At 35.0% G+C, this 57,671-nt stretch carries 55 protein-coding genes, 1 tRNA gene and 1 pseudogene (1 of these 57 running past the window's edge); 52 read left to right on the plus strand and 5 right to left on the minus strand.

The window, feature by feature from the left end:
• Nucleotides 1-95: 95 nt before the first annotated feature.
• The 3 genes and pseudogenes from MUN42_RS05720 to MUN42_RS05730 all read right to left on the minus strand — a co-directional run bounded on the left by MUN42_RS05720 (nucleotide 96) and on the right by MUN42_RS05730 (nucleotide 3,999).
• Nucleotides 96-1,658: a hypothetical protein gene (locus MUN42_RS05720; protein WP_243343585.1), complete on the minus strand. Its 1,563-nt coding sequence runs from the start codon at nucleotides 1,656-1,658 to the stop codon at nucleotides 96-98.
• The gene (locus tag MUN42_RS05725; protein ID WP_243343587.1) at nucleotides 1,658-2,728 is read right to left on the minus strand and encodes a bifunctional glycosyltransferase family 2/GtrA family protein; all 1,071 of its coding nucleotides are present in this window, start codon (nucleotides 2,726-2,728) and stop codon (nucleotides 1,658-1,660) included. Before MUN42_RS05725 ends, MUN42_RS05720 begins: the two co-directional genes overlap by 1 nt.
• 85 nt (nucleotides 2,729-2,813) lie before the next feature.
• Nucleotides 2,814-3,999 (minus strand): annotated as a pseudogene (locus MUN42_RS05730) (IS256 family transposase).
• Nucleotides 4,000-4,600: 601 nt separating this feature from the next.
• On the opposite strand from MUN42_RS05730, the gene MUN42_RS05735 reads away from it, so the two are divergent.
• The 26 genes from MUN42_RS05735 (at nucleotide 4,601) to rpe (ending at nucleotide 27,823) form a co-directional block, all read left to right on the plus strand.
• Nucleotides 4,601-4,747 carry a hypothetical protein gene (locus MUN42_RS05735; RefSeq protein ID WP_243343589.1) on the plus strand — a complete coding sequence of 49 codons (147 nt, stop codon included), beginning with the start codon at nucleotides 4,601-4,603 and terminating at the stop codon, nucleotides 4,745-4,747.
• A gap of 399 nt (nucleotides 4,748-5,146) precedes the next feature.
• The gene (locus MUN42_RS05740; protein ID WP_243343590.1) at nucleotides 5,147-5,914 is read left to right on the plus strand and encodes a hypothetical protein; all 768 of its coding nucleotides are present in this window, start codon (nucleotides 5,147-5,149) and stop codon (nucleotides 5,912-5,914) included.
• Nucleotides 5,915-6,058: 144 nt separating this feature from the next.
• Entirely contained in the window at nucleotides 6,059-6,775 is a 717-nt protein-coding gene (gene pyrH / locus MUN42_RS05745) for a UMP kinase (RefSeq protein WP_243343592.1), read from the plus strand.
• Nucleotides 6,776-7,336, plus strand: coding sequence for a ribosome recycling factor (frr, locus tag MUN42_RS05750; RefSeq protein WP_243343594.1), 561 nt, complete (start codon nucleotides 6,776-6,778; stop codon nucleotides 7,334-7,336).
• Nucleotides 7,337-8,428, plus strand: coding sequence for a type II secretion system F family protein (locus MUN42_RS05755; RefSeq protein ID WP_243343596.1), 1,092 nt, complete (start codon nucleotides 7,337-7,339; stop codon nucleotides 8,426-8,428).
• Nucleotides 8,429-8,437: 9 nt separating this feature from the next.
• Nucleotides 8,438-8,797 carry a prepilin-type N-terminal cleavage/methylation domain-containing protein gene (locus tag MUN42_RS09790; protein ID WP_279323805.1) on the plus strand — a complete coding sequence of 120 codons (360 nt, stop codon included), beginning with the start codon at nucleotides 8,438-8,440 and terminating at the stop codon, nucleotides 8,795-8,797.
• A 6-nt stretch (nucleotides 8,798-8,803) separates the two neighbouring features.
• Nucleotides 8,804-9,520 (plus strand): A24 family peptidase, encoded by a 717-nt coding sequence (locus tag MUN42_RS05765; protein WP_243343598.1) that lies wholly within the window; start codon nucleotides 8,804-8,806, stop codon nucleotides 9,518-9,520.
• A complete protein-coding gene (locus tag MUN42_RS05770) occupies nucleotides 9,517-10,002 on the plus strand; it encodes a type II secretion system protein (protein WP_243343600.1) in 486 nt (161 codons plus the stop codon). The genes MUN42_RS05765 and MUN42_RS05770 overlap by 4 nt, the downstream gene beginning before the upstream one ends.
• Nucleotides 9,953-10,276, plus strand: a complete 324-nt coding sequence (locus tag MUN42_RS05775; protein ID WP_243343601.1) for a prepilin-type N-terminal cleavage/methylation domain-containing protein — start codon at nucleotides 9,953-9,955, stop codon at nucleotides 10,274-10,276. Before MUN42_RS05770 ends, MUN42_RS05775 begins: the two co-directional genes overlap by 50 nt.
• Before the next feature lie 3 nt (nucleotides 10,277-10,279).
• Complete coding sequence (locus tag MUN42_RS05780; protein WP_243343603.1) at nucleotides 10,280-10,825, plus strand: prepilin-type N-terminal cleavage/methylation domain-containing protein; 546 nt, start codon at nucleotides 10,280-10,282, stop codon at nucleotides 10,823-10,825.
• Entirely contained in the window at nucleotides 10,818-11,774 is a 957-nt protein-coding gene (locus MUN42_RS05785) for a hypothetical protein (protein WP_243343604.1), read from the plus strand. The genes MUN42_RS05780 and MUN42_RS05785 overlap by 8 nt, the downstream gene beginning before the upstream one ends.
• A 146-nt stretch (nucleotides 11,775-11,920) precedes the next feature.
• On the plus strand, nucleotides 11,921-13,120 hold the full coding sequence (locus MUN42_RS05790; protein WP_243343605.1) for an acetate kinase: 1,200 nt from the start codon (nucleotides 11,921-11,923) through the stop codon (nucleotides 13,118-13,120).
• A 56-nt stretch (nucleotides 13,121-13,176) separates the two neighbouring features.
• On the plus strand, nucleotides 13,177-13,356 hold the full coding sequence (gene rpmF / locus MUN42_RS05795; protein ID WP_243343606.1) for a 50S ribosomal protein L32: 180 nt from the start codon (nucleotides 13,177-13,179) through the stop codon (nucleotides 13,354-13,356).
• Between the two features lie 50 nt (nucleotides 13,357-13,406).
• Complete coding sequence (gene plsX / locus MUN42_RS05800; RefSeq protein ID WP_243343607.1) at nucleotides 13,407-14,381, plus strand: phosphate acyltransferase PlsX; 975 nt, start codon at nucleotides 13,407-13,409, stop codon at nucleotides 14,379-14,381.
• The gene (locus MUN42_RS05805) at nucleotides 14,378-14,602 is read left to right on the plus strand and encodes a phosphopantetheine-binding protein (protein ID WP_243343608.1); all 225 of its coding nucleotides are present in this window, start codon (nucleotides 14,378-14,380) and stop codon (nucleotides 14,600-14,602) included. The genes plsX and MUN42_RS05805 overlap by 4 nt, the downstream gene beginning before the upstream one ends.
• Entirely contained in the window at nucleotides 14,602-15,312 is a 711-nt protein-coding gene (gene rnc, locus MUN42_RS05810) for a ribonuclease III (protein WP_243343609.1), read from the plus strand. Before MUN42_RS05805 ends, rnc begins: the two co-directional genes overlap by 1 nt.
• A 2-nt stretch (nucleotides 15,313-15,314) precedes the next feature.
• Complete coding sequence (locus tag MUN42_RS05815; protein WP_243343610.1) at nucleotides 15,315-16,400, plus strand: radical SAM protein; 1,086 nt, start codon at nucleotides 15,315-15,317, stop codon at nucleotides 16,398-16,400.
• A gap of 5 nt (nucleotides 16,401-16,405) precedes the next feature.
• Entirely contained in the window at nucleotides 16,406-19,909 is a 3,504-nt protein-coding gene (smc, locus tag MUN42_RS05820) for a chromosome segregation protein SMC (protein WP_347708762.1), read from the plus strand.
• A gap of 43 nt (nucleotides 19,910-19,952) precedes the next feature.
• Nucleotides 19,953-20,420 (plus strand): peptide deformylase, encoded by a 468-nt coding sequence (def, locus tag MUN42_RS05825; RefSeq protein WP_243343611.1) that lies wholly within the window; start codon nucleotides 19,953-19,955, stop codon nucleotides 20,418-20,420.
• Nucleotides 20,421-20,430: 10 nt separating this feature from the next.
• A complete protein-coding gene (gene fmt, locus MUN42_RS05830; RefSeq protein WP_243343612.1) occupies nucleotides 20,431-21,348 on the plus strand; it encodes a methionyl-tRNA formyltransferase in 918 nt (305 codons plus the stop codon).
• Entirely contained in the window at nucleotides 21,341-22,621 is a 1,281-nt protein-coding gene (rsmB, locus tag MUN42_RS05835) for a 16S rRNA (cytosine(967)-C(5))-methyltransferase RsmB (RefSeq protein WP_243343613.1), read from the plus strand. Before fmt ends, rsmB begins: the two co-directional genes overlap by 8 nt.
• A 1-nt stretch (nucleotide 22,622) precedes the next feature.
• Complete coding sequence (gene rlmN / locus MUN42_RS05840; RefSeq protein ID WP_243343616.1) at nucleotides 22,623-23,648, plus strand: 23S rRNA (adenine(2503)-C(2))-methyltransferase RlmN; 1,026 nt, start codon at nucleotides 22,623-22,625, stop codon at nucleotides 23,646-23,648.
• Between the two features lie 2 nt (nucleotides 23,649-23,650).
• Nucleotides 23,651-24,376, plus strand: coding sequence for a Stp1/IreP family PP2C-type Ser/Thr phosphatase (locus tag MUN42_RS05845; protein ID WP_243343617.1), 726 nt, complete (start codon nucleotides 23,651-23,653; stop codon nucleotides 24,374-24,376).
• Between the two features lie 8 nt (nucleotides 24,377-24,384).
• Nucleotides 24,385-26,304, plus strand: a complete 1,920-nt coding sequence (gene pknB / locus MUN42_RS05850) for a Stk1 family PASTA domain-containing Ser/Thr kinase (RefSeq protein ID WP_243343618.1) — start codon at nucleotides 24,385-24,387, stop codon at nucleotides 26,302-26,304.
• A complete protein-coding gene (gene rsgA, locus MUN42_RS05855) occupies nucleotides 26,301-27,173 on the plus strand; it encodes a ribosome small subunit-dependent GTPase A (RefSeq protein ID WP_243343619.1) in 873 nt (290 codons plus the stop codon). The genes pknB and rsgA overlap by 4 nt, the downstream gene beginning before the upstream one ends.
• Entirely contained in the window at nucleotides 27,167-27,823 is a 657-nt protein-coding gene (rpe, locus tag MUN42_RS05860; protein ID WP_243343620.1) for a ribulose-phosphate 3-epimerase, read from the plus strand. The genes rsgA and rpe overlap by 7 nt, the downstream gene beginning before the upstream one ends.
• A 33-nt stretch (nucleotides 27,824-27,856) precedes the next feature.
• Here the strand turns inward: rpe and MUN42_RS05865 are convergent.
• A tRNA-Thr gene (locus MUN42_RS05865) sits at nucleotides 27,857-27,932 on the minus strand.
• Nucleotides 27,933-28,116: 184 nt separating this feature from the next.
• On the opposite strand from MUN42_RS05865, the gene MUN42_RS05870 reads away from it, so the two are divergent.
• The 16 genes from MUN42_RS05870 to MUN42_RS05945 all read left to right on the plus strand — a co-directional run bounded on the left by MUN42_RS05870 (nucleotide 28,117) and on the right by MUN42_RS05945 (nucleotide 47,575).
• Complete coding sequence (locus tag MUN42_RS05870) at nucleotides 28,117-29,022, plus strand: rod shape-determining protein (RefSeq protein WP_243343621.1); 906 nt, start codon at nucleotides 28,117-28,119, stop codon at nucleotides 29,020-29,022.
• Between the two features lie 13 nt (nucleotides 29,023-29,035).
• A complete protein-coding gene (locus MUN42_RS05875) occupies nucleotides 29,036-31,252 on the plus strand; it encodes an RNA degradosome polyphosphate kinase (RefSeq protein WP_243343622.1) in 2,217 nt (738 codons plus the stop codon).
• Nucleotides 31,253-31,390: 138 nt separating this feature from the next.
• Nucleotides 31,391-32,545, plus strand: a complete 1,155-nt coding sequence (locus tag MUN42_RS05880; RefSeq protein WP_243343623.1) for a hypothetical protein — start codon at nucleotides 31,391-31,393, stop codon at nucleotides 32,543-32,545.
• A gap of 56 nt (nucleotides 32,546-32,601) precedes the next feature.
• Nucleotides 32,602-34,701 (plus strand): Tex family protein, encoded by a 2,100-nt coding sequence (locus MUN42_RS05885; RefSeq protein ID WP_243343625.1) that lies wholly within the window; start codon nucleotides 32,602-32,604, stop codon nucleotides 34,699-34,701.
• Nucleotides 34,698-36,419, plus strand: coding sequence for a proline--tRNA ligase (locus MUN42_RS05890; protein ID WP_243343628.1), 1,722 nt, complete (start codon nucleotides 34,698-34,700; stop codon nucleotides 36,417-36,419). The genes MUN42_RS05885 and MUN42_RS05890 overlap by 4 nt, the downstream gene beginning before the upstream one ends.
• Nucleotides 36,420-36,465: 46 nt before the next feature.
• Nucleotides 36,466-37,329 carry a class II fructose-1,6-bisphosphate aldolase gene (gene fba, locus MUN42_RS05895; RefSeq protein ID WP_243343629.1) on the plus strand — a complete coding sequence of 288 codons (864 nt, stop codon included), beginning with the start codon at nucleotides 36,466-36,468 and terminating at the stop codon, nucleotides 37,327-37,329.
• Between the two features lie 44 nt (nucleotides 37,330-37,373).
• Entirely contained in the window at nucleotides 37,374-38,678 is a 1,305-nt protein-coding gene (gene rho / locus MUN42_RS05900; RefSeq protein ID WP_243343630.1) for a transcription termination factor Rho, read from the plus strand.
• A 75-nt stretch (nucleotides 38,679-38,753) separates the two neighbouring features.
• The gene (rpmE, locus tag MUN42_RS05905; RefSeq protein ID WP_243343631.1) at nucleotides 38,754-38,957 is read left to right on the plus strand and encodes a 50S ribosomal protein L31; all 204 of its coding nucleotides are present in this window, start codon (nucleotides 38,754-38,756) and stop codon (nucleotides 38,955-38,957) included.
• Nucleotides 38,958-39,003: 46 nt separating this feature from the next.
• Nucleotides 39,004-39,798, plus strand: a complete 795-nt coding sequence (prmC, locus tag MUN42_RS05910; RefSeq protein ID WP_243343632.1) for a peptide chain release factor N(5)-glutamine methyltransferase — start codon at nucleotides 39,004-39,006, stop codon at nucleotides 39,796-39,798.
• A 2-nt stretch (nucleotides 39,799-39,800) separates the two neighbouring features.
• Nucleotides 39,801-40,877, plus strand: a complete 1,077-nt coding sequence (prfA, locus tag MUN42_RS05915; protein ID WP_243343633.1) for a peptide chain release factor 1 — start codon at nucleotides 39,801-39,803, stop codon at nucleotides 40,875-40,877.
• Nucleotides 40,878-40,922: 45 nt separating this feature from the next.
• Nucleotides 40,923-41,810, plus strand: coding sequence for a cation diffusion facilitator family transporter (locus MUN42_RS05920; RefSeq protein WP_243343634.1), 888 nt, complete (start codon nucleotides 40,923-40,925; stop codon nucleotides 41,808-41,810).
• A 13-nt stretch (nucleotides 41,811-41,823) separates the two neighbouring features.
• Entirely contained in the window at nucleotides 41,824-42,858 is a 1,035-nt protein-coding gene (locus MUN42_RS05925) for an L-threonylcarbamoyladenylate synthase (protein WP_243343635.1), read from the plus strand.
• Between the two features lie 9 nt (nucleotides 42,859-42,867).
• On the plus strand, nucleotides 42,868-43,497 hold the full coding sequence (gene upp / locus MUN42_RS05930; protein ID WP_243343637.1) for a uracil phosphoribosyltransferase: 630 nt from the start codon (nucleotides 42,868-42,870) through the stop codon (nucleotides 43,495-43,497).
• Nucleotides 43,498-43,506: 9 nt separating this feature from the next.
• Entirely contained in the window at nucleotides 43,507-44,787 is a 1,281-nt protein-coding gene (gene murA, locus MUN42_RS05935) for a UDP-N-acetylglucosamine 1-carboxyvinyltransferase (RefSeq protein ID WP_243343638.1), read from the plus strand.
• A 9-nt stretch (nucleotides 44,788-44,796) separates the two neighbouring features.
• Nucleotides 44,797-46,956: an ATP-dependent RecD-like DNA helicase gene (locus tag MUN42_RS05940; RefSeq protein WP_243343640.1), complete on the plus strand. Its 2,160-nt coding sequence runs from the start codon at nucleotides 44,797-44,799 to the stop codon at nucleotides 46,954-46,956.
• Complete coding sequence (locus MUN42_RS05945; protein ID WP_243343642.1) at nucleotides 46,949-47,575, plus strand: ComF family protein; 627 nt, start codon at nucleotides 46,949-46,951, stop codon at nucleotides 47,573-47,575. The genes MUN42_RS05940 and MUN42_RS05945 overlap by 8 nt, the downstream gene beginning before the upstream one ends.
• 63 nt (nucleotides 47,576-47,638) lie before the next feature.
• On the opposite strand, the gene rodA is transcribed toward MUN42_RS05945, so the two are convergent.
• Entirely contained in the window at nucleotides 47,639-48,811 is a 1,173-nt protein-coding gene (gene rodA, locus MUN42_RS05950) for a rod shape-determining protein RodA (protein WP_243343644.1), read from the minus strand.
• Between the two features lie 96 nt (nucleotides 48,812-48,907).
• Between rodA and nth the strand changes: the two genes are divergently transcribed.
• The 10 genes from nth to rnr form a co-directional block, all read left to right on the plus strand.
• On the plus strand, nucleotides 48,908-49,552 hold the full coding sequence (nth, locus tag MUN42_RS05955) for an endonuclease III (protein ID WP_347708763.1): 645 nt from the start codon (nucleotides 48,908-48,910) through the stop codon (nucleotides 49,550-49,552).
• Nucleotides 49,545-50,390, plus strand: coding sequence for an HAD family hydrolase (locus tag MUN42_RS05960; RefSeq protein ID WP_243343648.1), 846 nt, complete (start codon nucleotides 49,545-49,547; stop codon nucleotides 50,388-50,390). Before nth ends, MUN42_RS05960 begins: the two co-directional genes overlap by 8 nt.
• A complete protein-coding gene (locus MUN42_RS05965) occupies nucleotides 50,378-50,836 on the plus strand; it encodes a tRNA (cytidine(34)-2'-O)-methyltransferase (RefSeq protein ID WP_243343649.1) in 459 nt (152 codons plus the stop codon). Before MUN42_RS05960 ends, MUN42_RS05965 begins: the two co-directional genes overlap by 13 nt.
• 9 nt (nucleotides 50,837-50,845) lie before the next feature.
• Entirely contained in the window at nucleotides 50,846-51,772 is a 927-nt protein-coding gene (gene trxB / locus MUN42_RS05970; protein WP_243343651.1) for a thioredoxin-disulfide reductase, read from the plus strand.
• Between the two features lie 139 nt (nucleotides 51,773-51,911).
• The gene (gene gap, locus MUN42_RS05975; protein ID WP_243343652.1) at nucleotides 51,912-52,919 is read left to right on the plus strand and encodes a type I glyceraldehyde-3-phosphate dehydrogenase; all 1,008 of its coding nucleotides are present in this window, start codon (nucleotides 51,912-51,914) and stop codon (nucleotides 52,917-52,919) included.
• A 58-nt stretch (nucleotides 52,920-52,977) separates the two neighbouring features.
• On the plus strand, nucleotides 52,978-54,174 hold the full coding sequence (locus MUN42_RS05980) for a phosphoglycerate kinase (RefSeq protein ID WP_243343653.1): 1,197 nt from the start codon (nucleotides 52,978-52,980) through the stop codon (nucleotides 54,172-54,174).
• An 11-nt stretch (nucleotides 54,175-54,185) separates the two neighbouring features.
• Entirely contained in the window at nucleotides 54,186-54,938 is a 753-nt protein-coding gene (gene tpiA / locus MUN42_RS05985) for a triose-phosphate isomerase (RefSeq protein ID WP_243343654.1), read from the plus strand.
• 10 nt (nucleotides 54,939-54,948) lie between these two features.
• Nucleotides 54,949-56,241 (plus strand): phosphopyruvate hydratase, encoded by a 1,293-nt coding sequence (gene eno, locus MUN42_RS05990; RefSeq protein WP_243343655.1) that lies wholly within the window; start codon nucleotides 54,949-54,951, stop codon nucleotides 56,239-56,241.
• A gap of 102 nt (nucleotides 56,242-56,343) precedes the next feature.
• The gene (gene secG / locus MUN42_RS05995; protein ID WP_279323807.1) at nucleotides 56,344-56,571 is read left to right on the plus strand and encodes a preprotein translocase subunit SecG; all 228 of its coding nucleotides are present in this window, start codon (nucleotides 56,344-56,346) and stop codon (nucleotides 56,569-56,571) included.
• Between the two features lie 56 nt (nucleotides 56,572-56,627).
• Nucleotides 56,628-57,671, plus strand: partial view of a ribonuclease R gene (rnr, locus tag MUN42_RS06000; RefSeq protein ID WP_243343657.1) — the beginning only. 1,077 nt of this gene lie beyond the right edge of the window; only the first 1,044 of its 2,121 coding nucleotides appear in the window; it begins with the start codon at nucleotides 56,628-56,630; its stop codon lies beyond the right edge, outside the window.

Here is a 57,671-nt window from a genome sequence, read left to right on the forward strand (position 1 = left end):
TTATATATTTTAGAATAAACATAGAAAAAGCGTCGACAGGCCCAGTTTATTAGCGGGTTTGTCAACGCTCTGAGAGAGCGAAAAGCTCTCCACTATTACTTACTAGTAATATCTATATAATAATCAAAATCACTAATATTATAATTGTTATCATCTTCGGGGTAGGTAATTCGCACATCATTTGTATCATAGAGATATCTAGCCATAAAATAATAGTATGATGACTTATCCTGTTCATTCATCTTAACTAGAATTCTCTTATTCTCGCCAGTAATTTTTGCTTCAGATAATTTTTCCTTGTTACTAGCATAGATTTTTCTATTTTCATCCTTGTAATTTAATTTCTTTATAGTAGTAAAAGATAAACTAGCCATAAATACCGCCATAATTACAGTTATAATTTTATTTTTATCAAAAGGCATCCAATAAACACTCATGAGTAAGAGATATGATCTTATAGTTTTTACATACCTACCATAACCTGCAAGTTTAACTGCCTCTCCACTTGGCATTGAAAAGATATACATCAAGTAATTACCTAATTGATAGGTAAAATATACACAAACTACAAAAATAAGTAAGTTTTTATATACTTTATCCTTATTATAAATAAAATAAGTAACTACAAGGAATATAAATAAAATCAGAAGAATTCTCTCCTCAAAAATCGCCTTAATAAAATTAGAACTTATTTTAAAAATGGTTGACATATTTTTGTCTAATAAACCTTTTTTGTAAGAAGAAAAGCTCATACTATGTTTACCTAAGTCGTTAAAGTTTTTTTTAACATGAATAGACCAAGACTTATTGGCTAAAAACATTATAAGAAGAGGAAATCCAGCTACAAACTTATCAGCTCTCCAATATTTTTTAAGCATGTATAAGGCAGCTACAACAACAAAGAATAAGGCTGAATTCTTTATTAGACTTACTGATATAATCATAGGCAACAAAATAATTAGTAAATTTTTATTCTCAATAAAATCATATTCGCTAATAAATGCTAACAAAGAAAAACCACTTGTTGCCAGCAAGCTATCTACTAAAAGGCTGTTTATCTGAACATTGTCCATTAATATATATATTGAAAAAATGATAAATACAGGTGTCATATATCGATTATCTTTGCTTTTCTTAAAAATAGGAAAATAACCTGCCAAAACCGCAAAGGCGTTAGCCATAAAACAAAAGGGCTCTGAAAATCCTAGAGGTCTAGTTAATCCATAAATAAAATAAGCACTAGCTTGGGGATAAGAAGTAAAGGTTATAAGCTTATCAGATCCGAAATTTAGTCTATCATGACTAATCAAAAATCTACTAATCAAACCCCAATGACTAAAATCGTCATAGTGGAGGAATTGCTCATTTTTTAAGTAAAGGATAATAAAAATCCCAATTAGAACTAATATCCAATAATTAATAAAGTCTCTAAAGACGACTATTTTTGTAAATCCATAATATAAGCAAATAACTGCAAAGACAAAATGGAAAAAGTAGCTTCCTATTTTCATGAATCCAAGTAAAGCAGAAATATAGATTAGACTACTAATGACCGAAAAATAGGCAAATGGTATAAAGTATATATCCAAAGCAAATTTTTCCCTAATCAATGCAGAAAAACCGAAAAATCCTAGTATTATTAAAATAATATATATCATTATTCACTTCCATTAAAAATAAACTTATTCTGTATAGTAAAAGAAAGCAAGAAAATAATTGTATCAACTATAAGCTTTATTACACTTGCATTCATATTTACTATTTCAAATATCATATCTACAAAAAATGCTGAAAGTATCAATTGGCAAAGCCACAAAGATACATACTTTATAAACTTTGACTTCTCTTTCTTATCATCAGCAAAAACCAGGTTCTTATTTACATTATAATTGAAAATACCTGAGACAATCCTCGCAAGTGCGGTAGATGCCCAGATCACTTTACTAGATGTAGCCAAGATGCTTGGTAAAAGCTTAGTAAGAACTGTGAAAGCTCCTATATCTACAAGGAAAGATGATAGGGATGAGATGATAAACTTAAAGAAAGTTCCAAGCATGACCCTATAAATCTTAAAAGAATCCTTGATGGGGTGAAAGTGGGTCTCGCTATTATTATCAAAATAAACAGTCTCGATAGGTATTTCTATGATTTTCTTCTTAGTTTGAGATGAATTAATAAGCATATTTATCTCATACTCAAACCTTTCACCAGGAAGATCTAAGAAATCAGCAAGGTAGGCTTTAGGAATTGCCCTAAGTCCTGTTTGTGTATCCCCTATCTTATCGTAAAACATAAGTTTATAAATAAAACTAGTAGTCTTGTTACCGAAAGATGACTTGAAAGGTACACCCTCTTCATTGAAGTCACGAGAGCCCAAATACATAGCTACATCGCTTTTTTTAACTATATTTGCAATATTTTGGACATCACTTGCTTTGTGCTGACCGTCGGAGTCAACTGTAATTATATAGGAAAAGTCCTCGTAATTATTTAATATGTAATTAAAAGAATTTTTCAAAGCTCTTCCCTTACCAAAATTCTTGTAATGGGTAAATACATCAAAGCCTTCATCTATTAATTTGTCAAAAAATTCATCGTATTCCGCCCTACTCCCATCATTTACCAAAAGAATCCTAGAAAAGCCCATATTTCTTAATTCATAAAGATAGGATCTAAGTATTCCCTTGGGAGGGTTGAGGGCTGGAATTAAAATAATAAACTCGTCCATAATTTCCTTATTATATTATATTGTAATCATTATACTCAGTCAAGTCCAAAATCTTGTGTAAATTCATCTAGTACAATAATTATTATCACATTCTAATGTATAGTTTAGATGATGTTGTCCAATCCTCATTGATATCAATGAGGATTGGTCTCCAAAAGCCGACGGGCTAGATATTAATCTTATTGCCGAATCTACGTTTGGAAATATTCTTATCACTTTTTCTCTTCTTCTAATTTCCTCATTTAATCTTTCTAAACAATTTGTTGTTCTTAATCTCTTATGGATTATATCATTTCCTAGATAGGAAAAAGCATCTTCAAAGCCTTCATCTAATACATTTAAGCTATTTTGATATTTCTTTTCATTTTCATATTTTTTGAATATTTCATCTTTAACTTTTCTAGCTAATTTGATATCTTGTATTTTAAATAGAGACTTAATATCTTCTCTAAATTCTTCTGTATTTTTCTTTGGGGCTTTTGATAAGATATTTCTTAGGAAATGTACCTGACATCTTTGCCATGTTACGTTTATGGATGTTTCTTTTATTGCCTTTACTAGTCCCTTATGGGCATCTAATATTAGCATTTTTACACATGATAAGCCTCTTTGTTTTAAGTACTCAAAGAAGTCAGACCGTGAATACTCATTTTCTCCATCGCTAATATCAAATCCTATGATTTCTCTACTTCCTTTTTCATTTATTCCTATTGCTATATGACAAGCTTTTGATAGAACTTTGTTCTCTTCTCTAACTTTTATGTAGACTACATCTACAAGTAAATAGGGATATTTAAGTTCTTTTAAATCGCTATTTCTCCATAGTTTTACTTCTTCGTCTAACTCTTTAGTTAAGGATGATACAAAGGATTTGGAATATATTTTACCACACATATTTTCTATTAGTTTTGATACTTTTCTCGTTGATACTCCCCAACATACATTTCTAGCATGGTTGTTAGTAGAGCTTTTTCATTTCTTTGATATCTTTCAAAGACTTCTGCCAAAAATTTTCCATCTCTTCTCCTAGGCACTCTTAGGGTTATTGTTCCTATCTTTGTTGTATAGTCACGATAATAGTAGCCATTACGGTAGGTAATTCTATTAGGATCTCTTTGATAGGCTTGATTATCTAAGTACTCATCCCTTTCTTTTTCCATAAGCTCATTAAATACCTTGGTTAGAATTTTCTTAGCTATATCATTTTTAACTTCTGAGTTAATTAAATTTTGAATATCTTCTATGTTTAATGTAAAATGTAATTGGGTCATATGATTCCTCCTAGTTTGTTTTTGTGCTTAAAAACATTGTACTAGTTTAGGTTTCAAATGACCTTTTCTTTTTACACAATTATACGGGCACTATCTGAAAATATAATTAAAAATATTAGAAAAAACTTAAAAAATATGATCATAGTATATCTAGAATTGCATTGATGAGTTCAGTTTTTTTGAGATACACTAATAGTTGAAATTGAAAGATAGAAGTGATAGAAGAAGAGCATCTTTGGATGAAAATGGAAAGGTTTTAGGTAAGTGATTGATAAAGATAAGTTAAAAAATAGAAAGACTATTTGATTTAAATTATTGGTATATTATAAGTCCATTCTTAAAAATATATCCATATGAAAGTGATTTTGATAATTTAGAAGAGTATTTTGAAAGAGAGTATTTAAATAAGTATTATGAGAGTATTAAGAGAATCTTGATTTGAATTATTTGTTACTACGATTCTATTGTATATTTAACAGAATTTTATGAAGAAAATCCTCTTAAAAGATTTGAGGAATATGAATACAAAAATTTTAGAGATAGAGGGTTAGATGAAATTAGCACTGCTTTAGAATTGGTAATTATAGAAGGAAAGACTCATATGAATGTTTATATACCTTCAAAAGATAGTATCATAACAATCGGTTCCGGGTTTGATACCACTATCTACTCAGAAGATAAAAAACTATTGAAAGAGATTAAATTATATGTTGAATCTGAAGGATTATTTTTAATAAAAAACGATTAAGTATCTAATATCGTCTAGAATTATTCCGAATTTAGGGTGTGGGTCATAATAATGGTTAACTCATCTATGTGTATTTTTATAGGCTTTAAAAAAATCTTAATAAAATGAGATTCCTTATACATTTTTACTATAATATTATTAGCATAATCATCAATAGTTCTCCAATTTCCTAAATCAATTTTTGCGAAATTAAATGATTAGAAGAGGTAGAATCTTTATAAGAATACAATATAATTCTAAAAAATCAATAAGTTAATTTGACTATGATATCAAATAGATTGCTATACGAGGACTAAGCAATGATAGGTGTCAGTTAAGTCTATTTGATATTTATAGATATTGTTTAGAAGAGCTGGAATAAATGTTATATTTGGAGGATATCCATGATCTTGCTCTTAGATGGTTGGAGAAATCATTAATCCTAATCTTTATACCAAGGCTAAGCGCCTTCAATCAGAATATATTTTCTTAGGTGTAATCTTTGATGAAGGCTACAAGACTTATTATTATTTGACGGACGATAATAGCATAGAAGTAGGAGCTCTTGTCCTAGTTCCAGCAGGAAAGGATAATCATGAAGCGCTTGTAAAGGTAGAGAGGGTGGAATATTTTAGCAAAGAACAGGCGCTATTACCTATAGAAAAGACCAAAGGTATTATTCGTAAGTATAAGTCTATGGGTTATGACTATTGGTGGATTGGAGATGATTTTGTGAAGGTATTTATAAATCTTGTCTTTAGCCTAGTGATAATTTTTAATTTTACAAAAAGAAAAGAGAATTTATTTAGATCTGAGATTCCCAAAATCTCGATAACATCAGCTATAATCTTGCTGGTTATAGGTCTTGTTATTTGGTTTTCTGTAGACAAGTCGATGTTGGGTTTCATAAGTCTTTTAGTTGCAGTGATTTGCTTCCTTTCTTTTTTTATAGGGATTGGTATAAGTGAGGAAAATTTTAATAGCTTTATTGCAAATTCTATTGGTATTAAGTCGATACCTTTTGATGAGATAAAAAGTTTAGATATAAAAATTGAAGATAGGGTAGAAGTTAAATTTAAAGCCTATGGTCAAGACTTTATACAATATTATAATCTAGCCTTGAAAAATGACCTGATCAAGTTTTTAGAGAATCATCTTGAGCCAAATACCTTATCTCTTAGCAAGTGATTTTAATTTTATCAAATGTAGGAAATCTTAAATATGGTATTTACTCATTTGGATAATTTATAATTTAATTAGTAAAATTTTTAAAAATTATCTCTTGCAAATGTTAACATAGATGGGTTATAATTATAGTAAATAGGAGGGATGATGCAAGAATTTAAGAGAGTCGTTTTGAAACTAAGTGGAGAAGCCCTAGCAGGTGATAGGGGATTCGGTTTCGATGACGATGTGATTATAAATATATGTGAAAATATTAAGGCTGTTTCTGATTTGGGAGTTGAGCTTGCCATTGTTGTTGGTGGAGGAAACTTCTGGCGAGGTAGGTCTGGGAAAGAAATTGATAGGGCATCTTCTGATACTATTGGGATGTTAGGAACTGTTATGAATGGTCTTAGGGTTCAAGGAACTTTAGAGAAGATGGGACTTGATACTAGACTTATGACAGCCATAGACATGAAAGAAGTTGCAGAGCCATATATTAGAAGAAGGGCTGAGAGGCACTTAGAGAAGAAGAGAATAGTTATCTTTTCAGCAGGAACTGGTCTTCCATATTTTTCAACAGATACTACAGCATCTCTTAGGGCTCTTGAAATAGGAGCTGATGTTATTCTTTTGGGTAAGACTGGAACTGATGGAATTTATGATAAGGATCCTAACGTTTATCATGATGCTGTTAAGTTTGATAGGTTAACCTACAAGGAAATTTTAACTAAAGAACTTAAGATTATGGATACTACTGCAACGTCCTTGTGCATGGATAATGATATGCCTCTTATAGTTTTTGGAATTGATGATCCAAGTAATCTAGTTAGAATTTTTAGGGATAAAGATCCTATTGGAACTATAGTAAAAGGAGAGTTTTAGATGAATTACGAAGATATTAAGAAACAAGCTGAAGAAGCTATGCAAAATTCTGTAAATGGGTTTGAGAATAGAATTGCTAATATTAAGGCAGGTCGTGCTACTGAATCAATACTAGATGGCATAACTTTTTCTTATTATGGAACTGAAACACCAATCAACCAAGCAGCAACAATTTCTATTCCAGAAGCAAGACTATTAGTTATAAAACCTTGGGATAAGAATAATGTAAAGGCTATTAAGAATGCGATTTTGAAGTCAAACATTGGTATCAATCCTCAAGATGACGGTGAAGTAATTAGACTTCCATTCCCACAACTAACAGAAGAAAGAAGAAAAGAGTACACCAAGGAAGTAGATACCTATTCTGAAGATGCTAAGATTTCTGTTAGATCTAAGAGAAGGGATGCTATGGATGAAGTTAAGAAGAGTGAAAAATCAGGAGACATCACAGAAGATGATAAATTTTCATTAGAAGATGAGCTTCAAAAAATTACAGATAAGTACATTAAAGCTATAGAAGAGATAACTCAAAAGAAAAATAAGGAGCTAATGTCAGTATAATTGAATAAGATAGATTTCGCAAGGATAAGAGATTTTTTAAATAAAGATATAGGACCAAGTAAAATATCGCCTAGAATTATGACTTTATTTTTAAAGCAATTATCCTTGCTTTTAAATTCAGGACTTAGTTTAGATAAGGCCTTGATGATAATAAGAGGTCAAAAATTAGATAAGAAACTTACTAAAAGTTTGGAGGGCGTATTATACCAACTGGATCAGGGTTATAGCGCTTATGAAGCTTTCAGGAAGGAAGAAAAGGTCTTTGGTCCCATGCTAATTGCCTTCATAAAGTCAGGAGATGAGAGTGGGAAACTCTCTGATATCTTGGAAGAATATTCGAGGTATGTGGATTTTGATAGCAAGAACAAAAATCAAATAAAGCAAGCTTTGATTTATCCTATTATATTACTTCTTGTTACTATCTTTGTGGTAGCTATAATTATGACTGTGGTTATGCCTACCTTTGTATATACCTTTGAGGGTTATGGAGTAGACCTCCCTATAACTACAAGGATATTGATAAGAATTTCCGAAGCTTTTAGAGATTATTGGCTTGTTTTTTTGCTAGTTATATTGTTGGCCTTACTTGGATTTTTATTTTTATATAGGATAGCCTCCTTTAGGTTTAGAATAGATACTCTTATATTTAAGTACATGCCCTTTAAAAAACTTATGATTTTAAGTATGGAATATCAGATTTCATCCCTATTATATATCTTAAGGTCAGGTGATATAAATTTGATAGAGTGCATGGACATAATAAAGGCTGCCTTCAAGAATACATATTTAAAAATTCAATTTGATTATATTAAGGAAGATCTTACTAGGGGTATTAGTCTTTCCGAATCCTTTGATATGAGAGGGATTTTTTCTAAATTATTAGTATCAATGGTCGAAGTCGGAGAGCAAAGTAGTAATTTGGTAGAATCATTGGATAAGGCTTCGGATTACTATGCCAATGAGTACATTTATAGATTGGTCGGTGTTTCTAGACTTGCAGAACCTATAATGATTTTGATAATGGCTCTAATAGTCGGTTTTGTTGTATTTTCTGTTGCTATACCGATGTTTGATTCGATAAATTATATTTAGGAGAAATATATGATTAAGAAAAAGAGAAAAGGATTTACATTGATTGAACTTGTTATAGTTATCGCAATAATTGCTATCTTAGCAGCCATAGCTATACCTAGGTACCAAGCTACTAGAAAAAGAGCTGCAGTTACTGCCCACAATTCTAACGTGCAAATGCTTAAATCTGCTGGTGTGATGGCACTTTCTGAAAATGAAGAATTAACAAGAGATGCTGTAGAAAAATACGTTGAAAAGTGGCCAGAAGTTCCAAAGGGAATAGGTCATGATGGAGCTGAATATGAAGTAACTAGTGACGGAAATAATATTGTAGTTACTCCTGGTGAAATAGAAACAGATGGAGAGAGCGGTACAGAGAATAACGGTTAGGGTTAAATGTTAAAAATTTATATATTTGCCATAGGGGCAATATTTGGATCCTTTGCTGGCTTAGTAGTAGAGAGATCTATCAGTGGTGAGTCCATTGTACTTCCAGGCAGTCATTGCGATTCCTGTGGCAAGAGCTTGAAGTTTTATGAAAATATTCCTATACTTTCTTTTATTATCCAAGGAGGAAAGTGTAGGAGATGTGGGACAAAAATTCCTCCTAGGTATTTTATAATGGAAATATTAGGGGGGATTTTGATCCTCCTAGCGACCAGTTGTGGTTTAAGTCTTAGGGCATTTATGGTTTTTCTATCTTTATTATTTGCCTTAATAGTTGCCCTAATAGACCTTAGAACTATGGATATTTATATGTCCTATGTATATGTTTTGATAGGTTTTGGCATTGTATATAGGTTGGTTTTTACAGATTTTTCTGTAAGGTATTTCAAAAATATCGGAATATTCACCTTGCTTTATTTATTGGTTTATTTTATTTCTAAAAAGTCCATAGGCGATGGGGATTTATTTTTTTATCTCGCCTTAAGTCTTTTTGTTAGAGATAGTTTATTCGTTTATTTTTGCTTGATATCTATTTGGTTAGGAGGAATATGGGGGATGTTCTTGTTAATTAAATATAGGGATAGAAAGATGGCTATGCCCTTTGGTATCTTTATATTTTTATCTTTTTTAATAACATCTTTATTGGAGGTTAGATTTTTTCTATGAGAAAGAGAGGATTTACCCTGATAGAAGTTGTGGTTTCTATCCTTATAATTTCTATAATGTCCTATGTTCTAATTTTTAAATTTAATTTTGTAGAAAGGGCCAGGTTTAGGAATGAAAAAAATCAACTGCTAAATGATATCTACTATATTAGGCAAAAGGCTATCTTGTCAGGGAGAGATACGAAAATAAAGTTTAATAAGAATTCTTACAAGATTTACCAAGCACGAGGTGGAAATCTAGAAACAATTGATGATAAATACCGTAAACTAAAGTACATAAGCCTAGCTGATGATAGCAGAGGAGATACAATAGTAAATTTCAATCCATCCGGATCTCCATCAGAAGCTACGACTATCAATTTCATATATAAGATAGGTTTAGAAAGGAGAAATTTATTTTTAGCAATAGGTGTAGGAGGCAGTGTGAGAATTTATGAAAATGATGAAGAAGTCGAAGATATTGACTGGCTTTACACTGGTTGAAGTAATCATAGCCCTAGGATTAATAGGAATTATTGGTGTATCAATGATGCCAGGACTTAATTCGCTAATTCAAATAGATAGTCAAGTAAAAGAAGAGAGCAGAATTACCTATGCCCTAGAAGGGGCTATAGAAAAAGCAAGCGATGATCCCTATCAAGTTATGGAAATTAATGATTACAAAATCGAGGTAAGGGTTAGTCCTTACGGCCAAAGTAAAAACCTACATATTTACGAAGCAAGTTATCAAGACTATTCCTTAGACCTAGTGAGGTGACTTATGAAAAAGAAAGGCTTTACCCTAATAGAGCTTGTAGTTGCTGTTGCTATATCCAGTATTTTAATAGTAGCTATAGGTCTTGTACTATCGACCAATATAGGAATATCGAACCAAGCCTACCTCAATGAAAAATCCTACAAGCAGGCAGCCTATGCCATGACCTACATAGAAGATAAAATTAATAGCGCTTACAAGATAACTGAAATAAAAAATAGGGATAACTGTAATTTCTATCTTTTTAAAGAAGACAGATCCTATGAAGTAAAAGATAAGGGATTAGCTGGTCCAAAATATAAAAAAGTCTATTCCAAATATAGATTTTATACTAAAAACTTGGTTGATAAAACTATCCTACTTATTGAAACCGAGAATGAATTTGGGGCTAAAACAGGTATAGGCTATAATAGGGTGGCAGATTTGGAAGATATTAGCCTCTATTATGATAGGGAAAACGAAATGATAAATATTTCGATAAACCAAACAAACAAATTTTCAAGCTTTGAAGGGGCTATAAGGGTGGATAAGAAGTTGGTTAGCGATGAATAAGAAAAAAGGATTTATAATTGTTTATGTCCTGATAATACTATTAGTTGTAGCAGTGATCTTTAGTTTTTTTCTGGGTCAAATTGAAATTAACAAGGACCTAAATGACAATTTGTTAGATAGAAAACAGCTAAATTATGATATGATATCCACTAATAACATTGTCCTAGAAGAAAAGTATGACCTAATAAAGGACTTTATGATAAATACCTACTCAGAAAAACCTAATAACCAAGCAAGAAAGGAATTTTCTATTTACTATAAGGATAAGACATACTCATTTATCCTTGCCTACTTAAAAGAAACCAATAACCTTGAACTAGATGATACTTTTTTACTTGCTAATAAAAAGACCTACTCAAAAAAATCAACTACCCTCCTCCACACCTATCTTAAAGCAGACCTAAACCCCATATTAGAATTTGAAGATCCACCAACCTATAAGGAAGCCAAGGAAGAATATGACAAGGTAGAATTCACAAATGAACCTATCGTTAAAGATGAATTAATTATTGAAGATAAGAGTAAAGATATTGAGGATATTAAAGAAGAAAGCGGTAAAAATAAAGATAGCACCAATGATGACGAAAGTGATAATAGTGAAACAAGTGGTGATAGGATAGAATCTGACTCAAGTAATGAAAATGATGATACTAGTGATAAGGAAAAAAAAGAATTGGAAAAAGATATAGAAATTATAGACCATGGGGTCCTTATTATAGAAGGAGACCTTATACTTGATGATGATTTTACTTTTAATGGAATCTTGATAGTAAAGGGAAATGTTAGGACTAAAGGTCATAAATTAAATATAAGGGGACAATTTATCGGGAACTCTTATGATAATGATAGTATAAAAATTAGCAGGGATAAGGAAGTGGCTAAGGAATATATAGATAATATAGAAAACTTAGTTAATTTTTATACCTTTGCTCAGAAATTCAATAATTAATATATGAAAAAAAGTAAAGGATGCTTACTTTGTGAGATAAATTTAGGGGAGCATCAAATATTGTAAGTAAGCCCCTTGCCTATGTAATAGAGAAAAAATTAAAGTTAAGTATAATAGTAGTATATATTAAAATCTTTGGAGGTAATATGAAAATTCTAGTAATAAATTGTGGTAGTTCATCTTTAAAATACCAACTTTTCAACATGGATAAGGAAGAAGTTATGGTAAAGGGTCTTGTTGAAAGAATAGGTATCGAAGGATCAAGACTTATCCAAGAAAAAGATGATGATAAATATATAATAGAAGAAAGTATGAAGGACCATACAGAAGCAGTATCTCATGTATTTAATGCTTTAGTAGACAAGGAAAATGGAGTTATATCAGAGCTTTCAGAAATTGATGCAGTAGGACATAGGTTTGTTCATGGTGGTGAAAAGATTACAGCGTCTTCTATAATTAATGACGAAGTTAAAGATGCAATTAACGAATATACAAAATTTGCACCACTTCATAATCCAGCTAACCTTATGGGACTAAAGGCTTGTGAAGAACTCCTACCTGGCACACCAAATGTTGCAGTATTTGATACAGCTTTTCATCAAACAATGCCTTCAAAAACATTCCTTTATGGAATTGATTATAAATACTATGAAGAAGATGGAATTAGAAAATATGGCTTCCATGGAACAAGTCATAAATTTATAACCAACAAAACAGCAGAACTTTTAGGAAAAGATGTAGAAGATCTAAATATTATCTCCTGCCACCTAGGTAATGGTTCATCTATTACAGCTATCAAAAATGGTAAATCTTATGATACATCAATGGGTCTAACCCCACTTGAAGGACTAATCATGGGAACAAGATCTGGAGATATGGATCCAGCAGTTATAACTTACTTGATGGAAAATAAAAATATTTCTCCAAAAGATATGGAAAATTTACTTAACAAAGAATCAGGAGTTTATGGAGTATCTGGAGTAAGCTCAGACTTTAGAGACCTAGAAGATAGCGCTAAGGAAGGCAATGAAAGAGCTCAAATTGCTTTAGATATCTTCCAAACCAGGGCTAAGAGATATATAGCTGGCTATATGGCAGAGATTGGAAGTGTAGATGCTATTGTATTTACTGGTGGAATCGGTGAAAACTCAATCAATATGAGAAAAGATATACTAGATGGCTTCCAACAATTCGGCATCGAAATAGATGATGAGAAGAACAATGTACGTGGTGGAGCTCACGTTATTTCAACTGATGATTCCAAGGTTAAGGTAATGGTAGTAGCTACTAATGAAGAGTTAATGATAGCAAGAGATACAAAAGAGCTTGTAGAGCTTGACAAGTAAGCACTATCATTATATAATAATAAAGATTGCTAAACTGATAAGAGGAGGTGTTATAGATGGCAGTACCAAAGAGGAGAACATCAAAAACAAGAAAAAACAAAAGAAGAGCCTCAGCTTATACTTTGAAGAGATCAAACTATGTTGAGTGTCCAAATTGCCACGAACCTATGTTAGCTCACAGAGTTTGCCCAAACTGTGGATACTACAAGGGTGAAGCAATTCTTGATGTAGAGTAAAGAGATAGTGTTTAACACTATCTTTTTTTGTAAATTATAAAGAGGATAATATGAAGATACTAATCGATACATATGGAGCAGACCAAGGGGAGAAAGTCTTAGTAGAAGGAGCTATAAAGGCTCAAAGTCAAAGGAACTTTACTCCAGTTTTTCTTGGTAATATGGAAAAAATTGAAGGCATCATAGGTGGAAGAATAAAGGATTATGAAATAATTCACACAGATTCCTTTATATCAAATGACGAAGATCCAGCTAGGGCTATTAGAAGAAAAAAGGATGCATCTATTGTCATAGGATATAATAAACTAAACGAAGGGGGCTATGACGGACTTTTGTCTGCAGGATCTACTGGAGCATTGCTCTCTGGTGGACTTTTTATTGCAAAAAGAATAGAAGGAATCCAAAGAGCTGCTCTTGCAACTAGCCTTCCTACTAAAGATGGGGTAAGTATCCTCATGGATACAGGGGCAAATATGGACTGCAAGGCACAATATTTGGAAGAATTTGCCCTAATGGGTAAAGTATATCTAGAAAATGTTCTAGGAATTGATAATCCCAAGATAGCCCTATTAAATGTTGGTGTTGAGTCTCACAAGGGTAACAAACTAGCTAAAGAAACTTATAAGCTATTAAGTGAGTCAAAACTTAATTTTATAGGAAATATAGAGGCTCGCGACTTACTCATAGGCAAGGTTAATGTAATCTTAGCTGATGGTTTTGATGGAAATATAGCCATAAAAACTGCTGAGGGAGTAGGAAGCCTATTATTTAAAGAGCTTAAGGGGATGTTCAAAAGTTCTACTAGAAATAAGCTTGCAGCTGGCATCCTTAAAAATGACCTCAAAAGGCTAATTAGCTCTTATAATGTTGATGAAATAGGGGGAGCACCCCTACTAGGAGTCAAATCCTATGTTTATAAGGCTCATGGAGCATCCAATGAATTGGCTATAACAAGTGCCATCCTAGGACTTATGGAATATATTGACAAAAAAGTTATCGAAAAAATTGAAGGAGAATTGGTATGATAAGAGATAGATTAAGAGAACTAGCAATAGAAAATTTGAATTTAAAAGACGAAGAAATTGATTTTGACAACAAGATATCAGACTATGATATAGACTCTATAGACATGGTTGATTTTATAATGGTTCTAGAAGATGAATTTTCAATAGAATTCACTGATGAAGAATTAGATGAAATTGAAACCCTAGCTGACATAGTTAGTGTTATAGAAAGTAAAAATTAATGGCTATTTCTGAAAGTAGATTAAAAAGAATAGAAGAATTTGAAAATAAAATCGGCTACGTCTTTAAGGATAAGAACCTTATTGATGTAGCCTTTACTCATTCTTCTTATACAAATGAAGTCAAGGGAGCTAAGCAAAATAACGAAAGGCTGGAATTTTTAGGGGACGCTATCCTAGATATGATAGTAAGCGAGATTCTCTTTAGGAGATTTCCCAACAAAGAAGAAGGCTGGCTAACTAAGACCAGGTCAAGACTAGTGTGTACTTCATCCTTTGCCCTAGCAGCTGATAAGTTCCACATGTCTTCTTATTTGAATTTTGGTAATGGAGAGAAGCAAAATGGAGGAGAACTCAAAAAACACGTGAAGGCTGATACCTTCGAGGCTTTTTGTGCTGCCCTTTATCTTGATTCTTCATTCGAGGTCCTATATGAATTTTTGAAGGAAAATTACCATAAAGAGGCCTTTAATATAATAAAGGATGAGAAAATCTTTAATGACTACAAAACTAAACTCCAAGAATATCACAATTCTAATGACAAGAAGATTTTGAAGTATGAGCTAGTAGAAGAAAATGGTCCAGAGCATAACAAGACCTTTACTATGGCAGTCAAGCTTGGTAACAGAGTTTTGGCTACAGGAAGTGGTAGAAATAAGAAGCAAGCCGAACAAGAAGCTGCCAAGTCAGCCTATGAGAAGATTAAGAAATAATTATGAAGAAGAAAGAATACATTATTCCTATATTTATACCATTTTTAGGTTGTCCTCATGACTGCGCCTTTTGTAACCAGGTCAAGATTACTAATTATAGGGATAAGGTCAACAAGGAAAATATAATAGAAGAAATCGAGAAGAATCTTAATTACTTTCCAGATAATGACAATTTGAAGGAAATAGCCTTCTTTGGAGGATCCTTTACAGCTCTTCCACTAGAAACGATGGTTGCTTATCTTGAAATAGCTAAGTCCTACAAAGATAAGAGAATTATTGATAGAATCAGACTTTCTACCAGGCCTGATTGTATAAATAATTTCATTCTGGATGTTTTAAAGGACTATGGGGTTGATATAATCGAGTTAGGTATTCAATCCTTGGACCAAGAAATTCTCGACGCCAATGAGAGGGGCCACAGGGTAGAAGACTCTTATGAGGCAAGCTCCCTTATCAAGGAAAGGGGCTTTACCTTGGGTCATCAAATTATGCCAGGACTCTTTAAGGATAGCTTTGACAAAACTATAAAAACAGCCATAGACTCAGCCAATATGGAGCCAGACCTCGTAAGGATTTATCCGACTTTAGTTATAAAAGAAACCAAACTAGAACAATATTTCAATCAAGGTAGCTACAAGCCCCTAAGCCTTGATGAAGCTGTAAAATTATCAGCTATTGCCTATATGATTTATAGGGCAAAAAATATCAATGTTATTAGGATAGGACTTCAGGTTACAGAAAATATCAATGACAAGGAAGATGTAGTAGGTGGCCCCTTCCATTCAGCTATAAGACAACTTGTAGAATCCTATATTTATAGATTATATATAGAAAAATTAATTAAAGAAAATAATATAGAAGATGAAGCAAGAATTTACACTGACGATAGGTCAATATCAATCATAGCAGGCAATAAAAAATCCAACAAAAAATACTTCTACGATAGGTATGGGTTAAAGCTAAACTTTGAAAGTTCTTGTGAAAGTCCATATATGGAGACTAAGGGTACAAAAATAGACCTAGATATTGATGGGTTTATCTACAATTATGTAAAAGAAAATTATGGTGGTGATTTAAAATTAGGCTAGAAAGTATAGAGCTAAAGGGATTTAAGTCCTTTGCCAATAGAACTAAAATTGAATTTGACGACAAAATCACTGCTGTAGTAGGCCCTAATGGATCAGGCAAGAGCAACATAGCCGATGCCATAAGGTGGGTATTGGGAGAGCAATCTGCCAAGTCCCTACGTGGAGCTAAAATGAATGACCTTATCTTTAAGGGGGGAGAAAGTAGCAAGCCATTAAACCTTGCAGAAGTAGTCCTCAATTTTTACAATGAGGATAAGAGTTTAAATATAGACTATGACTATGTAAAAATCCTCCGTAGGGTCTACCGTGATGGGGAAAATGAATATAGGATTAATGGCAAAAAAGTTAGGCTTAAGGATATTAAAGAGTTATTCTTAGATACAGGTGTTGGTAAGGAAGGCTACTCTATAATATCCCAAGGTCGTATTGACCAAATAATTTCATCATCATCCAAGGACAGAAGACTTATTTTTGAAGAGGCAAGTGGTATAGCCAAGCACAAGTATAGGAGGGATGAATCCTCCAAAAAACTTGAAAAAGTTAGCGATGACCTAGAAATTATTGAGAGAGACTGGGAATTTAAAAAGCGTGACCTGAACCATCTTAAAACCTACAAGGATAATTACTTAAAAAATAAAGACCTAAGTGAAGCCCTCAACAAAGATGCCTATTTTTACATCAAAGGCAAAAGTCAAAACCTAGTTGTAAAGGAAAAAAACCTTAGTGAAGAACTTGACCTTATAGATAAAGAAATCTTACAAAAGACCAAGGAGAAAGAAGGTTATGAGAAAAAACTTGGTCCCTTTAAGGAGAATTTGGGCGAAATTCTAACTAAGGCTAATAGCTACAAGGAAAAATTAGAAGAGCTAAGAGCCTTAAAGGATAAGGCGTCCAATACTATTGAAATAAATAAGCAAAAGCTTGACTACAACAAGAGGGATATTGATAGGATTGGTATAGATATTGAAACCAATAGGTCGAAAAGAGATAAGCTAAGTAGTGACCTTGAAAAAAGTAGGCTAGATAAGAAAAAAATAGAGGAAGAATTAGACCTTGAAATAAAAAAAAATAAGACCAAGGAAGAAAAAATAATAAAGCTTGACCAGACAATTGATGATCTAAAAAAGGAAAAATCAAAGTATCGAAAAGATCAAGATGACCTCAATAATTTAATCTATCAAATAGAACTAGATCAAAAATCTAGGGAAGTCCTAGACAAAAAACGAGCAGAAGATGCATTAGTAAGGGGTCAAAAGATCAGTAAAATCGAATGCCAACTCAAAAGCTTCAAAGAAGAAAGGGATTCTCTTTTGAAAGATGTAAAGGATAAAGAGTCTGAGATTGATAATTTATCAAGGGATGTCAATAGCCTAAAGGAAAATCTTGAATCTTCTAGGGCTAGTATGGAAGAGCTAGTTATTGAAAATAACAAGAACAACCTAAATCTCAAGGCCGCTATTTCTGAATTCAAATTACAAAAGGAAACCATTGAAAAAAATAGGGGATATTTTTATTCTATCCAGGAGTTTCTAAATAAAAGTAAGGAAAAGGGACTAGATGACCTCTACCTAGATTCCCTTGCCAATCTAATTAGGGTTAGGGAGGGCTATGAAGATGTCATAGATATCTTGATGTCAGCTGGCCTACAAAACATTGTTACCAGAAATAAGGAAGATACCAGGAAGTTAATCAACTTTGTAAACTCCAATAGACTTGGTAGGGTAACTTTTTTGCCAATGGACTCTATCAGATCCTTTAGAAAAGAAAGACCCAAGGAAGACGAAGTCCTTGCCATGGCCTATGACTTGGTTGACTATGACCAAGGCCTATGCTCTCTTATAGATCATTTCTTAGGGTCAACTGTAGTTGTTAAGGATATAGATGATGCAGTTAGCCTATCAGAGAAAATCAAGGGCTATAGGATAGTTAGTAAAAACCTTGATATTTTAAATACCTGGGGGTCTATGGTCGCAGGTAATGATAAGAATAGAAAGAAGAATACCGACCTATTAAATAGGAATAAAAAACTAGACCTGATAAAAAAAGACCTAATTCTTTTTAGAAATAAAAAAGATGAGATGAATAAGGCATACTCTAATCTAAGCCATAAGATATCAAGTCTCAAAGATGAAATTGAGGATAAGGACTTGGACCTAAAATCCAAGGAAAAGGACCTATCAAGTCTTAGAAGAGATTTAGATGGACTAATTATTAGGATTGAGAGTTCCAAGGCCAACCTAGAAGACCTACAAAAAGAAATGCCCCTTGATCCAAGCGAGTTTTCTGATGTAGACCTTGACGAAAAGAAAAGGCAGAGGAATCTCTTAATTGAAAAAATTGAAAAAATTAGCCTTGACCTTAATGAAAGCAAGGAAATCTATGCCACTAGCAAGGAAGAAAATTTAAAGGCTCAAAGTAAGATAGAAATCCTAAGAAGGGATATAAACCTAGCGACAAATTCTCTAGCAAGTCTAGAAAATGAAATTGCTGACTTAGATGAGACCTATAAAAGAAATACAAAGATAAAGGCTCAATTAGAAGAAGACCTTGAAAGGTTAAATATCAAAGAAAAGGACCTAAGGACTAAGGTAAGTGACTATGAAGGTCAAATTACTAGGCTTGAGGGGGCTATATCTAAGAGTAAGCAAATTATTTCAGATATGGAAGATAAAAACCAAGAGCTTATTAGACTCAACAAGGAAAGCGAAGATAGGCTAAATGACCTTAATTTAAAGAGGGTTAAGGTCTCCTATGACCTAGATATGGCTAGGCAAAATTTGGCTTCTATAATGGATGAAGTAGGGCCTTTTATGTCTATTTCTTATGATGAGGCAGAAGGGTTATTTAAAGACCAGGAGCCTACAAAAGTTACCAAGAAAGCACTTGTTGATAGGCAGAGGGAGATTAATTCTATAGGATTTTTCAATGAAACTTCTCTGGAAGATTACGAAAATGCTAAGAAAGACTTCGATTTCTTAGATAAGCAAATGAAGGACCTTATTAACTCCAAATCTGATATAGAAAAAATGATAGCAAGGCTTGAAGGTCAAATGAAAGAAGAGTTTATCAAGAATTTCAATATAATTAACGAAAAATTTACTCGAATCTTTAAGATTTTATTTAAAGGTGGAGATGCGAGGCTGCTCCTAGATTCTAAGGATAGCCTAAATGCAGGTGTTGATATTGAAGCAAGACCTCCTTCCAAGTCTCCTAAGTCCATATCCCTTCTATCTGGTGGGGAGAAGGCCCTTACTGCAGTAGCTCTTTTATTTGCAATCTTTGAGACAAATCCTGCTCCCTTTGCCATCCTTGATGAGATAGATGCTGCCTTAGATGAGGCCAATATCAATAGGTATATAGAATACCTAAAGAGTCTATCTGACAAGACCCAATTTATTATGATAACCCATAGGCAAACAAGCATGAGCTTAGCTGAGAAAATTCATGGGGTAACCATAGATGATGAGGGTATAAGTATGCTATATTCCATTGACTTCGATCAAAATTGAAATGATTGTTTATAAAAGTAAAATATATAGGTAAGGAGGATATATGGCAATAAGAAATATTAGAACAGAAGGTGACCCTATCTTAAGAAAAAAATCTAAGATAGTTCCTGAAGTTACAGATAGAATAAAAGTTTTACTTGACGACATGGCAGATACTATGTATCATGCAGATGGTGTCGGACTTGCTGCTCCTCAAGTTGGAATATTAAAGAGAGTCATAGTAGTTGACCCAAGAGAAGAAGAAATAGGACTAGTTAAGCTAATTAATCCTGAGATTATAGAAGAGGACGGCGAGCAAGTTGGAGTTGAGGGATGTCTATCAATTCCAAACTTTACTGCAACGGTCAAAAGACCAGAATATGTTAAGGTAAAATATTTAGACGAAGAAGGCAATGAGAAAATCTGGGATGCTCACGGTTTTCCAGCAGAAGTCCTATGTCATGAAATAGACCATCTTGATGGAATTCTATTTAGGGACAAGTATGTAGAAGAATTGGAATACAATGATTAATATATGTTTTATGGGAAGTCCGAAGTTTGCTTTGCAGACTTTGGATATTCTTTATTATGATAAAAATTTTGATATAAAATTAGTTGTTTCTGCACCTGATAAGAAAAGATCTAGGGGCAAGGTAACACCAACCCCTATCAAGGAATATGCCTTGGGTAAGGGACTTGATGTAATAACGCCATATAGTGTAAATACTGATGAATTTGTAGAAGAACTCCAAAAAAGAGAAATCGATTTTATAATTGTGGTTGCCTTCGGACAATTGATAGGCAAAAAACTTTTAGATGTCTATGAGGATAGGATAATTAACCTCCACCCATCTCTTCTACCCAAATATAGGGGAGCAAGTCCTATGCAATTTAGCCTCCTAAATGGGGAGAAGAAAACAGCAGCTACTGCTATGCTGATAGAAAAGGGCATGGATAGTGGGGATATCCTTATACAAAGTGAAGTTCCTATAGGTGATGATGAAGACTACTTTGACCTAGAAGAAAGGCTTAGCCAAGTAGGAGCTGAGGCAATAAGAGACGCACTACTAAACTTTGATAAGGTCTACGCAGAAAGAATCAAGCAAAATGATGAAGAAGCTACTTATTGTACTAAGATTACAAAGGAAATGGGAAAGATCGATTGGAATAAATCATCTGATGAGATAGTGAATAAGGTACGTGCCTTTGTTGAATATCCTGTGGCTTTTTTCACCTACCAAGGCAAAAATATGAAGGTTCATAAGGCTAAAGTCCTTAGTGGCTATGAGGCAAATCCTTCCTATGTATACAAGGCAAATCCAAAAGAAGGACTAATCATAGGAACTGGTAATGGGGCTATCGAAATTAAGACTATCCAAGCACCTGGCAAGAAGGCTATGGCAAGTGAGACCTTCCTTTTGGGAAATAAAATCGAAGAAAAGAAAAAATTAGATGAATGATTTAGCTTTAGTTTTTAAGATTTTAGAAAATGTTCTATATAAGGATAAGAAAAGTAACGAAGAAATAAACATAGCAGCCCACAAGGCAGAAAATCTTTCCTATGTGAGTAGGCTTGTTTATGGGGTATTGGAAAATAAAATTTACCTAGACTATATGATTGATAAGTTATCTAGTGTAAAATTAAAGAAAATCCACAAAAATGTCCTTATTATCCTAGAAATGGGTTTCTATAATATACATTTCCTAAACACCAAGGACTATGCCACAGTAGATAAGCTAGTTGACCTAACCAAAACAAAGAATAAAAGATCTGCTGGTTTTGTAAATGCTATCCTAAGAAATTTTATTAGGAATGAAGATGAAATAAGCAAAATTAAGATAAGTGATGATTTAAAATCCCTATCTGTAAGATACTCCATGCCCTTAGAGATAAGCTCATATATTAATGAGGCCTATGGGATGGACTATACTAAAAATTTCTTGAGGTATGTTAACACCTACCAAGACCTAAATATAAGGGTCAACAAGCTAAAAACGATCAAGGAAGAGCTAAAAAATTCCCTAGAAGAAAAGGGCTATGAGATAGAAGAATCTAATATCTCACATAATGCCCTTAAGGTCAAAAACCCAGCAGGCCTTGTAGAAGATGATTTATTTACCGATGGCTATTTTACAGTCCAAAATGATGCCAGTATGAAGGTTGTAGAAGTCTTAGATCCTAAAGAAAATACCAAGGTATTAGACCTGTGTGCAGCACCAGGCACAAAAACATCCTATATAGCCGAGTACACCAAGAACAAGGCAGATATTACTGCCAATGACCTAAGTGAGAAAAAACTTGCCCTAATAAATCAAAATATAAATAGACTAGGCCTTAAAAATATAAAACTTCTTAGCTTTGATGGGGCAGTTTTTAATGAGCATCTAACAAATGCTTTCGACTATGTCCTAGTTGATGCACCTTGCTCAGGCCTTGGCCTTATGGCAAGAAAGGTTGAAATCCGATACAATAGGACTGTAGACGATATTAAAAACCTAGCAAGCCTTCAAAGAAAGATATTAGACCAGGCCATTAGATACATAAAGCCAAATGGCTACCTAGTCTTTTCTACTTGTACCCTAGGACCCTTAGAAAATAAGGACAATTTTAATTATTTGAAGGCTAAGGATAATTTGGATCTAGTAAATATAGATGGCAAGGAATACATAGAGTTTGTACCATTTATAGATAATACTGACGGATTTTTTATAAGTAAATTTAGGAAGAAATAAGATGAAAGTTACCATTAATGATAAAACTTTAGAAGAACTTGAGGAACTTTTCCTAAAAGAAGGCTACCAAAAATTTAGGGCCAAGCAAGTTTTTAGGCAAATCCATGTAAACAAGGTCAATGACTTTGACCAAATGACAGACTTAAGCAAGGATATGAGAGAAGAGCTTAGTCAAAAGTTTTATTTTCCATCAGTCAAAATGGAGAATGAATTTGTATCAAAGATTGATTCTACCAAAAAATATCTCCTAAGCCTTGATGATGGCAATATAATTGAAGCTGTTTTTATGAACTATGAATCTAGGAAGACTATATGTATTTCTTCACAAGTTGGCTGTAGGATGGGTTGTAAATTCTGTGCTTCTACCAAAAAAGGCCTTGAAAGAGACCTTACTGCCGGAGAAATTCTGGAAGAAGTTTATGAACTTGAAAGAATAAATGGAGATATTAATAATATTGTAATTATGGGGATAGGAGAACCCCTTGATAATTTTAAAAATATAACAAGGTTTATTTCTCTAATAACCGATGAAAAGGGAAGGAATTTATCCCATAGGTCAATAACCCTATCAACCTCAGGTCTAGTACCTAAGATTTATGAATTGGCTGATATGGATATTGACGTAAATTTGGCTCTATCACTTCACTATGCCAGTGATGAAAAAAGACGCAGGTATATGCCTATAGCCAACAAATATTCGATAGGGCAACTGATTAAGGCTTGTGATTATTACCTTGATAAAACCAAGAGAAGGGTTAGCTTTGAATATGTAGTAATAGACGGAGTGAATAATTTGGACGAGGATGTCAATAATTTAGTAAGTCTATTTGCCGGTAAGAATATTCATATAAACCTTATACCGCTAAACCCTATAGAAGAATTTGCCTATGGAAAACCTAAAAATTCTGCCCTACGAGACTTTAGAGATAAACTTTCTAGAAAAAAACTTAATGCAACCATAAGAAGGTCCATGGGATCAGATATAGATGCTTCTTGTGGCCAGTTAAGAAATAATTATGCGAGGTAAGCATGAAATTTAGTACGATATCGAATATAGGTAAGCACCGAAAACTAAATGAAGATTACTATGGGAACCTAGAGAAGGGGGATCTTGATTTTTTCATAGTGGCTGACGGAATGGGGGGTCACTCTAATGGGGAAGTGGCAAGTAAACTCGCTAGCAAGATTTATATAGATTTTGCCCAAAATGAAGAGATAGACTCCTACGATTCTTATCTATCCTTCCAGGAGGAGGCTCTAAGAAGGGCTAATAAGGAAATTTATAACCTAGCAGCCTCCGAAGATGGCTTAAAGATGGGGACAACTGCAGTTTGCCTTATAATAGATAAGAAAGAGAAGAAGTACTATATTAGCCATTTGGGAGATTCTAGAATCTATATATTTAGAGATGGTGAAATTTTTTATAAGACTCGTGATCATAGTCTTTTAAATGACCTATTGGATTCAGGATCACTAACAGAAGATGAGGCAAAAAACTTTAAAAACAAATCTGCAATAACTAAAGCTGTAGGAATTGAAGAAGAGATTAGTCCTGAAAGCTGTCTTGTAGATATGAAAGAAAATGATAAGCTTCTAATATTTACAGACGGCTTGTCAAATGAACTAGATGATATGGAAATTAGGGCAGTAGTGAATGAAAATACTGATGTGTATGAGATTTCAACTAAGCTTATTAAACTTGCCCTAGATAAGGGTGGTCACGATAATATTACTGTGACTACTATTTTGATATGAGAGGGAATATGGAAAAGATAATTTTGGACAATAGGTACGAGATTATTGAACAAGTCGGCGTAGGAGGTATGGCCAAGGTCTACAAGGCTAAAGATAGGCTCCTTGATAGGATTGTAGCCATCAAAGTATTGAAGGATCAATACGCAGAAGACGACGAGTTCTTAAAGAAGTTTAATAACGAAGCTCAATCAGCTGCCAAGTTAAACCATGTCAATATCGTTAATGTCTATGATATAGGCGAAGATATGGTAGCAGGTCGCAAGCTTTATTACATTGTAATGGAATATGTGGAGGGTACTACCCTAAAGGATTTAATTGATAAGGAAGGTAGACTTTCTAATCACGATATTACTGATTATTCCATCCAGATAGCACAGGCACTAAAATCAGCCCACGAGTCAGGCATTATCCACAGGGACATCAAACCTCAAAATATAATGATTGATAAGTATGGACTTGCCAAGGTTACAGATTTCGGTATAGCAAGGGTTTCATCCAATGCGACTATTACCTACACATCTTCTATCCTGGGGACTGTTCATTATATATCACCAGAACAAGCCAAGGGAAAGATAGTAGACGAAAAGAGTGACCTCTACTCCCTTGGAGCTGTAATGTATGAGATGGCAACAGGCAGGGTTCCTTTTGATGCTGATAACTCTGTAGGAATCGCAGTAATGCACATTCAAGATAAACCAAGAGATGCCAGGGCAATAAATCTATCCCTATCTGATAAATTAAATTCTATAATAATGAAGCTATTAGAAAAGGACCCTTCAAATAGGTACCTCAGCGCAAAGGACTTAATAACTGCCTTAGAAGGAAATCTAGTGATGGTAAAGGAAACACCTCCTTCTGATACAGCTAGGATTCCAATAAGGGTCATGCAAGATAAAAAAGAAGATACCGAGGCAATCTATGTATCATCAAGTGATGATAGGGATAAGAAGAAGGAAAAGAAAAAGTCAATAAAGATCTGGCCTATAGCCCTATTAGCCCTTCTCTTAGTCTTGCTAGTGGCTTTCCTACTAACTAGACCTAGTAAAGATAAGATTGAAGTACCGACTGTTATCAATCTAAACCAAGATATGGCAGTCAGGGAGCTAGAAAAAAGAGGCCTCAAAGCAAATATATCAAGAACTGAAGAGAGCGATGAGTATGACGAAGGTAAGGTCATGAAGCAAGACCCTAATTCAAGTGTCTTGGTCGAGCCGGGTACTACTGTAAACTTAGTAATTTCTGAGGGAAGGGAAGTAAATGTAGTCGACCTATCAGGCTTAAATATAAATAATGCTGAGGAAGCCCTAAAAGAAATAGGCCTTTCTATAGGTAGAACAACTACCGAATATTCTGACACTGTAGAAAAGGATATGATAATTAGGCAAGACCCTAAGCCAGACTCCAAGGTTCAAACAGGAACAAAAGTCGATATTGTAATATCTTCGGGACCAGAAGAAAAGATAGAAAACACCACCGTTCCAAACCTAGTAGGGGTCGAAGAAAATACTGCCTACGACCTAATAAACCAATTTGGCTTATCAGCTAGAAATGTTGAATACAAGGAGAGCGAAGAATACGAAGAGGGCCTTGTAATTAGCCAATCAATATCAGAAGGGACAGAAGTTGCTATGGGATCAGCAATAGACCTAGTTGTATCTACAGGCAAAAAAGAAGAAGAAAAGGAAGAAAATCAAGTCAAGAACGTAGATTTGAGACTAACAATCAATACTGAAAACGACACATTTAATGTCAAGATTTACAAGCTAGATGAAAATAAGTCTAGGACAGATTTGATGTACAATGAAGATAAATCAAAGCAAGATTTAACAGAAGATGGAGTATTAAACCTTAACTTCAAGGCAATCCTAAATACAAACTTTGAAGTAGTAATAGACGATGAGTCTTATGGAGTGTATACAGTAAATTGAAAACAGGAAAAATTATCAAAACACAAAAAGACATATACTATTTAGATGTAGATGGTCAGACCTACCTATGTAAGGCTAGGGGTAACTTTAGAGTTAAGGGAGTTAAACCCCTAGCAGGAGATAGGGCGGAGATTGAAGTAACTGGAGATAAGGAAGGCTATATCAAAAATATAATTGATAGGAAAAATGAAATTAAAAGACCGAATATAGCGAATGTAGACCAACTTTTGTTATTTGTTACTATCAAAAATCCTCCTCTTAACCTCCTAAGACTTGATAAGTACTTATCCATGTGCGAATTTATTGATATAGATGTCGTAATTATCTTATCTAAGTCAGACCTTGCAAGTGAAAAAGAAATCGAAGAATTTAGGGAGATTTATCAAAATATTCCCTATGAGCTTTTAGTTTTGGATAATTATAATTCTTTCCCCAAGGATAGGATTTTAGAAATACTCAAGGGGAAAACCTCAGCACTATCTGGGGCATCGGGAGTTGGTAAGTCTACTTTTCTAAATAACTTGGTAGATGAAGATGTAGAAATCGGATCAATTTCTGAAAAGCTTAAGAGGGGGAAAAATACCACCAGGCATACCGAGATTTTTAAGGTAAATGAGGACTCCTATATTTTTGATACACCAGGATTTGATTCTTTTGATATAGACTTTATAGAAGACGAGACCGATTTAAAATACACCTTTAAGGAATTTGACAATACATCCTGTAAATTTAATAATTGCAACCATATAAATGAACCCCAATGTAAGGTTAAGGAAGAATTAAACAAAGGCCTTATTTCAAGGTCAAGGTATGAGAATTATTTAACCTTATTTAATGAAATAAAAAAAAGGAGAGAAAATAAATGGTAGAACTTAGTCCATCAATTTTATCTTGCAACTTTTCAAGACTCCAAGAGGACTTGGATCAAACCAAAAACACCAGGGTCAAAATGATTCACATTGATGTAATGGATGGCTTATTTGTGCCAAATATTTCCTTTGGCTTCAAAATCATAAGTGATATCAGGTGTGGTAATGACTTGTTTTTTGATACCCACCTAATGATTGAAAGACCGGAGAGATATATAGAAGAGTTTAAAAAAGCTGGCTCTGATAGGATAACTTTCCACTACGAGGCAACTGATGATGTAAATAAGGTTATTGACCTAATAAGTCAAAATAATATGGAAGTTGGCTTAACCCTAAAGCCAAAAACAGATCCAAGCCTTCTCTTGCCATATTTAAAGGATATAGACCTCATTTTAGTAATGAGTGTTGAGCCTGGCTTTGGAGGACAGAGCTTTATGGAAGATTCGATTGAAAGGATTAGATTCTTTAGGAAATATATTGATAATAATAACCTAGCCACCAAAATCCAAGTAGATGGGGGCATAAAGACCAATAATGTTAAAAAAGTAATAGATGCTGGATGTGATGAAATAGTTTCAGGTTCTGATATCTTTGCTAAGGATGATATAAGGGGTCAAATCGAAAAATACTACGAAATTTTTGAAAGTTAAAAAAGACGAGGCTTAGTAAAGGGCCTCGTTTTTTGGAGCTAGAAACAGGACTTGAACCTGCAACCTACGGTTTACGATACCGGTGCTCTACCAATTGAGCTATTCTAGCAGATATTTATTATTATACCATAATTTTACCTTTTTCTTAAATTTTTGTTATGTGTTATAATTATTATAATGATTTATATTTTTTGCCTTGCCCTACAAAATTCGTATGGAATTTCTAGGAGGAATTAATATTATCTTACATAGATTTTACAATCATAATTTATAATATATGAAGGAGTTATTAAATGATTTATTCAGTTATAGATATTGGTTCAAATACCATAAGGCTATCTGTTTTTAAAGTTAATGGAGATAGTGTAATTAACTTATTTAGCGAAAAGGAGCAAGCTTCCCTAAGGTCTTACTTTAAGGATGGAGTATTAAGTGAAAAGGGAATTAATAAGCTTATAGAAGTTTTGAAAATCTTCAAGGCAGTTATTGATAATTTTGATGAAATTGACCATGTTTATCCCTTTGCGACTGCAACTATTAGGAACTCTTCAAATAGGAATGAAATCCTAAAGAAGGTTAAGGATGAAGTAGGTTTTGATATTGAAATCCTATCTGGTGAGGAAGAAGCTAAGCTTGCCTTTATAGGTGCTAGCTCTTCTATAGATGTAAGTCGTGGTGTATTGACTGACATAGGTGGTGGTTCTAGCGAAGTTGTTATAATTGATCATAGCAAGGTTATTAAATCTACATCTCTTGATATAGGTTCTTTGTCAGCCTTTAACGATTATGTAAAGGGACTTCTAGTAAGTAAAGATGATAAAAAAGATATAGACGAAGAGGTCAAAAAAGAACTAGCTGATAATAATATGTACAAGGAAGACCATGACATATTGGCAGCTGTAGGTGGTTCTGCGAGAGCTACTCTTAAGCTATATAACAACCAATATGACTTGCCAACTTCAAACTATGAGATGGAAGCTAGTAAGCTAAACGACCTAATAAAAGACATCCTAGCTATGGAAGATAGGGACACCTTGGATCTAATCCTCCAAGTAAAACCTGACAGGATTCATACCCTAGTTCCTGGTATGATAATATTAAATAGGATAGCAAAATATTTCTCCTGCAAAAAAATCAACGTAAGTCAAACAGGAGTTAGGGAAGGATATATCTATAATAAGGCTCTAAAAGTAAAATAAGAAAGGATTTATAATGGACACATCTTTTACTCAAAATAGAGAGTTATCTTGGCTAAAATTTAATGAGAGAGTTTTAGATGAGGCAAGCGATAAGAATGTAAGGCTCTTTGAAAGGTTAAAATTTTATTCAATATTTGATTCTAACTTGGAAGAATTCTTTATGGTTAGGGTAGGATCATTGACAGACCTTAGCAACCTAAAGAAAAAGGCTGTAGATAATAAGTCTGGTATGACACCTGAAGATCAATTAGATGAGATAATGAAAAGATCCATTCCACTATTTGAAAAGAAGGATAAAGTTTTTGATGATATTGTAGAAGACCTCAAAAAAGAAGGATTTTACATCAACAAGGTAAGTGAGCTGGGAGATAAGGAAAAAGAGTACTTGGCATATTATTTTGATAGCAAGATAGAACCCCTCCTCAACTTCCAAATAGTAGATACTGTTAGACCATTTCCACGCCTACCTAACTTATCATTGAGTGTTATTTTTAAATTAAAAAAGGCTTCTAAGAATAAGAAGAAGGATAAGGACGTGGATTTTGACCTTGGACTAATCTTTGTTCCAGATAAAATTCAAAGATATATCAAAATATCTGATAAGTCTGTAGTTCTAATAGAAGATATTATAAAAGAATTCGGCGCTAAGGTCTTTGACCAATATGAATCAGTAAGCGAGTATGTAATGACCCTTACTAGGAATACCGATATCAAATACAATGATGATGACTTCGATGTTGAGACAGACTTTAGATCCTATATGAGTAAGATGTTAAAGAAGAGAAAGAGACTTCAACCAGTAAAACTTGAAGTTGACGAGGAGCTAGATAGTGATATTAAGGAATTTTTGAAGGAAAAACTCCCACTAAAGGAAGAAAATATCTTCGTAACTACATCCCCACAAAGGGCGGGCTTCATCTTTGACCTTATAGATGATATGCCAGAAGATATGAAGGAAAAACACCTGGATCCTCCTTTTGAACCACAAAAATCTCCAATGGTAGTAGAAGATAGGCCTATGACTGACCAAATAGAAAATGGGGACATCCTACTTTCTTATCCTTATGAGTCAATGGATCCATTAATAGATTTACTTAATGAAGCAGCTGAAGATGACAGTGTAGTATCAATCAAGATTACCCTCTATAGGATAGCCAAGGATAGTAAGGTTGCCAAGGCCCTAATAAAGGCTGCAGAAAATGGCAAGGAAGTCTTTGTCCTAATGGAGCTAAGAGCGAGGTTTGATGAAGATAATAATATAATCTGGTCATCAAGACTTGAAGATGCAGGCTGTAAGATTGTTTATGGCTTCGATAACTACAAGTGCCACTCCAAGGTTCTCTTGATAACCAGAGTCAAGGATGATAAGATTTCATACATTACCCAAGTAGCTACAGGTAATTACAACGAAAAAACAGCCAAGCAATACACAGACTTCTCCTTTATGACATCCAATGCAGAAATTGGAACAGATGCCAAGGAGCTATTCGATAATATCATGATAGGAAATCTAGAAGGTAACTACAAGCACCTCTTGGTAAGCCCTAAGTCCATGCAAGAAGGACTTGATAAGTTAATAGATGAGCAAATAGCAAGGCAAAAAGAAAGTGGAGATGGCTATATTAGGCTAAAGATGAACTCCATATCAGATAGGGAACTAATCGACAAACTTTCTGAAGCAAGCCAGGCTGGAGTAAAAATTATCATGATGGTAAGGGGTATTACCTGTATCCTTCCTGGAATCGATGGCAAGACTGACAACATAGAAATCTATCAAATAGTAGGTAGGTTTTTGGAGCACCACAGGGTTTACCAATTCGGCAAGGGAATTGATGCCAAAGTCTACCTATCATCAGCAGATTTTATGACTAGAAATATTAGAAATAGGATGGAAGTAGCAGTTCCTATCTTTGATGAAGACATCAAGCTAAGGATTATGAAATTCCTAGATATAATGTTCGCTGATGATGTCAAAATTAGAAAGCTCAATAGCGACGGAACATATTCTAAGGTTGAAAACAAGACTAATTCCATAGCCCATGAGATCTTGATAGACAATGCCAAGAAAAGAGCTGCAAGCAAGCAAAGAGAGGAAAAAACTTCCCACGCTATCACTAAGGATGTAGAACTTGAAGATGGCAAAAATATCAAGACCAAAAAAGAAGCAACAACCACATCTCCAAAGAAAAAATCATTTATTGATAAGATTAAAGAATTTTTTGGATTATAACAGTTTATGGCTGGCCGGTTAAGTCCGGTCGGTTTTTTTATTAATCATAATAATTGCGGTTAGCGTTATAAGGCGTACTATTAACTATATAGGTATTTTTATTTGTTAATTTGATATACTTATAACTATGGAGCTATTATGAATGTTTCTTATTTTATAAATTACATAGGCAATTTAATAACTTATAATAAGGCCTTATGGATACCTATAATTTTTATCCTTGGTATCCTTGTATTTTTCATAATATCTAGAGCCTTTAGGAAGAGTGGGATATTTTTTCTTGCTGGTGTATTTGGTATAGACCAGCTAATTAAATTCTTGCCCTATGATATTTATGGCTTTTATCCTGAAGCAAAGAGTACGATAAATATTTTGTATATTATAGGCTTTGCTATTTTTATTTTTAAGAGCCTTAAGATCCTATCTAACTTATCCTATTCTAAGCTTAGACATAGGTCTGGAAACAAGGCTAAGGGATTTTTATCCTACACAGGCTCCCTGCCATTTATTATTATGTTTATAATTAACATTGTAGATATAAATAACCTTATGCCAGGAAATCTTAAGAAATTCTTAACTTCGCTTGCCTTTTTGTATATGCTCTTTAGGAGCTTCTTGTCAGCCTATAGGTACCTCGATAAAAAGGATATACCTATGGTAAGGGATAAGATGAATTTTGATGATATTGATGAATATCTAAGAGAAGATCCAAAGGAAGTAATCGATAAGAATAAGGGTAGGAGAATCCGAAGGACTCTTGACGATGATATAAAAATTTATAGGGGTTTGGATAAGAATAATTTAACTGTACCAATAGCTGATATCAACCATGCCCAAACCAAGGTCTACAAGATCGATGAAAGGATAGAAAAACTTGAGAAGCAATATTCACTAGTTGATATAATTGACCTTGTTACAGCTGAGGATGCAGAAAATTCTATCACCCTAAGACTAAGCGAGTTAAACACTGGGGAAACTAGCTCCTATACTAGCAGTAATGCTAAATTTAAAATGGTCGAAGAGAGAGAATATAAGGTAGACTTGGAATTTAGGTACAATAACGAGTATGACTATGGAAGATTTATTGATATTCTGATTAAGTATTCTAAAAATAAGGAGTCTTATAAGTTCGAGCTAATAGTCGCTCCTAAATCCTTGCCTAATAGCAAGATTGTTTTTTATGATCCATCAAATATATTTGATATGGAAGAAGACCAGTATCAAAATATCGGTGGCAGGATTATTTCTATGAATTTTCCAAAATACAAGATTAATTTTATTACAGGTAATTAAGATTAAGTTTAAGATGGGCTAAGGACCTATCTTTTACTTTTTAAAGGAAATTATTAATGGATATTACAAATATTTTATCAAAAGAACTAAATATTAAAGAAAATAATATAGACAATGTTATCAAACTCCTTGACGAAGGTTCAACTGTAGCCTTCATAGCGAGATATAGGAAGGAAGTAACTGGTAATCTTAATGATGCCGAAATAAGAGATATAGAAAAAAATCTGAGTAAACTTAGAAATATCGAAAAGAGGCAAGAAGAGATTATCAAGTCTATAGATGCCAAGGGTAAGCTAACAGAGGAATTAAAAAATCAAATACTAGAAACTAATTCCCTCACTATCCTTGAAGACATCTATGCTCCCTACAAGTCAAAAAGGAAGACCAGGGCAGATATTGCAAGAGAGCTTGGTCTTGATGAATTGCTTAAGGCTATACTGACTTCTGCTGAGTCAAAAGAAGAAGCTCTAGACCTAGCCAAGGACTACCTAAGTGAGGACCTAGAAGATCCTAATGAAGCAGTCGTAAGGGCCATGGATATCTTGGCAGAAGATATAGCAAATACCATAGAGGCTAGAAATATTATTAGGCGAGATGGTTTTGTTAGGTCAAGGCTTAAGGTTAGTGAAAAAGACGATGAAGACAAGCTCTATGCCAATTATTATGACTTCAATAAAAAACTTAGGGAGACTAAGCCCTTCCAAATCCTTGCCATAAACCGAGGAGAAAGGGACAAGGCCCTTAGCGTAAAGGTTGAATTTAGCGATGAGTATAACAAAAAATTAATTGGTGATATTTTCAAAAAGGACAAGGACTACAAGGGCTACCAGAGGGAATTTGTAGATGCAGCAGTTGATGATGCCTACAAGAGGTTGATGCTACCGTCCATATCTAATGAAATGAGGTCCTACCTAACAGAAAATGCTGAAGATGAGTCAATACAAGTTTTTGGCAAGAATTTAAAGCCTTACCTCTTGCAAAGACCTATAAAGGGTCAAAATCTTATTGGCCTAGATCCTGGCTTTAGGACAGGTTGCAAGGTAGCTGTAGTAGACAAAAATGGCAAATATCTTGATTCTACTGTCATTTATCCGGTAGAACCCCACAAGAAGGAAAGGGAAGCTATAGACACCCTCAAAGGTCTAATCGAAAAATATGATGTAAGTCTAATCGCCCTTGGTAATGCAACAGCATCTAGGCAAACAGAAATTGTAGTAAACAAGCTATTAAAGGAAGTAGACGGTGTGAGCTATGCAGTAGTCAACGAAGCAGGGGCTTCAGTATACTCTGCTTCAGAGCTTGGGGAAGAAGAATTTCCGGACCTTGATGTAACCATAAGGGGAGCGATCTCTATGGCAAGACGCCTCCAAGACCCTATGGCAGAGCTTGTAAAAATAGAACCCAAACACATAGGAATTGGGCAATACCAACACGACTTAAATGAGAAAAAGCTAGACGAAGAATTATCCAAGGTCGTAGAAGATGCGGTAAATGAGGTAGGTGTCAATATAAATAATGCCTCCTACAAGCTCTTATCCTATGTATCAGGCTTAAATCAAAATCTAGCCGCAAGGATAGAAGAAGACTTCAAGGAGGGCAAACTTATCTATAGAAAGGACCTCAAAAATGTCAAGGGTCTTGGTGACAAGACCTATAAACTTGCTGCAGGCTTCCTTAGATTTCCAGATTCTCCTGAACTCTTAGACAATACAGCAGTCCACCCAGAATCCTACAAGGTAGCCAAGAAACTTATAGGTAAGGACCTAGATAAGATAGACCTAGAAGCTACCAGTAAGGACCTTGAAGTGGGCCTACCGACCCTAATAGATATAATAGAGGAACTAAAGAAGCCTGGCCGAGACCCTAGGGATGAAAATCCTGAAGTCATAACCCAACAAGAAATTATGGACATAAAGGACTTAAAAGAGGGTATGGTATTAAAAGGCAAGGTTCGCAATATAACCGATTTTGGTGCCTTTGTTGATATTGGAGTCGGAATAGATGGCCTAATCCACATATCCAATATTTCAAATAAATTTATTAAAAATCCGAACGAGGTATTAACAAATTCACAAATAGTTGATGTAAAAGTAATAGAAGTAGATAGGCAAAAGGAAAGAATAGGCCTATCAATGAAAGATGTAGGTGAAAAATGAGATTATCAAAATATTATATGCCAACCCTAAGAGAAGATCCTGTAGATAGCGAAACAGCTAGCCACAAACTATTGGTAAGGGGCGCATTTATTAGAAAACAATCAAGTGGTATTTATACATTTCTACCACTAGGCAAAAAAGTTATTAACAAAATAGAAGCTATTATCAGGGATGAGATGGAAAAGTACGACAGTATAGAAGTTCAAACCTCCATCCTCCAAACTAGAGAAATTTGGGATAAGTCTGGTAGGTGGGAAACATTCGGCCCAGAAATGTTTAAACTACAAGACAGACACGACAGGCAATACTGCCTAGGGCCTACTGCAGAAGAAGCCTTTACTGACCTAGTCAAGGATGAGCTAAGCTCTTATAAGCAATTACCAGTCAACCTATATCAAATTGTATCCAAGTTTAGGGATGAAAAAAGACCAAGATTTGGAATAAATAGGTCTAGGGACTTTATAATGAAAGATGGGTATTCCTTCGATGCTGATGAAAAGGGACTCGAAGAATCCTACCAAAAAATGTGGGATGCCTATAGTGAAGTATTCGAAAGACTAGGTCTTGAAATAAAAATTGTAGAAGGTGATTCTGGATCTATGGGTGGTAGGAAGAGTCATGAATTTATAGCTCTTTCTGAAACTGGTGAAGGAGTTATCCTATATACCGATAATTCTGACTATGCTGCTACCGATGAAAAGGCGAGGATAAAAATAGACTTTGAAGAAAAGGAAGAAAAGGATTTGGAACTTGTAGAAACCAAGGACCTAAAAACTATAGAAGAAGTAAGCAAGTATTTGGGAGAGGATCCTAAAAACTTTGCCAAGGCTGTTGACCTATCAGTAAATGGTGAGCCTCTTCTAGTGTTTATCCCAGGAGATAGAGAGCTAAATCTTGCGAAACTTGTCTCCTACCTTGAAGTTCCAGAGCATGCCATAGAAATGCTTGATGATGAAAATATTTTAAAGGTAAGTGGAGCCAAAGCTGGCTTTACAGGGCCAATGGGACTAAAAGACAAAGATGTAAGAATCCTAGTAGATGAGTCATTGACTAAAAATAAAAACCTAGTAGTAGGAGCCAATAAAACAGACTTCCACTACAAAAATGCAAACTTCGGAAGGGACTTTGAAGGAGAAGTAGTAGAAGATCTTATCACAGCAAAAGAAGGCGATATGGCCTATGATGGATCTGGAAACCTTAAGGCCAAGAGGGGGATAGAAGTTGGTAACATCTTCCAACTAGGCACAAAATACAGCGACACAATTGGAGCTTATTTCCTAGATGAAAATGGTAAGCAAAAGCCATTTGTTATGGGTTCCTACGGTATAGGAGTATCAAGGTCAGTCAGTGCTATAGTTGAACAACACCATGACGATAAGGGCATCATCTGGCCAACATCTGTGGCACCATTTGAAGTAATAATTACTGTAGTAAATACCAAAAAAGAAGACCAAGTAGCTCTAGCAGAAAAAATCTATGATGAGCTAAAAAATAAAAGAATTGATGTCCTCCTCGATGATAGGAAAGAAAGGGCAGGAGTTAAGTTTAACGATAGGGATCTTATCGGAATTCCTTATAGGATAACTGTTGGCAAGGATGCAAGTAACAATATAGTAGAGTACTCTACAAGGTCTGAGATGGAAAATGAAAATATTAGTGCAGAAGATGCCATTAGCAAGATAGTAGAAAGCATTAAATCAGACCTTACATTTAAGTAGATTTATGGTATTATGAATATAGGAAAATTTAAATCAAGGAGTTAATATGTTAGTAAATGCAAAAGAAATGTTAGATAATGCGTACGAAAATGGATATGCCATAGGACATTTTAATACAAACAACCTAGAATGGACCAAGGCTATCCTCCTAGCTGCAGAAGAGAAGAAAACCCCAGTAATTATAGCTACATCAGAAGGAGCTAGCAAGTATATGGGAGGATTTAAGGTAGTAGCAGATCTAGTTAAGGCTATGCATGATGGACTAGGAATTACTGTTCCAGTTGCTATCCACCTAGATCATGGTTCTTATGAAGGAGCTAAGGCTTGTATAGAAGCTGGATTTACTTCAGTAATGTTTGATGGATCTCACTTTCCACTAGAAGAAAACTTAGAAAAAACTAAAGAAATTGTAGAACTTGCCCATAGCAAGGGAATTTCTGTAGAAGCTGAAGTTGGTGGTATAGGTGGTACCGAAGACGGAGTAACTTCTTCAGGAGAAGTAGCTGATGTTGAAGAATGTAAACAAATAGCAGCTTGTGGTATAGACTTCTTAGCAGCAGGAATTGGTAACATCCACGGTGTATATCCTGATGATTGGGAAGGATTAAACTTTGATGTACTTAAAGAAATATCAGATGCTGTAAAGATGCCTATAGTTCTCCATGGTGGTACTGGTATTCCTGATGAACAAATTAAAAAGGCAATTAGTCTTGGTGTTTCAAAAATCAATGTAAATACTGAATGTCAACTTGTATTTGCTGAAGCTACTAGAAAATATATAGAAGCTGGTAAGGACCTAGAAGGCAAGGGATTTGACCCTAGAAAACTACTTGCAGATGGTACTCAAGCTATAATCGATAAAGTTGAAGAAAAAATCGATATGTTTGGGTCAGCAAACACTGCAAAATAGGAAGAATTAGTGGGGTCTTTGGGCCCTCCTTTTTTATAAGAATTATGGAAAATTTAAAAGAAAAAAAACTTCCTGAACTTAGGGAAATTGCCAAGGATCTAGGCATTACTTCAATTACTAAGTATAGGAAGGATGAACTGATAAAATTAATAGAAGAAGCAAGAGAAAATGAAGAAGTCGAGAAAAAAGACCAGGCAGAAAATGACCTAGGAGCCAAATTTGACTGCCAAGGTATCCTTGAAATCTTGCCTGATGGTTATGGATTTTTGAGAACTTCCTTATACGAAAGTGGCGATGATGATATATATGTACCACCTAAGCAAATAAAGATGTTTAGGCTAAAAACAGGTGATTATATCACAGGAATAGCTAGGGAAAAACACACTAGAGATAAGTTCGCACCTCTAATTTTTGTAAGTGATGTCAACGGCATTAAGCCAGGTGAAGCCTTTAATAGGCCTTTATTTGAAGATTTAACTCCGATTTATCCAAACGAAAGAATTAGTCTAGAAAATTCAAAAGACAACATTTCTGAAAGAATCATTGATTTTTTAAGTCCAATAGGCCGAGGACAAAGAGGCCTAATCGTATCCCAACCTAAGGCTGGAAAAACAACCCTAATTAAAGGAATAGAAAGAGCCATTGAAAAAAATTATGATGATATAAAAATTATAGTCCTATTAATTGACGAAAGACCTGAGGAAGTTACAGACTTTATTAGGTATGTCAATGAATATAGGGATGGCCAAAATGAGCTTATGAGGACAGAGGTTGCAGCATCAACCTTCGATAAACCTCCACAAAACCATATAGACATGGCTGAGATGGTGCTAGAGAGGGCTAAGCGATTTGTAGAGGGAGGAAAGGACGTTATAATTCTCCTAGATTCTATTACAAGACTTGCTAGGGCCTACAATATAATGACACCCCAATCTGGTAGGACCCTATCTGGAGGACTTGATCCCCTAGCCCTAGTTGGTCCTAAGCAATTCTTTGGAGCAGCTAGAAATATAGAAGATGGAGGATCGCTAACTATACTCGCCACAGCCCTAGTTGATACAGGTTCAAGGATGGATGATATGATCTTTGAAGAGTTTAAGGGTACAGGAAATATGGAAGTCCACCTAGATAGAAGACTTGCAGATAGGAGGATCTTCCCTGCAATAAATATCGAAAAATCTTCAACCAGAAGGGAAGACTTGCTCTTAAGTAAAGAAGAGCTAGAAGCCAACTATAAGCTTAGAAATGGAGATAATTCAAGTGCAGAATTTATAGTAGAGCTTATAGATTGGATGAGAAGAACAGGATCTAACAAGCAATTCATTGATTTAATTAATAGTTCATTTTAAATCTTGAAATTAAAAAATACCTATGGTATAATTTATATTGCTTATTGAAAAGAGAAACGAACAAGAGGTGTTTAGATGAAAAAAGGACTACATCCAGAATACCACCAAGCAAAAGTAACCTGCATGACATGTGGAAATGAATTTACTGTTGGTTCTACTGAAGAGGAAATCAAGGTAGAAATTTGCAGTAATTGTCATCCATTTTATTCAGGTAAACAAAGAAATGCTGAACGTGGTGGAAATGTTGAGAAGTTTAACAAAAAATACGGCAGAAAATAATAAAATGGATAAGGTAAGGAAACTTACCTTATTTTTTGTATAAATAATGAAAATAAGAGATTACTTAAATAAAAATTATAATGACACTTTAATATCCCTAACCTACCTACTAGATAAACCTAAGTCCTTCATATTATTAAATCCAGATCTAGAATTAGATATAGATATAGAAAAATCTCTCGATAGGATCCTGGCTTTGAGGGAAAATAACTACCCCCTCCAATATGCCATAGGCTACTGGGAATTTTATGGGATTAATTTTAAGGTAGATGAAAGATCCTTGATTCCAAGATTTGAAACAGAAATAATAGTCGACTATATAATCAAGGGTGACTTTAAGAAGGATAGGATTTTAGATATAGGAACAGGATCAGGAGCCATCGCACTAAGTCTAGGAGAGAATTTAAAGTACTCTACTATAATCGGTTCAGATATAGAAGATAAGGCCCTAGACCTTGCTAGCCTTAACAAATCTAGGCTAGGGATAAGAAATGTTGATTTTATTAAATCGGATTTATTTCAAAATATAGACTCAAAATTTGATATAATAGTTTCGAACCCTCCCTACATCAAGGCAGAAGACTATGAAAGGTTAGAAAAGGAGCTTTATTTTGAACCCAAATCTGCCCTTTTAGCTGAGGATGAAGGCTTATATTTCTATAAGAAAATTATAAAAGATGCCAAGGACTATCTAAATGATGAGGGTTTACTAATTTTTGAAATTGGATATGACCAAAAGCTAAAGCTTATAGATCTTTTGAACAAATCTGATTTTAAAAATATAATAAGTATGAAAGACTATAATGATTTTGATAGATTTATAGTAGCCAAGAAAGGATAAGTATGTTTGAAAATATTGAACACATAAAAGAAAATTATTTGGATCTTGAAAAAAAGATGATAGATCCAGAAGTAATGTCAGATATTTCTAAATTAACCAAGATAACTAGAGAATATAACTCTTTAAAGCCTATAGTTGAAAAATATGACCAAATCAAAGAAGCAGAAGCCATAATCGAAGAAAATAGAGAATTATTAAATGAAACTTCAGATAGCGAAATGGTTGAAATGCTCAAAGAAGAGATAAAAGAAAAAACTGAAGCCCTTGAAGGCTACAATGAAGAAATGAAAATCCTCCTTATACCTAAAGACCCTAACGACTCAAGAGACGTTATAGTAGAAATTCGTCCAGGTGCCGGTGGAGATGAAGCAGGCCTTTTTGCAGGCGACCTCTATAGGATGTATCACATGTATGCTGATAAGGAAGGCTACAAGACCGAAGATATTGAAGTAAGCAGTCAGGGTATAGGTGGTATAAAGGAAGCTACCTTTATGATAAGGGGAGAAGGAGCCTATTCAAGATTTAAATATGAATCCGGTGTCCACAGGGTTCAAAGGGTTCCAGAAACAGAATCAGGTGGTAGAATTCACACTTCTACTGCTACAGTTGCAGTCCTACCAGAAGTAGATGAGGTAGATGTCCATATAGATCCCAATGACATAAGGACAGATGTATTTAGGTCATCTGGTAACGGTGGTCAATCTGTAAATACAACAGACTCTGCAGTTAGATTAACCCATATCCCTACGGGAATAGTAGTATCCATGCAAGATGAGAAGAGCCAAATTAAGAATAAAGAAAAGGCTATGAAGATCCTTCTTGCAAGAATTTATGAAATCGAGGAAGAAAAAAGAAACAAGGAAATAGCTGACAATAGGAAGAGCCAAGTTGGTACAGGAGATAGGAGTGAGAGGATTAGAACCTACAACTTCCCACAAGGTAGGATAACTGATCATAGGATTAACAAAACTATCTACCAACTAGATGACTTCCTAAATGGTAATATAGGGGAAATGATCGATTCCTTAATTACTGAAGACCAAGCTAGAAAACTTGAGAAGATAGGCGAGGAAGATTAGTTGTTCAAATTTTTGGCAGATAGATTTATAAAAAGTAAGGGGCCTATGTCAAAGGCTGAACTTAGGCTCTCATACATATCTCTTTCGTCTATGGTTGGTATCGGGATAAATCTATTGCTTTTTTTCGGTAAATTAATCCCAGGCCTACTAATTTCATCCCAGGCCATTGTAAATGATGCCTTTAACAATCTATCAGACTCCCTGGCATCTATTATGGCCCTCTTTGGCTCATCTATTTCAAAAAAACCAGCTGATAAGGAACATCCATTTGGCCATGGTAGGACTGAATATATAATAAGTATGTTAGTATCAATCGTGATTATGTATGTGGGTGTCTCACTTTTTATTAGTTCTATCCTGTCATTTGGTCAAAAGAAGCTCATAGTCTTAGACAAGCTAACCATAATAATCTTGCTAGTAAGTATTGGCTTTAAGATCTATATTTATTTTTTGAATAGAAGTCTCTCCAAAAACTTAGATAGCGAATTAAACCATGGGGTCATGCTTGATGCGAGAAATGATATCTTGGCAACTTCATCTATTATGGTTGGAGTTTACTTGCAGAGATATGTTTACTTTAATATAGATGCGATACTAGGGGTGGTACTCGCCATATTTGTTTTTATGCCTGGCTTTGAGATGTTTATGGATACTTCAAAGACCCTAATAGGCAAAAGAGTGGACCCTGAGATTGAAGGGCAAATAGGCAAAATTATTATGGCTGGGGAGTATGTAGAAGGCTATCACGACCTTCAAATTCACGAATATGGTAAGGGCAAAATGGCGGGATCTTGCCATGTAGAAGTACCTGCCAACCTCACAGTAGATGTTGTCCATAGGTCCATAGATAAGATTGAAAAAGAAATTTATCAAAAAACAGGGGTTAGTATCACTATCCACATGGATCCAACCTACTGTTTAGTAGAGAATTAATGAAAGAAGCAAAATGAAAACTCTTGTAAAAAAAGTTAACAGAGAAAATATAAATAAAGATGTAATAAAACATGGGGCAGAACTTATTAAAAAAGGTGAGCTTGTAGCTTTTCCAACAGAAACAGTCTACGGCCTTGGAGCATCAGGCCTAAATGGTAGGGCTTGTGAGAAAATCTTCAAGACTAAAAATAGACCTGCTGACAATCCGCTCATTCTTCATATTTCTTCTATAGATATGTTATATACTTTAGTAGGTGAAGTAAGAGAAGATGCCAAGAAATTAATGCATCTCTGGCCAGGTCCTTTGACCATGGTATTTAAGAAGTCTAAGCTCATACCAGATATAGTTACAGCTGGAGGAGATACAGTAGCTATTAGGTTTCCAGAAGATAGGATAGCCCATGAGTTAATCAAAGAAGCAAATATCCCCATAGCAGCTCCTTCAGCCAATATCTCAGGTAGGCCTTCACCTACTAATGCTGAAGATGTTTACTATGACCTAGAGGGAAAGATTCCCTTGATAATAGATGGTGGACCTTCTAATATCGGTATAGAATCTACTGTTATCGATATGTCTGAGGAGATACCTACAATCTTAAGGCCAGGATTTTATACATATGAGTATATTAGAGAAATCTTACCTCATGTTATCCTAGATGATGCCCTAGTTGATGATAAGAAAATTCCTAAATCCCCAGGGCAAAAGTATAGACACTATGCCCCAAAGGCCCAAATGAAGATTTTTGTAGGCTTTGAGGCTAGCGATAGGATCTATGATATTGCCAATGAGCAAAAAAATCTTGGCAAGAAGGTAGGTATATTGACTTTCGAGGATAAGATAGATAGGTTTAAGGACTTTTATACCATATCCTTTGGCCAAAAATCAGACCTTAGGTATATGAGCCATATTTTATTTACAGCCCTTAGGCAAATGGACAGAGAGGGTGTAGATATAATCTTGGCAGAGGGAGTTAATGAGAAAAACTTGGGTAAGAGTATAATGAATAGAATGAAGAAGTCTGCTTCAGGAAATATAGAATATTTATAGGAGATAGTTATGGGAAAAGTACATGTATTAGACCATCCGGTAATTAAACATAAGATAACAATACTAAGAGATAAAAATACAGGTTCCAATGAATTTAGATCAATTGTTACTGAAATAGGTATGATCTTAGCTTATGAAGCTACTAAGGATTTGGAGCTTGAAGAATTTGAAGTTGAAACACCAATTACAAGGACTACTGGTTATAGACTTGCTGGTAAAAAACTTAGCGTAGTTCCAATTTTGAGGGCAGGTCTTGGTATGGTAGATGGTGTATTGGAAGTAATCCCAGCTGCGAAGATTGGTCATATTGGTATGTATAGGAATGAAGAAACCCTTCAACCTGTAGAATACTACTGCAAGCTTCCTAATGATATAGAAAAAAGAGAAATCCTTGTTGTAGATCCAATGGTTGCTACAGGTGGATCTGTCGATGATGCCGTAACTAGACTTAAAGAAAGAGGATGCAAATATATCAAGCTTCTCTGCATAATAGCAGCACCAGAAGGTATAAAGCTTCTTAGTGAAAAGCATCCTGATGTTGATATCTACTGCGCCCAACTAGATGAACATTTAAATGAAAATGGATATATAGTTCCTGGTTTGGGAGATGCAGGCGACAGGTTGTTTGGAACTAAGTAAGGATAGACTATGGCAAATAAAGATATACTAGTAATTAATTCAAATGGTCCTTTGAGAGGAGAAGTTAAGATAGACGGAGCCAAAAACTCTGCCCTACCAATTCTTGCTGCCTGTGTACTCGGTACAGAGGAAATTATCCTAGATGGAGTGCCTGAGCTTAAAGACGTTGAGATAATGATAGAGGTCTTGAAACACTTGGGGTCCAAGGTTGAATATATTGACGAAAATTCTTTGAGGATAGATTCAAGTAACATTAATACCTGTGAGACTCCCTATGAACTAATGGATAAGATGAGAGCATCATTTGTAGTAATGGGTCCCCTCCTTGCTAGATTTTCTAAGGCCTATACCAAGGCACCTGGTGGATGCAATATAGGAGCAAGACCAATAGATTTACACCTAAAGGGTTTTAATGCCCTAGGAGCAACTAGCATAGTTGACTATGATCAAATTTCTATAGAAGCCAAGGATGGACTAAAGGGTAATGAAATCTACCTTGATTTCCCATCAGTTGGAGCAACTCAAAATATAATTATGGCTGCAACCCTCGCAGAAGGAGAGACAGTTATAGAAAATGCTGCAAAGGAACCAGAAATAGTAGATCTCGCATCTTTCTTATCAAAGATGGGAGCTAAGATTAAGGGAGCAGGTACATCTACTATAACCATAGAGGGAGTAGAGAAGCTAACAGGTACTAGACACACCATAATACCTGATAGGATAGAAGCAGCAACCTATATGCTTGCTGCTGCTATGACAGGTGGTGAGGTTAAGATAGTTAACGCTATAGGATCCCATATAAGACCTGTTATAGCAAAACTTATAGAAATCGGAGCTGAAGTCGAGGAAGTAGAAGAAGATGATGTAATCTATGTTAAAGCAGATCACAGACTTAAGTCAACAAACATCCAGACCCTACCTTATCCTGGTTTTCCTACTGATGTCCAAGCCCAATTTATGGCTCTCCTTACAGTAAGTGAGGGAGAAAGTAGGATCCAAGAAACAGTTTTTGAAAATAGGTTCATGCACGTTGAAGAACTTTCAAAAATGGGAGCAGTTATAGCTACCTCTGGCAATAGGGCTACAATAGCAGGAGTAGAGAGCCTCCATGGGGCGGATGTAAGGGCTACTGACCTAAGGGCAGGAGCGGCCCTCGTTATGGCAGGACTTGTAGCCAAGGGAGAAACAAGAGTTTCAGACATCTACCACATCGATAGGGGATATAGTCACTTGGTAGAAAAACTCACTGAATTAGGAGCTGATATTAAGAGAGTTACTATAGAAGCTTAGGAATTAAATATGAAGATAGAAGGTACAGTTACAAAGATAATATATAGAAACGACGAAAATGGCTACACTGTTTTTGCCCTTGATACTATCGATTCTGATATTGTCTGCGTGGGAACTGTGCCTTTTTTGAATGAAGGAGATAGGCTAAACTTAACAGGAGAGCTGACCTACCATGATAAGTATGGTGAGCAATTTAATATAGAGTCTATGAGCCTATCAAAACCCAGAAACAGGGAAGCAGTCATAGGCTACCTATCATCATCAGACATTAAGGGCATAGGCAAAAAGACAGCTAAGAGGATTTATGATTTATTTGGTGATAAGTCTCTAGATATAATCTATGATGAGCCAGATAAGCTACTAGAAGTCGATGGTATCGGCAAGAGGAAACTAAAAGATATAAAGTTATCCATCGAAGAAACTAGGGATAGTAGGAAGTCCCTAGAATTCTTGCAGGGTCTCGGCCTATCCTACAATCTATCCATGAAGATATTTAATAAGTATGGCCAGTCAACCGTAGATGTAATAAAGAATAACCCCTACAGCCTGGTAGAAGATATAAGGGGAATAGGCTTTACTATGGCTGATACCATAGCTTATAAGATGCAAATGGACCTAAATTCAGCCTTCAGAATAAGCGCAGGCATAGACTATACCATAAACAAGGAAAGTGAAAGCAATGGTCATACATCTCTTAGATACGAAGACCTCCTTATTAAATCAGCTGCCCTCCTAAAAGTCGATAGGGAGAAAGTTGAAGAAGTCATCCAAAATGACCTAATTAGGGGCAAGCTTGTATCTGTAAATATAGAAGATGCTACCAATATATACACATCTGGTCTTTATAAGGCAGAAAAATCCTCTGCTATGGTCATAGCTAACAAGATTAAATCAAAGTACATATTTGACATAGATTTTGACTATGACCTCTCTATCTTTTCTGATGAGCAGAAAAAAGCCATAGAAAGCGCCTTTAAGTCAATGCTCTTAGTTATTACTGGTGGGCCTGGTACTGGTAAAACAACTATAATAAACGCAATCTGCAAAATCCTAGAAGATAACGACCTTACTTACTATCTAACTGCCCCTACCGGTAGGGCTGCCAAGAGGATGAAAGAATCAACCGGCAAGAATGCCTACACCATCCATAGACTCCTAGGAATTAAGCCAAACGAAAATATTAGCGAATATAACGAAGATAACCCCCTAGACAGGGACTATCTCATAGTAGATGAGGTCTCCATGGTGGATATCTTCCTTATGAAAAACTTACTAAGTGCAGTTAGTGAAAAAACTGCCCTCATCCTAGTAGGAGATAGCGACCAACTCCCATCGGTTGGGCCAGGAAATGTCCTTAAGGACATCTTAGAAACTGACGTAGAGAAGGTAAGACTTAAGAAAATATTTAGACAGGCTGGTAAGTCAAATATTATAGTCAACGCCCACAGGATTAATGATGGGGCTTATCCAATCCTAAACCAAGCAGGAAAGGATTTTTTCTTTATAGAAGCCGATAGGGAGAGTTTTGTAGATAAGTTGGTAGACCTAGTAGGAAACAGACTACCGAAATTCTATAAATTTGATCCCATCAAGGACATCCAGGTCCTAACCCCTAGCAAGAAAACTGATTGGGGGGCTAGCCACATAAATAAAATATTACAAGAAGCCCTCAATCCTTCCAAGGACCAGTTAAAAATTAATGGCAAGATTTTTAAGAAAAATGATAGGGTCATGCAAATAAGAAATAATTACGACCTCAAGGTCCAAGGAGTCCTGGATAGCGAAGAAGAAGGGGCCTTCAATGGAGATATGGGGATAATTGAGGATATTGACAAGAAAGAAGAAATCCTCAGCATAAGATTCGAAGATGGTAGGCTTATTAATTACAAAAAAGAAGATATCAAGGACTTAGACCTATCCTATGCCATAACCATCCACAAGTCCCAGGGATCAGAATTTCCTGCCGTAATAATCCCAATGATGCAGGTAGCTCCTATGCTAATGACCCGTAACTTGCTCTATACTGGAGTAACTAGGGCAAAGAAGATAGTGATTTTACTAGGATCCAAGGCCATTATTAAAAAAATGGTAGATAATAATTTCTCTAATACAAGATATACCAACCTATCCTATTGGATAGGGGAAATGGAGACTATCATAGATGATTGACTTTTTATTTATGGATGAAGACCTATGCTATTCATGTAAGAAAAATAAAGCTCTTAAATATAAGCTTTGCGATGGTTGTTTAAAAAAACTTGACTATGTAGCTAATGAATTTAAGGTAGGTGAAACTACCTGCTACGCTATATATTTTTATAATGACTTTATGAAAAAATTAATAGGATCCTATAAGTTTTCGAGAAATACTTCCCTTTGCAAGGTCTTTGCACCGATGTATGAAGACTTTATAATTAAAAATAAGCTCTTAGACTTTGACTATATCCTACCATCACCCTCATCAAAGAAAACTCTGAGGACTAGGGGGTTTGACCATATAGGCTCTATAGTCGATATAATTGGCAAAGACCTGGGAATAAGTGTTTTAAAATCTTTTAAAAAGGTCAAGAACACCAAGACCCAGCATAGCTTGGATAGGTTCAAGAGGGCAGAAAACTTAAATGATGCCTTTAAACTTTATGAGAGTTTAGAAGACAAAAAAATCCTCCTAATAGATGATATTATTACAACAGGTAATACCATAGAAGAGATAGTAAAAACCTTAAAAGAGGGAGGAGCAAGTGAGGTCGTGGGTCTAAGCCTAGCGAGTGAAAAACCTATAATTTGATAAAAATAAAGCTGATCGCCAAAAGTTTTTGGGAGAACTTAAGGGAATCAGCTTTTTTATAATTTAATTTAATTTTCTTTTTGAAATTCTAACCTTGCTAGAATCTATAATCTGAATTGACTCATCTTCTAATATTCCATCATCGTATTGGCGTTTTTGCATAGACCCTGATAGGGCAAGGCCTATATTTATTAGGGTTATTAGCTGGAAGGTACCTCCGTAGGAGAAGAAAGGTAGGGGGATACCTGTAACTGGCATTAGTCCTATAGTCATAGCTATATTTTCAAAGATATGGATGAATAATAGGGCTGCCACTCCAGTAACTGTAACAGTTATAAAGGTATTCTTTGATTCTTTGGCTATATTTACTAGTCTTAGTATCATTATTGCAAATAGAATTATAACTGCAATAGATCCGATAAAGCCTAGTTCTTCTGCGAGTACTGGGAAGATAAAGTCAGTTTCTTTTTCTGGGATGTAGCCGTATTGGCTTTGGCTTCCATTTAGAAATCCTCTACCAGTTAGCATACCAGAGCCTATGGCGATAAGACCTTGTTGTTGTTGCCAGTTGGATCCTGATGTATCTCTAGATGGGTCTAGGAAGTTTTGAATCCTATCTAGCCTATAACCAGAAAGGTTATTAATAGCTACAAAGGCAACAATAAGGGCAAGTTCCCCAAAAATTGCTATCCACTTCCAAGAAATTCCACTAACAAAGATCATAGCAGCAATAAAAAATACATAAACCATTGAAGTACCAAAGTCAGGTTGCAACAAAATAAGTGCAACAGGAAGTCCTGCCATAATTACAACCTTAAGGACTGTAAACTTATCATTGATATCAAACTTATGCTTATCCAAGAAGGCTGCTAGGGCAAAGATCATACCCACCTTTGCTACTTCTGATGGCTGGAAGGATATAGGTCCTATATAAAGCCAAGAGCTAGCTCCCCATTCATCAAGTCCCCTACCAAGAAATATTGTAAGAAACAAGAGGACATTAATTACCAGATAGACTAATAGATATGATCTTTTGATAAAATCAAGGTCTATAGTACAAAGGATTAAGATAAGACAAAATCCTAAGAGAGTCGCTACTATCTGGGAGGCTATGGGTCTAAGGTTACCTCCATGGGCTGAGTATAAGACGATTAGACCAAATATACTTAATATTATCGTTACAAATAATAGAATAAAGTCTAATTCCTTTAAATCTTTTTTCTTTAAATTAAACATGTTATCACTCCAATTCTTTTCTTATTATATAACAGAGTCAATCCTTAATCAATCAAAATTACAAAAACTTAAGGGTATAATCAAATTAGAGGTGATATTATACTTAAGCAAAAAGAAATAAGAGAAGTACTAGAAATATTAAACAAAACTTATCCAAATGATGACAAGTCTATGCTAAATTTTACTAGTCCCTTTGAGCTATTAGTTGCAACCATGCTATCAGCCCAATCTACCGATGTCAGAGTTAACAAGGTTACTGACGTTATGTTTAAGGACCTCAATACTCCAGAGGACTTTGCCAAGGCAAATCTAGAAACAATTATTTCCTATATAAAATCTGTAGGAATCTATAAGAATAAAGCAAAAAACATAAAGGCAACCAGTGAAATACTAGTTAGAGACTACAATAGCCAAGTTCCTAGGGATAGGGATGAGCTTGTTAAGCTTCCAGGAGTTGGTAGAAAAACTGCAAATGTAGTGGTTTCCAATGCCTACGGAATTCCTGCTATAGCAGTAGATACCCATGTCTTTAGGGTGGCTAATAGGATAGGACTTGCTGAGAGTAATAATGTTTTGGCTACAGAAAGAGATTTGGAGAAAAATATCGATAGGGACCTTCGGTCAAAGACCCACCACCAACTTATAAGGCACGGTAGGGCAATATGTAAGGCGAGAAAGCCAGATTGTAGTCTTTGTCCTTTAAATAAAATTTGTGAATTTGTAGGTGAAAATGATGATTAAGCTATTTGCAATAGATTTAGATGGAACACTCTTAGATAGTAATTCTAAGATGGGTGAAGAGAATATCAAGGCCCTAAAAGACCTTGAAGCTAGTGGGGTTAGAGTTGTAATCTCTTCAGGAAGGGTCCTATCTTCAACCCTCTACCAGGAAAAGAAGATTTCAAAAAATCCAGTAGTAATTGCCAACAATGGTGCCCTAGCAGGCTCTTCAAATAATAATCTCTTTGTCGATAAGAAATTAGATATAGAAATCCTAAAAAGGCTCTATGACATATGCCTAGATAACAAATTAAACTTTCACTTTTACAGTAAGGATACCTACTACTCAAATACCCTTGATGTAAAAACCTTAGACCACCTAGGACTTGAAGGGGACTATGGTTTAAATTACCAGGTCAAAATTCACATATCTGATGATCCAGTAGGAGATATGATTAGGTATAAGGATGATCCCTACAAGCTTTTGGTTAATGGGCTAGGAGAAAGTTCCCTTGGTGAAGATGGGCTAAGAAAAATATTAGAAAAGATCTTTGCTGATGAGGTCTATATAACATCATCCTACAAGGGTGCCTTAGAAATTACTAGAAAAAATACAAGCAAACTTTCAGCAATTTATGCCTTATGCGAAAAAATGGGTATAAGTAGAGAAAGCTTCTCAGCTATTGGTGATTCGACTAATGATGTGGAAATGGTAAAAGAAAGTTCCCTATCCTTTGCCATGGGAAATGCAAGCGATGAATTAAAAAATATAGCCAGCCATGTAGTTAGTTCAAACGATGCTAATGGAATAGTTGATGCAGTGAAGCTTATAAAGGAATATAACCAATGTTTAATATAGTATTGATAGAGCCTGAACACCCTGGTAATGTTGGAAATATCGGAAGAACGGCAGTTTTGACTGAGTCAAGACTCCACTTAGTGAGGCCCTTCAAATTTGACTTTTCAGATAGGTTTTTAAAAAGAGCGGGTATAGACTATTGGGACAAGGTCGACCTAGTAATCCATGATAGCCTAGAGGAATTTATGGACTATGTTAGTGATAAAAGATTTTACCTAATAGAAACAGGATCAGATAAAAGATATACTGATGTCGAATTTGATGATGGTGACTACCTAATATTTGGTAGGGAAAAAGAAGGAATAGATAAAAAACTCTTAAATGAAAATAAAGATAAGATTTTGACAATTCCTATGACAAAAAAGATGGATAGGTCACTAAATCTCGCTAATTCAGTTTCTATAGTAGTATATGAAGCACTAAGACAAAGCGATTTTAAATTTTAAAGGAGAATTATGTACGATATTATAATTATAGGAGGAGGTCCTGCAGGACTAACAGCAGGCCTATATGCCGGAAGAAGTAATTTAAAGACATTGATAATTGAAAAGGACGTAGTAGGTGGCCAAATTTCTTCAACTGCCTTTGTAGAAAACTATCCAGGATCTATAGAAGATGCTACTGGAATGGGCCTATCTGAAAGAATGCTTGAGCAAACTTCAAAATTTGCAGAAGTAAAATATGAAAATGTAAAGGAAGTTGACCTAGAAGGCAAAACTAAGAAGGTAACAACCAGTAAGGGCGAATATGAAGCTAAGGTAGTAATAATTTCTACAGGAGCAAGCCACAGGAAGCTTGGTGTAAGTGGTGAAGAAGAATTTGCCAATAAGGGAATTTCCTACTGTGCAACTTGCGATGGCCCATTTTTTACAGGTCTCGATATCTTTGTAGTTGGTGGTGGAGATAGTGCCCTAGAAGAAGCTATCTACCTTACAAAATTCGCTAAAAGTGTAACCATCATCCATAGGAGAGATGAGTTTAGGGCAAGTGGCTATGTAGTAGATAGGGTTAAGGAAAATCCTAAGATAAAATTTGAACTAGACTCTGTTGTAAAAGAAATTAAGGGTGATAGGGAAGCTAAATCTATAGTCCTAGAAAATACCAAGACTGGCGAAATTAAGGAAGTTAAGGCTGAAGAGGATGGTCCAATCGGTGTATTTATCTTTGTAGGCTATCTACCTCAAACAAAAATATTTGAAAATGTTCTTGAAATAAAAGATGGTTATATTGATACAGATGAAGATATGAAAACAAATGTTGAGGGAGTCTTTGCGGTTGGTGATGTTCGAAGGAAGAAAGTTCGCCAAATGGTAACTGCAGCAGCTGATGGATGTATAGCAGCAATTTCAGCTAATAAATATCTAGAAAATAATCAATGGTAAAATATTAAAAGAAGAAAATTACCTGGGGGATTTGCTTGAAAAATGGGTATTTATATAAAGTAAAGAATTAGGTAGTTGAAAATATTATAACAATTAAGTAAAGTACTAAATGTAGTAAGAATTAATTTAGGAGGAAATAATGGCAACAAAAGTAGCAATTAACGGATTTGGTAGAATTGGACGTCTTACACTTAGAAGAATCGCTGAAGTTACAGATGATATCGAGGTAGTAGCAATCAATGACCTTATTGACAAAGAAGGTCTTCTATATGCTTTCAAATACGATACAGCACAAGGTAGATTCAAAGGTGAAGCTGAACTAACAGAAGATGGATTTAACATCAATGGTAAAGAAATTAAAGTATTTGCTGAAAGAAATCCAGAAGATCTTCCATGGGGAGAACTTGATGTAGATGTTGTACTTGAATGTACAGGACTTTTCACTCAAAAAGAAAAGGCAGAAGCTCACATCAAAGCAGGAGCTAAAAAAGTTCTAATAAGTGCACCTGGTAAAGGCGAAATGAAAACAATAGTTTATGGTGTTAACCATGAAACACTAGATGGATCAGAAACAGTAGTTTCAGCTGCAAGCTGTACAACAAACTGCCTAGCACCAATGGTTAACGTACTAATCAATGAATTTGGTTTTGTTTCAGGTCAAATGTCTACAATCCACGCATACACAGCTACACAAGCTATTCAAGATACCCCAGCTTCAAAAAAGGACCTAAGAGGTGGACGTGCAGCAGCACAAAATACAATCCCTGCATCAACAGGAGCTGCAAAAGCAGTAGGTCTAGTACTTCCAGAAGTTAATGGTAAGCTTGATGGTTCTGCTCTAAGAGTACCTGTAATTACAGGATCTATCACAGAACTATACTCAGTTCTTGAAAAGAAAGTTACTGTAGAAGAAGTAAATGCTGCAATGAAGAAATATGAATCAGATGCATTTGCTTACACTGAAGATGATCTAGTATCAAGTGATATTATCGGATATCCAGCTGGATCAGTGTTCGATTCACAACTAACAAAGGTTGTTGAAGGAGCTGACGGAACACAAGTTGTTAAGACAGTTGCTTGGTATGATAACGAAATGGGATACGTATCTAACTTAGTTAGAACACTTGATTATCTAGCAAATCTTTAAGAATGAATAAGGCGAGCTAAGACTCGCCTTTTTTTTAACTGAAATATTGAGGTGTAATATGAATAAAAAAACTGTAAAAGACATAGACGTTAAAGGCAAAAAAGTCCTAGTAAGGGTTGATTTTAATGTACCTTTATCAAAAGAAAATAAAGGTGAAATAGCAGATGACTCAAGAATTAAAGCAGCTATTCCAACAATAGACTACCTATTAGACCAAGGCAGCAAGGTTATACTTATGAGCCACTTGGGAAGACCTAAGGGAGAGGCTAATCCAGAATTTTCTCTAAAACCAGTAGCTGAATACCTAGCAAATATCTATGCTGACAAATTTCACTTCCTACCATCAGATACAGTTGTAGATGAAGAAGTAAAAGCAGGAGTAGAAAAACTTGAAGATGGCGAACTAGCCCTACTAGAAAACACAAGATATGTTGCTGGTGAAACTAAAAATGATCCAGAATTTGCCAAAGAACTTGCATCCCTTGCAGACCTTTATGTAAATGATGCCTTTGGAACAAGCCATAGGGCTCACGCATCAAATGTCGGCGTTGCTAGCATCTTACCATCAGCAGTAGGATTTTTAATTGAAAAAGAAATCTCTCTTATGGGCAAGGCTCTAGAAGCACCAGAGCATCCATTCGTATCAATCCTAGGTGGAGCTAAGGTATCTGACAAAATCGGAGTAATCGAAAACTTAATTACAAAAGTTGATACAATCCTAATCGGTGGTGGAATGGCTTATACCTTCCTTAAAGCCCAAGGCAAGGAAATAGGAAAATCTCTTCTAGAAGAAGATAAGATGGACCTATCCCTATCATTAATCGAAAAGGCTAAGGAGAATGGAGTTGAAATCCTCCTACCTGTTGATGTAGTTGTAGCTGATGAGATAAAAGATGGAGCAGAAACAGAAATCGTGGACATAGATTCTATACCAGCTGACAAGGAAGCTCTTGATATAGGAGAAAAAACTGCTGAACTTTTTGCATCAAAAATAAAAGAAGCTAAGACAGTTGTATGGAATGGACCTATGGGAGTATTTGAAATAAAAGAATTCGCAAATGGTACAAATCAGGTAGCCGAAGCTCTTGCTCAAAGTGATGCTGTAACTATTGTAGGTGGTGGAGATAGTGCCCTAGCAATAGAAAATGCAGGACTAAAAGATAAGATAACCCACGTATCTACTGGTGGTGGAGCAAGTCTAGAATTCCTTGAAGGAAAAGACCTACCAGGTATAGCTGCAATTGAAGATAAGTAAAAGGAGAAATAATGCGTAAAAGTGTAATAGTTGGAAACTGGAAGATGAACAAGACTCCAACTGAAGCAAGTGAACTTTTAGATCAAATCAGTAAATTAGACCTTGATAGAGAAGTTGAAGCTGGTGTTTGTACTCCAGCAATAGACCTCCTACTAGCCAAGGACAAACTTTCTGAAACCAATGTAAATTTTGGTGCTCAAAATATGTATTTTGAAGAAAGTGGTGCCTTTACAGGAGAAATATCACCAACCATGCTTCAAGACATAGGAGCAAGTTACGTAATCCTAGGTCATAGCGAAAGACGTGAATACTTCCATGAAGATGATGAACTAATAAACAAAAAGGTCCTTTCAGCTCTAGACCATGACTTAACACCAATTCTTTGCTGTGGTGAAACTCTTGAAGAAAGAGAAGCAGAAAAACACGAAGAAAAGGTAAGGGGACAAATCGAAGCTGATCTAGAAGGCATAAGTAATGAAGATATAGAAAAAGTAATCATTGCCTATGAACCAATCTGGGCAATAGGAACTGGTAAAACTGCATCTAGTGATGATGCTGATTCTATGTGCGGATACATTAGATCAATAATTGCTGATAAATTTGGAGAAGAATATGCTCAAAAAGTTAGAATCCAATATGGTGGATCAGTAAAACCTAACAATGTTGTTGAATTGATGGGCAAGGAAAACATAGATGGTGCCTTGGTAGGTGGAGCAAGCTTAAAGGCAGAAGACTTTGAAAGCTTAGTAAATTATAATAAATAAGGAGAATAAAATGAGTTTAATAACAGATGTATATGCAAGACAAATTCTTGATTCAAGAGGAAATCCAACAGTGGAAGTAGAAGTTTATACTGAAGATGGTGGCTTTGGTAGAGCAAGCGTTCCATCAGGTGCATCAACAGGTGAATGGGAAGCAGTTGAACTAAGAGATGGAGACAAGGACTACTACCTAGGCAAATCAGTACAAAAGGCTGTAAATAACGTAAATGAAATTATTTCTGAAGAACTTGAATATGCTTATGACGTAACAGATCAAATCGGCATTGACAAAGCAATGATTGAACTAGACGGAACAGAAAATAAGGCTAAACTTGGTGCTAATGCTATCCTTGGTGTATCACTTGCTGTTGCTAAGGCTGCTGCAAATGAACTAGGTGTATCACTATACAACTACATCGGTGGAGTAAATGCTAAACTTCTTCCAACACCAATGATGAACATCCTTAATGGTGGAGAACACGCTGATAACTCAGTAGACATCCAAGAATTTATGATCTTCCCACTAGGAGCTGAAAGCTTCTCACAAGCCCTACAAATGGGAGCTGAAGTATTCCACAACCTTAAGAAAGTACTCTCATCAAAAGGTTACAATACAGCTGTAGGTGATGAGGGTGGATTTGCTCCTAACCTAAAATCAAACGAAGAAGCACTAGAAATCATCTGCGAAGCAATCAAAGAAGCTGGCTATGAACCAGGAAAAGACGTTTATATAGCTATGGACTGTGCTTCAAGTGAATTCTACAACAAAGAAGATGGTAAATACCACCTAGAAGGTGAAGGTACTGTTAAAACAGAAGATGAAATGATCGATTGGCTAGAAGAATTAGTTAACAAATATCCAATCATTTCTATCGAAGACGGTCTTGATGAAAATGACTGGGAAGGATGGAAGAAACTTACAGATAGACTTGGAAAGAAAGTTCAACTTGTAGGAGATGACCTATTTGTAACAAATACAAAGAGACTTGCTCAAGGTATAGAAGAAGGCGTTGGTAATGCTATTCTAATCAAGGTTAACCAAATCGGATCTCTAACAGAAACTCTAAATGCTATCGAAATGGCTAAAGAAGCAGGCTATACTGCAATTGTATCTCACAGATCAGGTGAAACAGAAGATACAACTATATCTGACCTTGTAGTTGCTGTAAATGCAGGACAAATCAAAACAGGTGCTCCATCAAGAACAGATAGAGTTGCTAAGTATAACCAACTTCTAAGAATAGAAGATGAATTATTCGACAATGCACAATTTAAGGGACTAAAGGCACTTTATAACCTTAAATAGTAATTGATAACTAGGCAGCTTCGGCTGCCTTTTTTCTATTTCTAAGAGTTGAAAAAATTACTATATTATGGTATTATTTATAAATGAATCGGAGGTGTCTATATGGTAAATTTCTTAGCAATTGTGCTTGTAATTGCAGCAATTATTATTATAGTTGCAGTAACACTACAAGATCCAAAATCAGAAGGACTAGGAACTCTATCAGGTACACAAACTAACGTATTTGGTAAAAGCGCTCACAAAAGCAAAAATGAAATGCTAGATAAGGTTGCTGTAGCTGGTGGAGTTATTTTATTTTTAGTTAGTATATTAATGCTAGCAATTAACTAAAAGGGGTAGGCTTATAATAGCTTAGCCTTTTTTTATATAGGCATAAGGGAGAGCTTATGAATTTAAAAGAATTAATCCTTAATATAGTAAATGATGAAAACTATGAACCTATCACAATAAAAGAGTTTGAAAGTTACTTGAAGGCTGATAATTACACTAGAAAGGCAGTGAAGGACCTACTAAAAGAATTAGACAAGGAAAATCTAATCAGGATTTCCAACAAAAAACGTATCATGCCAATTAGTCAGGAAGAAAAAAACCTCATCGGTACAATTTCCCTAGCCCAAGGGGGTTATGGATTTTTCATCTCAGATGAGGAGGACTTTGCTGATGTTTTCATCAAAAAAGACAATTTAAAAAGTGCCCACAACAATGACAGGGTTAGGATAGAAATCACCAAAGAAAAAGAAAAGGGAAGAAATGCCGAAGGCAAGGTTGTAGAAATCCTTGAAAGGGTAAATGATCAAATAGTTGGCACCTTCCAAAAAAATGATGGCTTTGGCTTTGTTATTGCCGATGAGAAAAACTTTGGTGAAGATATCTATATAGACAAAAAATACTTCAAAAAAGCCAAGGATAAGGACAAGGTAGTAGTAGAGATTATAAAATATCCCAAGAAAGGAAGTCCAGAAGGAAGAATAGTAGAGATTATCGGAGGAAAGAACGATAAGAACATAGACATCCTATCATCTATCAGGGCCCACAACCTACCCTACGAATTTTCTAAAAAAACCAAGAAAGAACTCTTATATATAGACAGCGAGGTAAAAAGCGAATACCTCAAGGGCAGAGAAGATTTTAGGGACTTATTTACTGTAACTATTGATGGAAGAGACTCTAAGGACTTTGACGATGCGATTTCAATCGAAAGAGACGGGGATAATTATATCCTCTATGTCCATATAGCAGATGTAGCACATTATGTAAAAAAAAGCACAGCTATAGATGACGATGCCTACGAAAGAGGTAATTCTACCTACTTGTTTAATATAGTTATTCCTATGCTTCCAAAGGCTTTATCAAATGGGATATGTTCCCTAAATCCCAATGAAGATAGGCTTGCTATAACCTGTAAGATGAAGATAGACCCCAAGGGTAGG

The sequence above is a fragment of the Anaerococcus sp. AGMB09787 genome (genome assembly GCF_022808955.1).
In the GTDB taxonomy this organism is placed as follows: Bacteria; Bacillota; Clostridia; order Tissierellales; family Peptoniphilaceae; genus Anaerococcus.

Bases quoted from the DNA above. Each gene is read 5' to 3' on its own strand.
- MUN42_RS05720 (WP_243343585.1), bottom strand. From the start codon at position 1,658: ATGATATATATTATTTTAATAATACTAGGATTTTTCGGTTTTTCTGCA.
- MUN42_RS05725 (WP_243343587.1), bottom strand. From the start codon at position 2,728: ATGGACGAGTTTATTATTTTAATTCCAGCCCTCAACCCTCCCAAGGGA.
- MUN42_RS05735 (WP_243343589.1), top strand. From the start codon at position 4,601: ATGAATGTTTATATACCTTCAAAAGATAGTATCATAACAATCGGTTCC.
- MUN42_RS05740 (WP_243343590.1), top strand. From the start codon at position 5,147: ATGGTTGGAGAAATCATTAATCCTAATCTTTATACCAAGGCTAAGCGC.
- pyrH (WP_243343592.1), top strand. From the start codon at position 6,059: ATGCAAGAATTTAAGAGAGTCGTTTTGAAACTAAGTGGAGAAGCCCTA.
- frr (WP_243343594.1), top strand. From the start codon at position 6,776: ATGAATTACGAAGATATTAAGAAACAAGCTGAAGAAGCTATGCAAAAT.
- MUN42_RS09790 (WP_279323805.1), top strand. From the start codon at position 8,438: ATGATTAAGAAAAAGAGAAAAGGATTTACATTGATTGAACTTGTTATA.
- MUN42_RS05765 (WP_243343598.1), top strand. From the start codon at position 8,804: ATGTTAAAAATTTATATATTTGCCATAGGGGCAATATTTGGATCCTTT.
- MUN42_RS05770 (WP_243343600.1), top strand. From the start codon at position 9,517: ATGAGAAAGAGAGGATTTACCCTGATAGAAGTTGTGGTTTCTATCCTT.
- MUN42_RS05775 (WP_243343601.1), top strand. From the start codon at position 9,953: ATGAAAATGATGAAGAAGTCGAAGATATTGACTGGCTTTACACTGGTT.
- MUN42_RS05780 (WP_243343603.1), top strand. From the start codon at position 10,280: ATGAAAAAGAAAGGCTTTACCCTAATAGAGCTTGTAGTTGCTGTTGCT.
- MUN42_RS05785 (WP_243343604.1), top strand. From the start codon at position 10,818: ATGAATAAGAAAAAAGGATTTATAATTGTTTATGTCCTGATAATACTA.
- MUN42_RS05790 (WP_243343605.1), top strand. From the start codon at position 11,921: ATGAAAATTCTAGTAATAAATTGTGGTAGTTCATCTTTAAAATACCAA.
- rpmF (WP_243343606.1), top strand. From the start codon at position 13,177: ATGGCAGTACCAAAGAGGAGAACATCAAAAACAAGAAAAAACAAAAGA.
- plsX (WP_243343607.1), top strand. From the start codon at position 13,407: ATGAAGATACTAATCGATACATATGGAGCAGACCAAGGGGAGAAAGTC.
- MUN42_RS05805 (WP_243343608.1), top strand. From the start codon at position 14,378: ATGATAAGAGATAGATTAAGAGAACTAGCAATAGAAAATTTGAATTTA.
- rnc (WP_243343609.1), top strand. From the start codon at position 14,602: ATGGCTATTTCTGAAAGTAGATTAAAAAGAATAGAAGAATTTGAAAAT.
- MUN42_RS05815 (WP_243343610.1), top strand. From the start codon at position 15,315: ATGAAGAAGAAAGAATACATTATTCCTATATTTATACCATTTTTAGGT.
- def (WP_243343611.1), top strand. From the start codon at position 19,953: ATGGCAATAAGAAATATTAGAACAGAAGGTGACCCTATCTTAAGAAAA.
- fmt (WP_243343612.1), top strand. From the start codon at position 20,431: ATGGGAAGTCCGAAGTTTGCTTTGCAGACTTTGGATATTCTTTATTAT.
- rsmB (WP_243343613.1), top strand. From the start codon at position 21,341: ATGAATGATTTAGCTTTAGTTTTTAAGATTTTAGAAAATGTTCTATAT.
- rlmN (WP_243343616.1), top strand. From the start codon at position 22,623: ATGAAAGTTACCATTAATGATAAAACTTTAGAAGAACTTGAGGAACTT.
- MUN42_RS05845 (WP_243343617.1), top strand. From the start codon at position 23,651: ATGAAATTTAGTACGATATCGAATATAGGTAAGCACCGAAAACTAAAT.
- pknB (WP_243343618.1), top strand. From the start codon at position 24,385: ATGGAAAAGATAATTTTGGACAATAGGTACGAGATTATTGAACAAGTC.
- rpe (WP_243343620.1), top strand. From the start codon at position 27,167: ATGGTAGAACTTAGTCCATCAATTTTATCTTGCAACTTTTCAAGACTC.
- MUN42_RS05870 (WP_243343621.1), top strand. From the start codon at position 28,117: ATGATTTATTCAGTTATAGATATTGGTTCAAATACCATAAGGCTATCT.
- MUN42_RS05875 (WP_243343622.1), top strand. From the start codon at position 29,036: ATGGACACATCTTTTACTCAAAATAGAGAGTTATCTTGGCTAAAATTT.
- MUN42_RS05880 (WP_243343623.1), top strand. From the start codon at position 31,391: ATGAATGTTTCTTATTTTATAAATTACATAGGCAATTTAATAACTTAT.
- MUN42_RS05885 (WP_243343625.1), top strand. From the start codon at position 32,602: ATGGATATTACAAATATTTTATCAAAAGAACTAAATATTAAAGAAAAT.
- MUN42_RS05890 (WP_243343628.1), top strand. From the start codon at position 34,698: ATGAGATTATCAAAATATTATATGCCAACCCTAAGAGAAGATCCTGTA.
- fba (WP_243343629.1), top strand. From the start codon at position 36,466: ATGTTAGTAAATGCAAAAGAAATGTTAGATAATGCGTACGAAAATGGA.
- rho (WP_243343630.1), top strand. From the start codon at position 37,374: ATGGAAAATTTAAAAGAAAAAAAACTTCCTGAACTTAGGGAAATTGCC.
- rpmE (WP_243343631.1), top strand. From the start codon at position 38,754: ATGAAAAAAGGACTACATCCAGAATACCACCAAGCAAAAGTAACCTGC.
- prmC (WP_243343632.1), top strand. From the start codon at position 39,004: ATGAAAATAAGAGATTACTTAAATAAAAATTATAATGACACTTTAATA.
- prfA (WP_243343633.1), top strand. From the start codon at position 39,801: ATGTTTGAAAATATTGAACACATAAAAGAAAATTATTTGGATCTTGAA.
- MUN42_RS05920 (WP_243343634.1), top strand. From the start codon at position 40,923: ATGTCAAAGGCTGAACTTAGGCTCTCATACATATCTCTTTCGTCTATG.
- MUN42_RS05925 (WP_243343635.1), top strand. From the start codon at position 41,824: ATGAAAACTCTTGTAAAAAAAGTTAACAGAGAAAATATAAATAAAGAT.
- upp (WP_243343637.1), top strand. From the start codon at position 42,868: ATGGGAAAAGTACATGTATTAGACCATCCGGTAATTAAACATAAGATA.
- murA (WP_243343638.1), top strand. From the start codon at position 43,507: ATGGCAAATAAAGATATACTAGTAATTAATTCAAATGGTCCTTTGAGA.
- MUN42_RS05940 (WP_243343640.1), top strand. From the start codon at position 44,797: ATGAAGATAGAAGGTACAGTTACAAAGATAATATATAGAAACGACGAA.
- MUN42_RS05945 (WP_243343642.1), top strand. From the start codon at position 46,949: ATGATTGACTTTTTATTTATGGATGAAGACCTATGCTATTCATGTAAG.
- rodA (WP_243343644.1), bottom strand. From the start codon at position 48,811: ATGTTTAATTTAAAGAAAAAAGATTTAAAGGAATTAGACTTTATTCTA.
- MUN42_RS05960 (WP_243343648.1), top strand. From the start codon at position 49,545: ATGATTAAGCTATTTGCAATAGATTTAGATGGAACACTCTTAGATAGT.
- MUN42_RS05965 (WP_243343649.1), top strand. From the start codon at position 50,378: ATGTTTAATATAGTATTGATAGAGCCTGAACACCCTGGTAATGTTGGA.
- trxB (WP_243343651.1), top strand. From the start codon at position 50,846: ATGTACGATATTATAATTATAGGAGGAGGTCCTGCAGGACTAACAGCA.
- gap (WP_243343652.1), top strand. From the start codon at position 51,912: ATGGCAACAAAAGTAGCAATTAACGGATTTGGTAGAATTGGACGTCTT.
- MUN42_RS05980 (WP_243343653.1), top strand. From the start codon at position 52,978: ATGAATAAAAAAACTGTAAAAGACATAGACGTTAAAGGCAAAAAAGTC.
- tpiA (WP_243343654.1), top strand. From the start codon at position 54,186: ATGCGTAAAAGTGTAATAGTTGGAAACTGGAAGATGAACAAGACTCCA.
- eno (WP_243343655.1), top strand. From the start codon at position 54,949: ATGAGTTTAATAACAGATGTATATGCAAGACAAATTCTTGATTCAAGA.
- secG (WP_279323807.1), top strand. From the start codon at position 56,344: ATGGTAAATTTCTTAGCAATTGTGCTTGTAATTGCAGCAATTATTATT.